The 57,671-nt window shown below is 57.5% G+C and carries 49 protein-coding genes (2 of these 49 only partly in view); 14 read left to right on the top strand and 35 right to left on the bottom strand.

From position 1 onward, the window contains the following. The 9 genes from atpG to IEW18_RS11180 form a co-directional block, all read right to left on the bottom strand. Positions 1-817, bottom strand: partial view of an ATP synthase F1 subunit gamma gene (atpG, locus tag IEW18_RS11220; RefSeq protein ID WP_188557939.1) — the 5' portion only. 74 nt of this gene lie to the left of the window's left edge; the window shows 817 of its 891 coding nt (coding positions 1-817); it begins with the start codon at positions 815-817; its stop codon lies beyond the left edge, outside the window. Between the two features lie 107 nt (positions 818-924). Further along, positions 925-2,508: a F0F1 ATP synthase subunit alpha gene (gene atpA / locus IEW18_RS11215; protein WP_188557938.1), complete on the bottom strand. Its 1,584-nt coding sequence runs from the start codon at positions 2,506-2,508 to the stop codon at positions 925-927. A 6-nt stretch (positions 2,509-2,514) separates the two neighbouring features. After that, positions 2,515-3,075, bottom strand: a complete 561-nt coding sequence (gene atpH / locus IEW18_RS11210) for an ATP synthase F1 subunit delta (protein WP_188557937.1) — start codon at positions 3,073-3,075, stop codon at positions 2,515-2,517. Positions 3,076-3,168: 93 nt separating this feature from the next. After that, complete coding sequence (locus IEW18_RS11205) at positions 3,169-3,663, bottom strand: F0F1 ATP synthase subunit B (protein WP_188557936.1); 495 nt, start codon at positions 3,661-3,663, stop codon at positions 3,169-3,171. Positions 3,664-3,833: 170 nt separating this feature from the next. Next, the gene (gene atpE / locus IEW18_RS11200; RefSeq protein WP_019946527.1) at positions 3,834-4,094 is read right to left on the bottom strand and encodes an ATP synthase F0 subunit C; all 261 of its coding nucleotides are present in this window, start codon (positions 4,092-4,094) and stop codon (positions 3,834-3,836) included. A 54-nt stretch (positions 4,095-4,148) separates the two neighbouring features. Further along, entirely contained in the window at positions 4,149-5,219 is a 1,071-nt protein-coding gene (atpB, locus tag IEW18_RS11195; protein ID WP_188557935.1) for a F0F1 ATP synthase subunit A, read from the bottom strand. 33 nt (positions 5,220-5,252) lie between these two features. Beyond that, complete coding sequence (locus tag IEW18_RS11190; protein WP_188557934.1) at positions 5,253-5,660, bottom strand: hypothetical protein; 408 nt, start codon at positions 5,658-5,660, stop codon at positions 5,253-5,255. Beyond that, the gene (locus tag IEW18_RS11185) at positions 5,657-5,911 is read right to left on the bottom strand and encodes a hypothetical protein (RefSeq protein WP_229728703.1); all 255 of its coding nucleotides are present in this window, start codon (positions 5,909-5,911) and stop codon (positions 5,657-5,659) included. The genes IEW18_RS11190 and IEW18_RS11185 overlap by 4 nt, the downstream gene beginning before the upstream one ends. Positions 5,912-5,973: 62 nt before the next feature. Then, positions 5,974-6,222, bottom strand: coding sequence for an AtpZ/AtpI family protein (locus IEW18_RS11180; RefSeq protein WP_188557932.1), 249 nt, complete (start codon positions 6,220-6,222; stop codon positions 5,974-5,976). Between the two features lie 203 nt (positions 6,223-6,425). On the opposite strand from IEW18_RS11180, the gene porW reads away from it, so the two are divergent. From porW to uvrC, 3 genes are all read left to right on the top strand, one after another. Further along, positions 6,426-9,617 carry a type IX secretion system periplasmic lipoprotein PorW/SprE gene (porW, locus tag IEW18_RS11175; RefSeq protein WP_188557931.1) on the top strand — a complete coding sequence of 1,064 codons (3,192 nt, stop codon included), beginning with the start codon at positions 6,426-6,428 and terminating at the stop codon, positions 9,615-9,617. Positions 9,618-9,731: 114 nt separating this feature from the next. Further along, positions 9,732-12,074, top strand: coding sequence for a transglycosylase domain-containing protein (locus tag IEW18_RS11170; RefSeq protein ID WP_188557930.1), 2,343 nt, complete (start codon positions 9,732-9,734; stop codon positions 12,072-12,074). A 169-nt stretch (positions 12,075-12,243) separates the two neighbouring features. Next, entirely contained in the window at positions 12,244-14,073 is a 1,830-nt protein-coding gene (uvrC, locus tag IEW18_RS11165) for an excinuclease ABC subunit UvrC (protein WP_188557929.1), read from the top strand. Positions 14,074-14,154: 81 nt separating this feature from the next. Here uvrC and porN read toward each other — a convergent pair whose 3' ends face one another. The 10 genes from porN to lipB form a co-directional block, all read right to left on the bottom strand. Continuing rightward, positions 14,155-15,048, bottom strand: coding sequence for a type IX secretion system ring subunit PorN/GldN (gene porN, locus IEW18_RS11160; RefSeq protein WP_188557928.1), 894 nt, complete (start codon positions 15,046-15,048; stop codon positions 14,155-14,157). A gap of 46 nt (positions 15,049-15,094) precedes the next feature. After that, entirely contained in the window at positions 15,095-16,684 is a 1,590-nt protein-coding gene (porM, locus tag IEW18_RS11155; RefSeq protein ID WP_188557927.1) for a type IX secretion system motor protein PorM/GldM, read from the bottom strand. 83 nt (positions 16,685-16,767) lie between these two features. After that, positions 16,768-17,583, bottom strand: a complete 816-nt coding sequence (gene porL / locus IEW18_RS11150) for a type IX secretion system motor protein PorL/GldL (RefSeq protein WP_229728701.1) — start codon at positions 17,581-17,583, stop codon at positions 16,768-16,770. A 102-nt stretch (positions 17,584-17,685) separates the two neighbouring features. After that, positions 17,686-18,705, bottom strand: coding sequence for a T9SS ring complex lipoprotein PorK/GldK (gene porK / locus IEW18_RS11145; protein WP_188557926.1), 1,020 nt, complete (start codon positions 18,703-18,705; stop codon positions 17,686-17,688). A 237-nt stretch (positions 18,706-18,942) separates the two neighbouring features. Next, positions 18,943-19,935: a PorP/SprF family type IX secretion system membrane protein gene (locus IEW18_RS11140; RefSeq protein ID WP_188557925.1), complete on the bottom strand. Its 993-nt coding sequence runs from the start codon at positions 19,933-19,935 to the stop codon at positions 18,943-18,945. Between the two features lie 144 nt (positions 19,936-20,079). Continuing rightward, positions 20,080-20,898, bottom strand: a complete 819-nt coding sequence (locus tag IEW18_RS11135) for a uroporphyrinogen-III synthase (protein ID WP_188557924.1) — start codon at positions 20,896-20,898, stop codon at positions 20,080-20,082. A gap of 76 nt (positions 20,899-20,974) precedes the next feature. Then, complete coding sequence (locus tag IEW18_RS11130) at positions 20,975-22,099, bottom strand: DUF4271 domain-containing protein (protein ID WP_188557923.1); 1,125 nt, start codon at positions 22,097-22,099, stop codon at positions 20,975-20,977. A 75-nt stretch (positions 22,100-22,174) separates the two neighbouring features. Further along, complete coding sequence (locus IEW18_RS11125) at positions 22,175-23,245, bottom strand: MraY family glycosyltransferase (protein ID WP_229728699.1); 1,071 nt, start codon at positions 23,243-23,245, stop codon at positions 22,175-22,177. A 68-nt stretch (positions 23,246-23,313) separates the two neighbouring features. Then, the gene (locus IEW18_RS11120; protein ID WP_188557922.1) at positions 23,314-23,733 is read right to left on the bottom strand and encodes a hypothetical protein; all 420 of its coding nucleotides are present in this window, start codon (positions 23,731-23,733) and stop codon (positions 23,314-23,316) included. A gap of 3 nt (positions 23,734-23,736) precedes the next feature. Further along, positions 23,737-24,546 (bottom strand): lipoyl(octanoyl) transferase LipB, encoded by an 810-nt coding sequence (gene lipB / locus IEW18_RS11115; RefSeq protein WP_188557921.1) that lies wholly within the window; start codon positions 24,544-24,546, stop codon positions 23,737-23,739. A gap of 225 nt (positions 24,547-24,771) precedes the next feature. Here lipB and IEW18_RS11110 point away from each other — a divergent pair, with 225 nt between their 5' ends. Further along, the gene (locus IEW18_RS11110; protein ID WP_188557920.1) at positions 24,772-25,131 is read left to right on the top strand and encodes a YraN family protein; all 360 of its coding nucleotides are present in this window, start codon (positions 24,772-24,774) and stop codon (positions 25,129-25,131) included. Positions 25,132-25,167: 36 nt separating this feature from the next. Here the strand turns inward: IEW18_RS11110 and IEW18_RS11105 are convergent, their stop codons facing one another. From IEW18_RS11105 to IEW18_RS11090, 4 genes are all read right to left on the bottom strand, one after another. Beyond that, positions 25,168-26,103: a toxin-antitoxin system YwqK family antitoxin gene (locus IEW18_RS11105; protein ID WP_188557919.1), complete on the bottom strand. Its 936-nt coding sequence runs from the start codon at positions 26,101-26,103 to the stop codon at positions 25,168-25,170. A 221-nt stretch (positions 26,104-26,324) separates the two neighbouring features. Beyond that, entirely contained in the window at positions 26,325-28,157 is a 1,833-nt protein-coding gene (gene htpG, locus IEW18_RS11100; RefSeq protein ID WP_188557918.1) for a molecular chaperone HtpG, read from the bottom strand. Positions 28,158-28,314: 157 nt separating this feature from the next. Further along, positions 28,315-28,767, bottom strand: coding sequence for a hypothetical protein (locus tag IEW18_RS11095; protein WP_188557917.1), 453 nt, complete (start codon positions 28,765-28,767; stop codon positions 28,315-28,317). Positions 28,768-29,036: 269 nt separating this feature from the next. After that, positions 29,037-29,474, bottom strand: a complete 438-nt coding sequence (locus tag IEW18_RS11090) for a hypothetical protein (RefSeq protein WP_188557916.1) — start codon at positions 29,472-29,474, stop codon at positions 29,037-29,039. 571 nt (positions 29,475-30,045) lie between these two features. Between IEW18_RS11090 and IEW18_RS11085 the strand changes: the two genes are divergently transcribed. From IEW18_RS11085 to IEW18_RS11045, 9 genes are all read left to right on the top strand, one after another. Then, positions 30,046-30,390, top strand: a complete 345-nt coding sequence (locus IEW18_RS11085; protein ID WP_188557915.1) for a hypothetical protein — start codon at positions 30,046-30,048, stop codon at positions 30,388-30,390. Positions 30,391-30,543: 153 nt separating this feature from the next. Further along, positions 30,544-32,970, top strand: a complete 2,427-nt coding sequence (locus IEW18_RS11080) for a TonB-dependent receptor (RefSeq protein WP_188557914.1) — start codon at positions 30,544-30,546, stop codon at positions 32,968-32,970. Positions 32,971-33,020: 50 nt separating this feature from the next. Continuing rightward, positions 33,021-33,578 carry a hypothetical protein gene (locus IEW18_RS11075; RefSeq protein WP_188557913.1) on the top strand — a complete coding sequence of 186 codons (558 nt, stop codon included), beginning with the start codon at positions 33,021-33,023 and terminating at the stop codon, positions 33,576-33,578. Positions 33,579-33,819: 241 nt separating this feature from the next. Continuing rightward, complete coding sequence (locus IEW18_RS11070; protein WP_188557912.1) at positions 33,820-36,291, top strand: TonB-dependent receptor; 2,472 nt, start codon at positions 33,820-33,822, stop codon at positions 36,289-36,291. Between the two features lie 153 nt (positions 36,292-36,444). Continuing rightward, positions 36,445-37,383: a cation diffusion facilitator family transporter gene (locus IEW18_RS11065; protein ID WP_188557911.1), complete on the top strand. Its 939-nt coding sequence runs from the start codon at positions 36,445-36,447 to the stop codon at positions 37,381-37,383. Between the two features lie 129 nt (positions 37,384-37,512). Next, positions 37,513-38,763, top strand: a complete 1,251-nt coding sequence (locus IEW18_RS11060; RefSeq protein ID WP_188557910.1) for an MFS transporter — start codon at positions 37,513-37,515, stop codon at positions 38,761-38,763. 91 nt (positions 38,764-38,854) lie between these two features. Continuing rightward, positions 38,855-39,232 carry a hypothetical protein gene (locus tag IEW18_RS11055; protein ID WP_188557909.1) on the top strand — a complete coding sequence of 126 codons (378 nt, stop codon included), beginning with the start codon at positions 38,855-38,857 and terminating at the stop codon, positions 39,230-39,232. A gap of 195 nt (positions 39,233-39,427) precedes the next feature. Then, positions 39,428-39,880 (top strand): DUF6526 family protein, encoded by a 453-nt coding sequence (locus IEW18_RS11050; RefSeq protein ID WP_188557908.1) that lies wholly within the window; start codon positions 39,428-39,430, stop codon positions 39,878-39,880. Between the two features lie 96 nt (positions 39,881-39,976). Beyond that, positions 39,977-40,279 carry a DUF4286 family protein gene (locus IEW18_RS11045; protein ID WP_188557907.1) on the top strand — a complete coding sequence of 101 codons (303 nt, stop codon included), beginning with the start codon at positions 39,977-39,979 and terminating at the stop codon, positions 40,277-40,279. 260 nt (positions 40,280-40,539) lie between these two features. Here the strand turns inward: IEW18_RS11045 and IEW18_RS11040 are convergent, their stop codons facing one another. From IEW18_RS11040 to IEW18_RS10985, 12 genes are all read right to left on the bottom strand, one after another. Next, positions 40,540-41,031 carry a GNAT family N-acetyltransferase gene (locus IEW18_RS11040; RefSeq protein ID WP_188557906.1) on the bottom strand — a complete coding sequence of 164 codons (492 nt, stop codon included), beginning with the start codon at positions 41,029-41,031 and terminating at the stop codon, positions 40,540-40,542. Between the two features lie 142 nt (positions 41,032-41,173). Continuing rightward, positions 41,174-41,407, bottom strand: a complete 234-nt coding sequence (locus IEW18_RS11035; RefSeq protein ID WP_188557905.1) for a hypothetical protein — start codon at positions 41,405-41,407, stop codon at positions 41,174-41,176. Positions 41,408-41,577: 170 nt separating this feature from the next. Then, positions 41,578-43,776, bottom strand: a complete 2,199-nt coding sequence (locus IEW18_RS11030; protein WP_188557904.1) for a prolyl oligopeptidase family serine peptidase — start codon at positions 43,774-43,776, stop codon at positions 41,578-41,580. A 109-nt stretch (positions 43,777-43,885) separates the two neighbouring features. Next, positions 43,886-44,563: a hypothetical protein gene (locus IEW18_RS11025; protein ID WP_188557903.1), complete on the bottom strand. Its 678-nt coding sequence runs from the start codon at positions 44,561-44,563 to the stop codon at positions 43,886-43,888. 300 nt (positions 44,564-44,863) lie between these two features. Further along, a complete protein-coding gene (locus IEW18_RS11020; RefSeq protein ID WP_188557902.1) occupies positions 44,864-46,324 on the bottom strand; it encodes a hypothetical protein in 1,461 nt (486 codons plus the stop codon). Positions 46,325-46,500: 176 nt separating this feature from the next. Then, a complete protein-coding gene (locus IEW18_RS11015) occupies positions 46,501-47,994 on the bottom strand; it encodes a hypothetical protein (RefSeq protein WP_188557901.1) in 1,494 nt (497 codons plus the stop codon). A 49-nt stretch (positions 47,995-48,043) separates the two neighbouring features. Continuing rightward, positions 48,044-48,412 carry a hypothetical protein gene (locus IEW18_RS11010; RefSeq protein ID WP_188557900.1) on the bottom strand — a complete coding sequence of 123 codons (369 nt, stop codon included), beginning with the start codon at positions 48,410-48,412 and terminating at the stop codon, positions 48,044-48,046. Positions 48,413-48,468: 56 nt separating this feature from the next. Next, positions 48,469-51,936: an acetate and sugar kinases/Hsc70/actin family protein gene (locus IEW18_RS11005; RefSeq protein WP_188557899.1), complete on the bottom strand. Its 3,468-nt coding sequence runs from the start codon at positions 51,934-51,936 to the stop codon at positions 48,469-48,471. 298 nt (positions 51,937-52,234) lie between these two features. Continuing rightward, on the bottom strand, positions 52,235-53,683 hold the full coding sequence (locus tag IEW18_RS11000) for a hypothetical protein (protein WP_135435688.1): 1,449 nt from the start codon (positions 53,681-53,683) through the stop codon (positions 52,235-52,237). Positions 53,684-53,794: 111 nt separating this feature from the next. Continuing rightward, on the bottom strand, positions 53,795-54,187 hold the full coding sequence (locus IEW18_RS10995; RefSeq protein WP_188557898.1) for a hypothetical protein: 393 nt from the start codon (positions 54,185-54,187) through the stop codon (positions 53,795-53,797). Positions 54,188-54,365: 178 nt separating this feature from the next. Then, entirely contained in the window at positions 54,366-55,733 is a 1,368-nt protein-coding gene (locus tag IEW18_RS10990; protein WP_188557897.1) for a hypothetical protein, read from the bottom strand. Between the two features lie 147 nt (positions 55,734-55,880). Next, entirely contained in the window at positions 55,881-56,882 is a 1,002-nt protein-coding gene (locus IEW18_RS10985; RefSeq protein WP_188557896.1) for a sugar phosphate nucleotidyltransferase, read from the bottom strand. Positions 56,883-57,106: 224 nt separating this feature from the next. On the opposite strand from IEW18_RS10985, the gene IEW18_RS10980 reads away from it, so the two are divergent. After that, positions 57,107-57,671, top strand: the 5' portion of a protein-coding gene (locus IEW18_RS10980; protein ID WP_188557895.1) for a LemA family protein. Its footprint extends 14 nt past the window's final position; 565 of the gene's 579 nt are visible here — the first part of the coding sequence; the start codon lies at positions 57,107-57,109; the stop codon falls past the right edge of the window.

Raw genomic sequence — 57,671 nt, 5'->3', positions numbered from 1 at the left:
TCCGGTTGTAGGTCAGCTTCAGTTGCTTGAGTAGCTCACCAGCGTTATCGGTGGCCTTGTCCATGGCCGTCATGCGGGCGCCGTGCTCCGAGGCGTTGCTTTCCAGCACGGCCTTGTACAGCTGCACCTTTAGCGACTGCGGAATCAGGGTCCGGACGATTTCCTCCTTCGAGGGCTCGAAGATATAGTCCACGTTCGAGGTAGCGGGCGCGTTTGCGGGCTGCTCAGTGGGCACCAATGGCAGCAACTGCTCGGTCCGGATGATTTGGGTAGCAACGTTTTTAAACTCGTTGTACACCATCATAACCTCATCGTACTGGCCGGCCCGGAAGCCGTCCATGGCCTGTTCAGCCGCTTCCCGCACGGTGTCGAAAGAAAGCTTGGTGAACACGTGCTGGTAGTCGCCCAGCAGCGGCACCCGCTTCCCGAAGTAATCGTGCGCCTTGCGGCCAATGGCCATTACGGTCACGTTGCCCGCCGCGGCCTGGGCCGCGTAGCGTTCCTGAATCACGGCATTGGCGCCTTTGAACACGTTGCTGTTGAACGCGCCGGCCAGGCCACGGTCGGAGGTAATGGCGATAATCAGTACCCGGCGCACATCACGCTGCTCCGCGTATTCGCTCACTACATCCTCGCCAGCCAAAGCCGTCAGGTTGCCTAGAATGCTATTGAGCCGCTGGGCGTAGGGACGCATCCGCAGGATGTTGTCCTGGGCCCGACGCAGCTTGGCCGCCGCTACCATTTTCATGGCTTTGGTGATTTGCTGCGTGCTTTGCACCGACGTAATGCGGCTCCGAACTTCTTTTAAGCTAGCCATGAGATTGAATTAGTAATTAATAATTAAGAATCAAGAATTGCCGGGCCTGACGAACCTTCGTCTGAGCAGCAACCCTCAATTCTTAATTACTAATTCTTAATTATTAATTACTTAGAAGCGTACACCGCCGACAGATCTTTGGCAACCTGACGAATAGCGCCGGTCGTCTCGTCGTCGAGCTTGCCAGCCTTCAGGCCTTTCAGCACCTCGGGGTGGCGGGTGTTCATCACCTGGGTGAATTCCTTCTCGAACTCGCGCACCCGGTTCACCGGAACAAGGTCCAGCAGGCCGTTGGTAGCGGCGTAGATGATGGCTACCTGATCTTCTACCTTCTGAGGCGAGAACTGGGGCTGCTTCAGGATTTCGAGGTTACGACGGCCACGCTCAATGGTGAGCTTGGTCGAGGCATCGAGGTCCGAGCCAAACTTGGCGAAGGCTTCCAGCTCGCGGAACTGCGCCTGGTCGAGCTTCAAGGTACCGGCTACCTTCTTCATCGACTTGATCTGGGCGTTACCACCTACGCGCGATACCGAGATACCTACGTTGATAGCGGGACGCACACCCGAGTTGAAGAGGTTGGTTTCAAGGAAGATCTGGCCATCGGTAATCGAAATTACGTTGGTCGGGATATACGCCGAAACGTCGCCCGCCTGGGTTTCGATGATGGGCAGAGCCGTCAGCGAACCACCGCCTTTCACCAGCGGACGAATGCTGTCGGGCAAGTCGTTCATGTCCTGGGCAATGGCGTCGGAAGCGTTGATCTTCGCGGCGCGCTCCAGCAGGCGGCTATGCAGGTAGAATACGTCGCCGGGATAGGCTTCACGTCCGGGAGGACGACGCAGCAGCAGGGACACTTCGCGGTAGGCCACGGCCTGCTTCGACAAGTCATCGTACACGACTAGGGCCGGACGGCCCGTGTCGCGGAAGAACTCGCCGATGGCCGCGCCCGTGAAGGGAGCAAAGAACTGCATGGGAGCCGGGTCAGAGGCCGAAGCCGACACCACGACCGTGTAGTCCATGGCGCCACCCTTGGTCAGGGCGTTTACTACCTGGGCTACTGTCGAAGCTTTCTGGCCTACAGCTACGTAGATGCAGAAAACCGGCTCGCCACGCTCATAGAACTCGCGCTGGTTCAGGATGGCGTCCAGAGCTACCGTCGACTTACCCGTCTGACGGTCACCGATGATCAGCTCGCGCTGGCCCCGGCCGATTGGAATCATGGCGTCGATAGCCTTGATACCGGTCTGCATGGGCTCGTTTACCGGCTGACGGTAGATTACACCGGGCGCCTTACGCTCCAGGGGCATATCGTAGGTAGCACCCTGGATGGGGCCGCGGCCGTCGATGGGCTGACCCAGCGTGTTTACCACGCGGCCGATGATGCCGTCACCAACTTGAATGGAAGCAATTTTATTGGTACGACGTACCGTAGCGCCTTCCCGGATTTCAGAGTAGTCGCCGAGCATTACGGCCCCTACGTTGTCTTCTTCCAGGTTAAGCACGAGAGCTTGGAGCCCGTTTTCAAATTCAATCAATTCCCCCGACTGGGCTTTGCCCAGGCCGTAGATGCGGGCTACACCGTCGCCTACCTGCAGAACCGTACCAACCTCTTCGAGTTCGGCTTCGGTTTTGAAGTTGGACAGCTGCTCCCGCAGAATGGCGGATACTTCATCCGGACGTACTTCTGCCATGGTGGGTTATAGTTGGGGTTGGTAGGGATTCTTCGAGAATTCGTTGCGCAGCTTGCGCAACCGGTAGCTCACGGAGTCGTCGATCAGCCGGTCGCCGATGCGCAGCACGAAGCCACCAATCAGCGAGGCATCTACCTTTTCCGTGAGGGTAACATCGGCCAGGCCGGATTGCTGACGCACTACCTGCCGGAGATGTTCACGCAGCTCCTCAGTTAGCGGGGTAGCGGTGGTTACTTCCGCCGCCTGCATACCGCGCAGCAGGTTGTACTGGGTCAGAAACTCGGAGCCGATAAACTCCAGCGCACTTTCGCGGTTGTGCTGGGTTACGATGGAGAAAAACTTCTCCGTCAGGGCCGACACTTTACCGCCAAACACTGCCTGCAGGATAGCAAGCTTCTTGTCGTGCTTCACGATGGGGTTGCGGAGTAGCAGGCGCAGCTCACGGTTCTCGGTCAGCGTTTTGCTGAACAAGTCCATGTCCTGCTTTACCACTTCCAGCTCGCCGCGCTCCTCGGCCAGATCCAGCAACGACTTTGCGTAGCGGGAGGCAACTCGTAGTTCAGACATTCTTAGTAGAAGTTGAGAAGCTGGGAGCCAGAAACTAGGAAAGCAGACCCGCGTTAAACGCCTTCTCGCTTCTAGCTTCTCGCTCCTGGCTCCTTAGTTCAATTTCACTTCTTGCAGATACGAGTCCACGAGTTGCTGCTGGGCTGGCTGGTCGGCCAGTTCGCGGCGCAAGATGCGCTCGGCAATATCAATGGAGAGCTTGGCAGCGGTGTTTTTCACTTCGGCCAAAGCGGCATTTTTCTCGTTCTGGATGGCCTCGCGCGCCTGCACAATCATGCGGCTGCCTTCTTCAGTTGCCTTGTTCTTGGCCTGCTCGATGAGCTGGTTAGAAACGTCGGTGGCTTCTTTCAGAATACGGTCGCGCTCCATGCGGGCTTCAGCCAGCAACTTCTCGTTGCCTGCCTTCAGCTGCTGCATTTCGAGCTTGGCCTGGTCGGCCATGCGCAGCGCACCTTCGATTGAGCTTTCACGCTCTTTCAGCGAGCTAAGAATTGGTTTCCAGGCAAAGGCGCGCAGCAAGAGCAGCACGATGCCGAAAATCACTAGCTGCCAAAAGATAAGGCCAAATTCGGGCGTTACAATTTGCATCGTAGAAACTAGTAGGTAGTGAGGGATAGGTACCGGTAACCCGGGCGGCCGAGGCGGAAGTTCCGCCTTAGATTAGCCGCACCGGCTGGTACCGGAAAAGCCAAGACAGCCCGCTACGCCGTGCGCTGAAGCGACGCGCGCAGCGGGCTGCTCGTGTACTACCTCTATTCCTAGAGATTGAACGAAATCAGCAGGCAGACTACTACTGCGAACAGCGCCAGACCTTCAATCAGAGCGGCTACGATCAGCATGGCAGTTTGGATCTTGCCCGAAGCCTCCGGCTGACGACCAATGGCTTCCATAGCCTGACCACCGATACGACCAATGCCCAGACCGGCACCCAGAGCAACCAGACCAGCACCAATAGCAGCACCGAATACGGCCAGACCAGCAGAATTAGTAATGGCCTGCAACAACAGAGAAAGAAGCATAAAAAAGAGGTTTGTGGGGAATGAAAAACAAAAAAATCAGGGGGTGAGAAAGGCTTAGTGACCGTGGGCGTGGGCTTGCTCGGCACCATCGCCCCCACCTATCTGGTAATCAGCGTCGTGGTGCTCCTCTACCGCGCCGCCGATGTACATGGCCGTCAGCAAGGTGAAGATGTACGCCTGCAAGATGGCCACCATCAATTCCAGCGTATTAATGAACAAGCCGAATGCCAGCGAAACCGGGGCAACACCAATGTTGCGGAAGATGAAGATGAGCGAGATAAAGCTCAGGGTTACAATGTGGCCAGCCGTGATGTTGGCGAACAAACGAACCATCAGGGAGAAGGGCTTCACGAAGATGCCAATCACTTCTACCGGAATCATGATGGGTAGCAGCGCCTTCGGTACGCCGGGCGTAGCGAAGATGTGGTGCCAGTAGTTCTTGTTGGAGCTGAACAGCGTGATGAGCAGCGTCAGGACGGCCAGGGTCAGGGTAACGGCGATGTTACCGGTGAGGTTAGCGCCACCGGGCAGCAAACCCAGCAGGTTATTAAACCAGATAAAAAAGAAGATCGTCAGCAGGTAGGGCATGTACCGCTCGTACTTCGGGCCAATCGACTTCTTGGCTACCTCGTCGCGAATGAACACGATGATGGGCTCAAAGAAAGACTGAATGCCGCGGGGAGCACCACTGCCGCGCTTGGCGTAGCCCCGGGCTACGGCCGTGAAAACCAGGAGCAGCAACGCGGCGCTCAGCATCAGGGAGGCTACATTTTTGGTAATCGAGAAATCGTATACCTTGCTACCATCTTCTGACTCCAGGTGCTCGTGCTCCAGCTTCAGGCCGTCGTACACTTTGCCTTCCGCCAAGCGAGAAGAAGAGAATACGCTCAGGCCTTGCGTTGGGCGGTAGGCAATAACGGGCAGCGGAATAGTGAGGTGCGTACCGTGCTCTTCACTGCCGAGGGTAGCAAAATGCCATTCGTGGGCGTCCCCGATGTGGTGCAAAATCATCTCACCGGGTTTGAAGTCCTCCGTATCGGTGGCTTCTGCGGTAGTGGCCGCCGGTTCGTTGGCATACACCGAGAACGATAGGAAGCAGAAGAGAGCTAAAAGTAAGCGCTTCATTCAGAGGGGCTTAGGGCTATATTTACAAAATCTTCATTTTGCATTTTCACCCGGTTTTGAAAACGGGCGCAAGTTACTCAGAACGCTCCAGACTTCAAACCCGGCAAAGAGAAAATACAGGATGAAGAAGCTCCCGAGGAAGGCCCAACGCGCGTCGCCTTCCTTGCCGCCGCCCCGGAAAAGGTACACCAGCACCAGCGTAAGGGACAAAAGCAGCCGTACCACCATCGTCCCGAAGTAGGCCACCATAAAATTATCGGGGTTGGCCTGCACCAGCCGGGCCGTGACGCGGTAGGTCAGGAACGTCAGGATGGCAAAGAAGGCAAAGGTATAAGGCGTGAACGGATGGATAACGCGCGGCCCAAACTGGCTGTAGAGGGCGTACAGGATTGCTCCGGTTAGCAGGCAGAAGAGCAGATAGGGACGTAGGAAAGGCTTCACGGCAAGTGGAGGGTAGGGTGCGTATGGCTGATGTAGCGGAGCAGATGAGAAGCCTTCAACAGGTCGAAGCCTACGATGCCTCTTGCCAAGCCTTCTTTTATAAACTGGCTATCCTCGCTGAGTTGGCCAATGGTCAGGTCAGCCGGTTCCTGTTCTATCGTGTAGAGTTGTTCCCCGGGAATATCCCAATAGAAATCCTGCGCAAGCGGAATATGTCCTAGCGGCCCGTACTGCTGCTTAAGTGCCTCCATAGCCAGAAACAGAACCTGCTCCAACTCAGAAATGGCAATCGTGGTTGGGTACCCAGCCATTACTATTCCTTAGTCACGGAACGGATGACATTGTATAAAGCCGCAAATAACCCCAGCAGCATCAGACTCAGCGTGAACCAGGGCGTTTTGGTTTGAAAGTGCTTGTCGAGCCAGTAGCCAGCCCAGGTGCTCAGGCCAATGGTTGCCATCATCTGGGCCGCAATGCCGGAATAGCGGGCTACGGCACGCATTCGGTCGGAATTGCCCTCGGAGTCGGGGCGCCGGGGTGGCGGCGGCGTGGGAGTAGGCATAAGGCAGAGGCGGCGGTAGGTAGTGCAAAACTACGCGGCGCAACGTTAGGAGTTGGCCCCGGGCTGTTGAGAATGATGGGTCCGGGCAGAAACCTGTACTTTTACCTAACCTGCTACGTTGTGGGAAACGCCCGGCGGCCGAACGATTCGGCCGGGCCGCTGTGTTTTCTGTCTGCACCTTTCGCCCTGAGCTCTTCGCTGCTTTGACGACGACAACTTTTTCGCTTTTGCGCCTGCTTTCCGCGCCCACCGCTGCCTTCCTCCTGCTGGCGGCTGGTCTGGCTGGGTGCGCTTCCGAGCGTCCGTCCCTGATTGGGCACGCTTACGATAATGTGGTGGCGCGCGACAATGCGTATTTCCTGGCCCGCGAGAAAATGTTAGCGACGGAAGCTACCTTATATAAGGCCCGCGTTAACGACTACAACCGCGTTTTACCGCTTTTCCCTACCCTGACTGATGCCACCGTAACTACGGTTACGGCCGACCTGGACGACATCATCAAGAAAGCCTCCCTGCCCATTCAGCACCGGCCAGGCTCCGACTGGACCGATGACAGCTACTTGCTAGTGGGCAAGGCCCGCTATTACAAGCGTGAGTATGAGGACGCGGCCAAGACCTTTAAGTACATCAACACGACTAGCAAGGACAGCAACGCCCGCCACGAGGCCCTGATTTGGCTGATGCGCACCTTTCTGGCAACGAAAGAGCTGGAAAACGCGGCGGCCGTGTCGGATTTGCTGGACAAAGAGCAGGGCACGGAGCGTAACGCGCGCGAGCTATTTCTGACCCGAGCCGAGTTCTTCCTGCTCACGGGCGAGCAGGCCCGAGCCATCGAGAACCTGGAAAAGGCCATTCCTTACATTGAGCCGAAAAACGAGCAGTCGCGCACCCGCTACATTCTGGCCCAGCTGTACCAGGCTCAAGGGCAGGATAAGAAGGCCTACGCGCAGCTCAACCAGATTCTAAAAAAGAACCCACCCTACGAGCTTGACTTCTTCAGCAAGCTGATGCTAGGGCAAGTGTCGGACCTAAACCAGACCGACCGCGCCCGGCTAGACAAGTACTTCGCCAAGCTGCTCAAGGACACCAAGAATAAGGAGTACCGCGACAAAATCTATTACGAAATGGGGCGGCTGGAGTACCGCCAGCAGCGCTACCCGGAGGCGTTGGCTTTACTGCAGAAAGCCGCCCGCACTCCGTCTACCAACCGGGTGCAGAAGTCGTACGTGTACTTGCTCAGCGGCCGGATTTACTACGAGAACCTGCAGAAGTATCGGCTGGCCGCCGCCTACTACGACAGCACCGTGCAGGCCTTGCCCCCTGAGGCGCCGGAGTACGCTGCCATTGCTGAGCGAGCCGCTATTCTCAAGGACTTTGCTCAGCAACTCACCATTGTAGAAACGCAGGACAGCTTGCAAGCCCTGGCCCGGCTGGATTCTGCAACCCTCCGCACCCGCCTGACGGCGTATGCCCAAGCGGAAGTGGATGCCCAACGTAAGGCGGCCGAGCAACTAGCGGCCCAACAGGCGCGGCAAGAACAACGGTCTGGGCAGGCCCTTGGGGGCATCAGCGCGGGCCGGGATTTGCAGCCCGACGTGAATACTGATGACTTTCTGGCGGCTAACACGGGTGTAAAGTGGTACTTCGATAACCCTACTGCCCTAGGCACCGCGCGCAATGACTTTATTCGGCGTTGGGGCGACCGGCCCCTACAGGATAACTGGCGCACGGTTAGCCAAGCCAGCAGCTCGCCGGTTACCAGCCGGGGCGGCAACGTACCCGTCAGCATTGCTGGCAACGCCAGCACAACCGTGAATGGCGCGGGCGGCCTGGGCGCGGCGGCTACCCCAGAAGCCGATCCGGCCGTGCAGCTACGGGCCTTGGTGGACCGCTACCGCCAAAACATTCCTCTTACTGAGCCCCAGCGCAAGCAGTCGGATGCCCTGACGGAGGAAGCCTTGTACGCCTTGGGTAGCATCTACAACCAGCAGCTCCGGGAGCCAGTGCGCGCCGCGGAAACCTACGAAACCCTGCTGACCCGCTACCCACAGGGTCCGCACACGCCCGAAACGCTTTACATTCTGTACCTGATTTACAAGGAGCAAAATAACTCGGGCAAGGCCGAAGGGTATGCGGAGCGTTTGCGCCAGACCTATCCCAACTCCTCCTATGCCCGTCTGGTAGCGGACCCGGAATACCTGCGGCGTACTTCTGTTGCCAATGCCCAGGTAGCCATTTTGGTCGACTCGGCTTTTACCTTTTATAAGAACCAAGACTTTAAGAAGGCTAGTGCCGTGCTGGCCCGGGCGCGTAAGCAATACCCCGAAAACGACCTGAACGACCGGGTGGCCTTCATCAGTACCCTGCTAACCATTCGGACCCAACCACCCCTTACGGCCAAGGCAGCCGTGGAGAAGTTCTACAAAGACTACCCCGAAAGTCCGTTGGCTCCGCAAGCCGCTACGTTGCTTAACACCTATAAGCAACAAGCCGAGGGGCAGATTACCGGTGCCCTGGCCTCCACCGACAAACCCGTTGTATCGGTGTTCAAGCCGGGTGAGGTAGAAAACCGCATGCGGATTTTCTACGGGGAGAATGAGTCGCCCGCCGCGCCAGTTGCTCCGAAGTCCGCTCCTTCTCTGCCCGCACCTGCTGCCTCGCCGTCGGCTTCCTCTCCGGTTCCCGCCCAGTCAGTGCTTCCCCAACCAGCGCAGCCCGCTTCCGCTACTCCAGGGACTACTATTCCTACTTCGGAAGTTCCTACTCAGCCTGCCCCCGTCACGCCCCCACCGGTAGTAGATGAGGCAAAAGCTGCCCGCATGGCCGCGGCCCAAGCTCGCGCCCGCGGCAAGAAGGCCCCCGTTGCTCCCAAAACGGCTCCGCTCACTACTCCTCCCGTCGCTACCCCACCAGCAAGCGTGGCCGGAACGGCTCCAGTTTCTGTGCCCGCGCCTACCCTGCCGGGTAGCAGTGCTACCGTAACGCCTCCGGTTACCAGCGCTCCTGCTCCTACAGCGCCAGTGGGCACGCCGTACAAGGCTACGCCGGCTGCAGCGCACGTCGTTGTGCTAGTTATGGCGAAGGACGCACCCGCATTGCCGGGCCTGTTGGAGCAGTTGAGCGCTTACAACAGCCGCTACTTTAAAACCAGCAACCTGCTGGTGCGGCAGCAAGCCTTGGGAGCCGGGCAAGAGGTAGTACTTATCGAATCGTTGCCCGGCGTGAAAGTTGCGCAGAGCTACGCCCTGAAACTGCGCGGTCCTCAGTCGCCGCTGAGTAAGCTGCGGGGAACGGGTTACCAAACCCTCCTAATTAGTATTGATAACTTGCCGCTCCTGCTGCAAAGCCAGAATCCTGAGGAATATCAGCGCTTCTACCAGCAGAACTACCGTTAACAACAAGTAGGTAGTAAGGAGTGAGAAGTACTACGTGGCGGACTGTCGGTTCTACTCCGGTTCGAGGCTACAGCCTACTTCTAACTTCTTACTATTTAGTTTTTATTTGAAAAAATGGCTCAATCTGCCACAAAAACCAAGTCTTCCTTTCGTAAAACCAACCAGCCGGGGCGCTATACCGGGTGGGCCCGCCTGCTGTGGATGATTTTTGGCGGGGGCGTGCTGGGCACTGTTTTGTACGTGCTGGCCGTTAGCGTCAACTTCCTGAACCTGTTCGGGCGGATGCCCAATCTGAAGACCCTGGAAAACCCGCGCAGTGAGCTGGCCTCGGAAATCTATTCCGCCGACGGGGTGCTGATGGGCAAGTACTTTCGGGAAAACCGCACGCCGGCCGAGTACGAGGACCTCCCCCAGCACCTAGTAGATGCCCTGATTGCCACCGAGGATGCCCGCTTCGAGGAGCACTCCGGCATCGACCCCAAGGCTACCGGCCGGGTAGTGGCGGGCCTGCTTACGGGTGGTAGCGGTGGCGGGGGCTCTACGCTCACTCAGCAGCTGGCCAAAGTGCTGTTCCGGACCCGGGAAGACCTCAATGACGGCAAGCTCAACGACGTTCCCGGCGTCCGGATGCTCATCACTAAAACCAAAGAATGGATTCTGGCCGTTCGGCTGGAGCGCAGCTACACCAAGCGCGAAATCCTGCGCATGTATTTGAATACCAACGACTACGGTTCCAACGCCTTTGGTATCAATACGGCCGCTAAAACGTTCTTTAGCAAAACCCCCAAGCAGCTTACCCGCTCGGAGGCGGCTACCCTGGTAGGCGTGCTGAATGCTCCTTCCCGCTTCAGCCCCAAGTATAACCCCGCCCGCTCCAAAGCCCGGCGCAACTGGGTGCTGCGCCAGATGCAAAAGTACGGCTACGCCGATGCCCAAAGCCTGCAGGCCGATACGCTGAAACCCATTGTGCTGCGCTACAACGTTGAAAATCAGAACGAGGGTATTGCGCCGTACTTCCGGGTGGAGGTGAGCAAAATGCTGCGGCAGTGGGCCAAGGAAACCGACCACGACCTGTACTCCGACGGCCTGAAAATCTACACGACCATTGATTCGCGGATGCAGAAGTACGCCGAATCGGCCGTGGCCGAGCACATGAAGCTGCAGCAGAAATGGTTTGATGCGCATTGGAAGGGGCAGCAGCCCTGGCGCGACGAAAACGGGCGCATCATCCCGAACTTCCTTTCTACCTCCATTCAGCGGACGGAACGCTACAAGTCGCTCACCAACCGCTTCGAGGGTAACCGGGACTCCATCAAGTACCACCTCAACAAGAAATACCGGATGAAGGTGTTTACCTGGAACGGCGGGGAAAAGGAAGTGCTCATGTCGCCCATGGATTCGCTGGCCTACTACAAGCGGCTGCTGCATTCCGGCTTCATGGCCATGAACCCGCTGAATGGCCAGGTGCGGGCCTGGGTGGGCGGCATCAACTTTAAGTACATTAAATACGACCATGTAAAGCAGGGCAAGCGTCAGCCGGGCTCCACGTTCAAGCCGTTCGTGTACGTAGCCGCCATCGACCAGGGCTACTCTCCTTGCTACCAGCGCCCCGACGTGGCCACTACCTTCCCGGCGGAGCGTGGCCGTCCCGCCTACACCCCCCGCAACTTCGAAGGCGGTTACTCGGGACGCGTCTTCACCTTGCGTCAGGCGCTGGCCCGGTCCATGAACTCCATTACGGCGTGGCTGGTGCAGAAACTGGGTCCGGAAACGGTGGTTAGCTACGCCAAGCGGCTGGGTATTACCTCACCCATCGAAGCCGTACCCGCCGTTGGCTTCGGCTCTTCCGACGTGAGCATTTACGAGCTAACGGGCGCCTACAGCACCTTCGTCAACAAAGGCATCTGGACGGCTCCTATGATGGTAACGCGCATTGAAGACAAGAACGGCAACGTGCTGCGTGAGTTCACCAGCCAAACCCGGGAGGCCCTGAGCGAAGAAACCGCCTACCTGATGACGCACATGCTGCGTGGTGCCACGGAAGAGCAGGGTGGCACCAGTATTATTCTCAAGGGCGGCTTTAAGTTTCCTTACGAAATGGGCGCCAAGACGGGCACCACCTCCAACTACTCCGACGGCTGGTTTATGGGCCTCACGCCCGACCTGGTGTGCGGTACGTGGGTAGGCGGTGAGGACCGGAGCATCCACTTCCGCACGGGTTCCTACGGTCAGGGCTCGCGCCTGGCGCTGCCCATTTACGGGTTGTTTATGCGCAAGGTGTACGCCGATAAAAGCATTGGTATTAACACGGGTCCTTTCCCGAAGCCTACCCAACCCCTGAGCATCGAAATTGACTGCTCCCGCTACTACAATGGCGCCGGCGCCCGGGACACGATTCCCTATGAGCAGAAGCTAAACCAAGTGGAGTTGGACGACCTCAATGAGGAAGACATTTAACTCTCTTCTTTCGCTCAGCATATTTTCCAGAACGTGGTCGGGACTTCCCGGCCACGTTTTTTGTTAGAACGAGTAACCCCCCTTACGCACGCAGGCTAAACCTTGGCCGCTACGCTTTGCGTACCTACTTTCTACCACCCTCGCTCTTTTAGCGTTTTTTTTGCCCCTTATGGCTGCTAACGCCCAGTTACAAGAACAAATCCGCCAGCTCCCCCACCGGCCTGGGGTCTATAAATACTTCGGCGACGAGGATACCATTATTTACGTGGGCAAGGCCGTTGACCTTCGCAAACGGGTGAGCAGCTACTTCACCAAGCAGGACCATAACAAGAAGACGCAGCAGCTGGTCAAGAACATCCGCCGGATTGAATTCACTATTGTTGACTCGGAGTCGGATGCCTTCCTGCTGGAAAACAACCTCATTAAGCAGCACCAGCCCAAGTACAACATCCTGCTCAAGGATGGCAAAACCTACCCCTACCTGCTGCTGACCAATGAGCGGTTTCCGCGCCTGATTCCGACCCGCAACAAGCGCCCCGGCGACGGCCGCTACTATGGCCCTTACGCCAACGTAACAGGCATGAACCTGCTGCTGGAGCTTATTCGGGCGCTGTATCCGCTCCGCACGTGCACCTACAACCTCTCGCCCCAAAACGTAGAGGCGGGCAAGTTCAAGGTGTGCTTAGAGTACCACCTGGGCAACTGCAAAGGGCCCTGCGAAGGGCTCCAGGACGAGGAAACCTACAACCAATACATTCAGCAGATCCGGCAGATTCTCAACGGCGACTTGCGCCTGCCTAAGCAGTATTTCCGCGAGAAGATGATGCAGGCGGCCCAGGAGCAGCAGTACGAGCTGGCCCACCAGCTCAAGCAGAAGCTGGACAAGCTGGACGAGTTCCAGGCGAAGAGTACCATTGTCAATGCTAACCTGACCAACATTGACGTGTTCAGCATTGCTTCCAACGAGAAGTCGGCTTTTATCAACTACCTCAAGGTGATGAACGGTAGCATCATTCTTACCCAATCGGTGGAGGTACAGAAGAAGCTCGATGAGCCCGACGATGAAATCCTGGCCCCCATGATTATGCAGATGCGGGAAGAGTTTGAAAGCCAGTCCAAGGAAATCCTGACCAATGTGCCGGTGCCGGACCTCCCGCTGCCTGGGGTCAGTATTACCCAGCCCCAAATCGGCGACAAACGAAAACTACTCGAGCTAAGTATCAAGAATGTGCTCTACCTGCGTAAAGAGAAGGAGAGCATGAATGACCGTAGCAAAGACCTGAACGAGGTGCGGATCATGGAAACCATGAAGAAGGATTTGCGCCTTACTGAGCTGCCTAAGCACATCGAATGCTTCGACAACTCCAACTTTCAGGGCGACAACCCAGTGGCGGCTATGGTGTGTTTCCGCAACGCCAAAGCCAGTAAGAAAGACTACCGCCACTTCCACATCAAGACCGTGGTAGGCCCCAACGACTTCGACTCCATGTACGAAATCGTGACGCGACGCTACCGGCGTCTGCTCGATGAGGGCGCCAGCCTACCCCAGCTCATCATCGTGGATGGTGGCAAGGGTCAGTTAGGTATGGGGGTCAAAGCTTTAAAAGACCTTGGGCTCTGGGGACAAATTCCCATCATCGGTATTGCCAAGCGCCTGGAAGAAATATACGTCCCCAACGACCCCCTACCTCTCTACATCGACAAGAAGAGCGAAACCCTGCGGCTTATCCAGCGCATGCGCGACGAAGCTCACCGCTTTGGTATCACCTTCCACCGCTCCCGCCGCGACGCCGCGACCCTCAAAACCGAGTTAACTGACGTCAAAGGACTAGGACCCATCACGGCCGATAAACTGCTAACCAAGTTCAAATCCGTCAAAAAGATAAAGGAGCTAACTGAAAGCGAGCTTATAGCGGAGGTGGGCAAAGCCAAAGCGCGCATCTTACTTGAATATTTCAGCCAGCAGGATGCCGTAGCAACTAACGGATCGACCGAATAAGCAGCAAAGACAAATCGGCTATAAAAACAAAAAGCCCCTGCCGTATGGCAGGGGCTTTTTGTGTACTCTAAATCCGTGATTCTAGAAGCTCCACAGGTTGTATTCGTACTCAATCAGGTCGGCAGCGGCCTGCTGAGAAGCAAGGATACCTTGCTGCTGGCCACCGTAGATTTCGTCTAGACGAGCATCGTTGGGGTTCGACACCTTTACGATGTACGAGTTGAACAGCCACAATTCGAAAGCGTCCGCGAGGTTCTTATGCTGGGCGTCATTCTGAGGATTAAACCAGATAGCCTTGTCCGGGTTGGCCCGGAATACTCGCACTAGGTCGCTGTACTTAAACGTACCAATGGGCTTTTCAATACCGGAGGTGTTAGCGCTCAGCGTGGAAGGCACCAACAGCGTAATGGCCTTGATATCATGATACATCCGCGACCGTTTCTTGTCAAAGATCATATCCTCCTTCATCTCCATCTGGTAGATGTCCTTGGGGCGGTACTCGTAGCTTGGCGGAGCAGAAGGCTTCGGCGCTGCCTTGGCAGTCGTCTTGCCTTTGCCTTTCTTCACCGGAGCACCCCAATCATCACCCCCACCTAGGTCGCTGTCAGAAAAACCAGCGGCTTTTTCTTCATCACTCAGACCGGCGCTGGCTTCTACAAACGACATGTTTGAAGTTACCTCAGCGCCAGAAAGCGTTGTGGTCAAAGAATCATTGCGGTACGCCTGCAGCTCACCGCGCTTTACCGCGTCCAGAATTACCCGGCTGATTTCCTTGCCTTCCGAGAACATAGGCTTGTTCTGCTTCTCACGCAGGTCAATCGCCCGCGTAATAGTCTTGCGGAACAGAATGTCCGAAGCCGGAATAGGCCGGTACGAGCCATTGCTGCTCGCGGTGGTAGCTTGTTCCTGAGCCGAGGCTGCCACCGACAGCGTCAGGCCGGCCGTCAGAGCGGCGAAGGAGAGGAATTTGTTCATACCGTGATAATCAAAAAAGCGCAGAACTTGGTTCAGGTAAGAACGCTTAAATCAGCGGAATATTGAAGGTCTTTGAAACGTTTACCGATTCCGTGTTGCCTTGGAAGTTCATGCGCTGTACTTCTTTCACTTCGATGTACAGACGGTCACCTTCACGGGCGGTGTTCACCACATCGCTCAGGTTAGCCTCCGGGCCGCTGATGGAGCGGGTAGGCATAGCAGGACGCTTGCCACGCACCAGCGTGATTTCGTACCGGGTAACGCGGTAGCGAGCATCTTCGGGCAGGAAGGTAGCGAAGCCAGCATCAGCAATAGCACGCAGCTGCATGTTACGTACCGCCGTAATTGGGGTACCCTGCTTTTCGTTAGCCTCACGGCCACCTACTACGCACTTAATATCAGGCTTAGGAATCGGACGAACCTGGAAGGTTTGCGAACCGATGGGGTTGCCACCGCTGCTCACGCTCAAGGTCACTTCCCGCGAGTTCGGAATCAGGGTTACTTCACCTTTAGCCGAACCTTTGATAGTAGAAGCACCCGAAGCCGAGAAGCTAGGATCGTACTGGGCGCCCAGTGCAGGAACCTGTACGCTCAGCTTGTTGCCGCACTTGAAGTACAACGCCTGCACCGAAGCCGACTGAATCTGCATAACGGGCTTGGTTACCGTGTATTCCACCTTCTTGGTGAAGGTAGTGTCGCGGCCGTTCTGCTTGAAGCGAATCGTACCAGTCCAGGAGGCCTTGGCGTTGCCGGAAGCATCGAAGCCACCCGGACGAGCCGTGAACTCCACAATACCATGACCATTCGGATCAACCCGCAGAGGCGAGCCATTAAGCGTCATCGTGGGGCGCAGGTCCGAAGCCGAAGCAGTAAGGAACAGCTCTGCTTTGTACTTGGTACCCGCTGCTACCGTGTTCGACTCAGCGCTAGCAAAAGCCCCAATCTTGTCGAATACGATGGTAGTAGCACCAACCTGAGCCGCCAGCTTGTTTAGGGCATCGGCTTCATACTTCAGTACTTCCGTTTCCTTCTGCGACAGTACTGCCAGGGCAGCTACAACCGGGGTGTTTTCGAAGTTAAGCTGAGCAAAGTCCTTGGACTTCTGATCAGCCGTTACGCTTGGGTCTTCCTTAGGATCCAGGGCCAGAGCCGGAGCCGTGAAGCCAGGTACCATTTTCTGCAGGTCGGAGGCATAAGCATTCAGCTCATTCTTCATTTTGTAGCCCAAGCCGTCGCGGCTACCAGCCCCACCAAGCATCACGTTGGCCACCTTATCGCTGGCTTCCATGTTCTTGTATTCGTTTTTGCTCTTGTTCTCCGTGGCATCCAGCAGTTTCGTGCGGATGTCACGCAAGTAGGTAACCATCTTTGCCGTCCGCTCCCGCACACTTTCGCTCTGCTTTAGAATAGCAAGGTCTTTCGCCTGGTTGCGGTTACGGGCTACAATCTCCTCAATGCCTTTTACAGCACCTTGGTTGGTTTTAGCAGTCTTATCGTTTACCCCGATCAGACTATCATCTAGAAATTTGAACTTCAGCAGAATAGCTGAGTTTACCTGTAGGGCCAGAAGCGCAGTCAGTACCAGGTACATCATGCCAATCATCTTCTGCCGCGGAGTTTCTTTTCCTCCCGCCATCGTATCTTTCTGTGTCTATAACTGCTGTGTAGGAAGAAAGGCACCCGAGTATTAGTCGGGCACCATCATTGCAAATCCGACAATTAGTTGGTAGCGCGCATTGCGTTCAACATGTTGCCATACACGCGGTTAAGCGAGCTGAGGTTCGAGGTCAGGCTGGTTACTTCCTGCTTGAACTGATCAGTTTCTTTGCCGGCCTCGGTCAGGTTTTCCATAGCCTGCGTCAGGGTGCCGTAGAACTTGTTCATGGACTTCAGGTGCGTGTTAGCATCCTGCAGTTCCATCTCGTACACTGCGTTTAGCGCGCCGAGGTTCTTGGTTACGTTCTGCACTTGTACGTGGTACTCCCGAGCGTCATTCGTGGCATCAGCCATGGCCGACATAGCCTGGGCTGTGTGAGAGTAAGCCTCGTTGATGCGCTCCAACGACTGAGCAGCCGAGCGAACTTTCGAAGTGTATTCTTCCGTAGCATTGGTAGCGTCGCCCAGCGTCGAAAGCTGCTGAGTAGTAGTGCTCAGGCGGTTCAGACCCTGGCCCAGCGAAGCAATGGCTTCGGGGGTTACGTTGGCATCCTTCAGCATATCGTCCAGCTTGCGGGTCAGGCCCGTGCCGCCGTTGTCAATAGCGTTGTTGCGGAAGCTGGGGTTACCAGTCGAGGGGTCATAACCTTCACTCAATTCTGGGTATACCAATGACCAATCAACTTCTTTGGGATTAGGTTGGAAGGCACTCAGGAAGAAGATTACAGCTTCGGTTCCCAGGCCTACCATAAGCATGATATCTGCGCCTGCTAAGTGAAGGATTTTAAATAGTGCTCCGATAATTACTACTGCAGCGCCGATGCCGTAGATTTTCGGCATCACCACATCGAAGAAAAAGTTGCCGCCTTTTGCTGCCATGTTGTAAAAAGTTGAAAAAGAAGGTGTTTGGAGTGATTTTAAAAATTCGAAATGCGAATTACAGGAAATGCCGTAGCGGACGAAACGGCTAGAAATGACAGCTTAGTTCAGAGCCCCGTTAGAGCCCATGCCAATCTGAATCATGGCCGTGCGGAAACCGATGTAAGAGCGGGCCGAGTCCTGGTATTCAAAGTTTCGGGTGCCCGTCTCGAGGAAGTAAGCAATGTCCTTCCAGGAGCCACCACGCACTACTTTGCGGGGTTCGTTGTCGTCCGGGTTGGTTGGGTTCATATCCCATACCACGGGTACCGAAGCCTCCATGTAGGCATCATCACACCATTCTGATACGTTGCCCGACATATCGTACAGGCCAAAGTCGTTCGGGAAGAAAGCGCCAACCGGCGAAGTGTAAGCGTAGCCGTCAGAAGCGTAGTCACCGCGGCCGGGCTTGAAGTTCGCCAGCATGCAGCCTTTGGAGTTACGCAGGTACGGGCCGCCCCAAGGATAGGTAGCCAGGTCGCGGCCACCACGGGCGGCGTATTCCCATTCTGCCTCGGAGGGTAGGCGGAAGTTCGGCGTTGGAGCCAAGCCAGCTTCGGCGTTGGCGGCGTTTTTGTTTTTGGTGCGCCAGTTGCAGAAATACTTAGCAGCAAACCAGTCTACGCCAACTACGGGGTAGTCATCGAAGGCGGGGTGGGTATAGTAGTACTCCATCAGGGGGTCGCCCATGTGGTAGGTAAAATCACGCACCCACACGGTGGTATCCGGGTAGAGCTCCGTCATTACGTACTCCTCGCCGAGCACGTCAATGGAGTCCTGCCGGATGGCGTTCATGAACTGCCGGTATTCGTTGTTGGTAATCTCCGTCTCATCCATGTAAAAGCCGGCGATAGTCACCTGCTTGTTCATGTTTACCATGGAAGCCGAGATGTCCTGATCGGTCTGGCCCATATGGAAGGTACCACCGGGGCAGGGCACCATACCGAAGGGAACCTCCTGCGGATTAAACTCCGGACGGTCCTCCGCCCCGACTAGGTCGCCTTGCGGTCCAGTACCGAAACCACAGCCCCCCAGGATAAGCGTCGAAAGCGCGACGAGAGGCAATAAGAGAAACTTGTTCATGTGAGAAAGAAAAAGACTGTCTAGGCGGCGATACCCAAAGATTACAATTTTCCGAGCTGGCAAATCTAGCAAAACATCCGGTCGCAAACAAGCCAATCGGCCAACAGTAACAGTTTGTCTACGAATCACTTTCACGACCAGCCTAACGAAGAAGGTCAGTATTTTATTGAATGCCCTACCGCACTAGCGTGGGCAACGCATTACAAGAGGGCTATTTTCCGATTGAAAGCCCCAAAATTAGAAGCTGTACCGTGGCGTACGGATTGCCGGCTTGGTTTTTAAGCCCGGTTTTGGCAGCCGGTAGCCTAACATTATTTCAAATGAGCTAGATGCTTTCGCATCTTGGCCAAATGCAATTATGTCATAAGCTAGTCCCAACCGTAAGGCATTATCCTTTGCGAAGCTGATGCCTCCCAAAGCGGTAAATGCATCACCAGACCGGTAGCCCAATCCTCCCCAATACCGATCGTCAAAAGTAGCCCTCGCGCCAACCTCGTACGAGTTGTTACGAATAGAAAACTTGTCCTCATCCCCAAATTTGCCCGGCAATACCATCTTCACGAGAACAGTTGGTGTTAGGACAACGGATGAAGTAAGATCAATATTGTAACCTGCTGTCAGATAGGCATGATTTTCATTCAAATATCGGGCCGAACGTCCGCTGGTAACGACCTGGCTATTGAATTTATACTCCGAGCGTAGCAGGTTATTAATGCTAAGACCCGCGTATAGTCGCGGCCCTTCATACCACAAACCGGCTCCTACATCAATCTTCCCATCTGAACCTTCCAACGGCACGAAGATGTCGTTTTCATCGTTAGCCCTGAATTTACCCTGATAAATGTTGTTGAACACTCCCTGTATACCAAGGCCTAGCCGGCCTTCACCAATAGTGATGTGGCGCGAGTAAGACAATTGCACGTTGGTAGTGTTGAGCTGGGCGATTCTATCCCGGTACACACCAATGCCGATGCCCCCGGCCAGGATAGGTAGGGGCAACGACGCGGTTATGGAAGCGGTAGTAGGCGAGCCACCCTCATCGAAGGTGCCGTTGTATCCAATGTACTGGGAGCGGCCAAGAGCAGTAATTTCACCGTAGCCCTTAACCCCAGCGTATGCGGGGTTAAGATACATGCCGTTAAATCCGTAGTGGCTGAACTGAGGCTGCTGCTGCGCTACAGCTTTACCCATGAACAGAACTGCACATAGGCAGAGTATACTTCTCTTCATATCAATAGACGAACAGCCAGGAACAGATGAAAAACGGCAGGCAGGACGTCTTCAAATGTAACGAAAAACTGCCTAGAACATTTCACGGCGTATACGCAAGAGGAGCAGTAGTGGCTGCTCCTCTTACCCTATTACTCAGATACTTTACTTGTTACTCTTTTTCTCCTTCATGGCATCTGCCCCATGGTGCAGACGGATGTAGGCCTCGATAGCGCCCGTCATAGAAGGAGCATTGGGCTGAGGGGCCTCAATATCTAATTCGAGGCCCGCCTCGATTACGGCTTTGGCGGTAGTAGGCCCGAAAGCAGCAATGCGCGTTCCATCCTGCTCGAAATCAGGGAAGTTGATAAACAATGAGCTGATTCCAGATGGGCTAAAGAAGGCAATGCAGTCGTACTTAACATCGGATAGGTCCGACAGGTCGCTGGCTACAGTGCGGTAGATGACGGCTTCCGTGAACTTGAAGTTATTAGCCCGCATAAACTCTGGGATGTCATCCTTCCGAATGTCGGAGCACGGGTAGAGAAACTGCTCGCCCTTGTGCTTCTTGATAACATCAAATAGATCAGCGGCCGTGCGTTGACCTACAAACAGCTTGCGCTTGCGCAGCACAATGTACTTCTGCAGGTAATTGGCCGTTTGCTCCGAGATGCAGAAATATTTCATCTCGGCAGGCATCTCAATTTTGGCCTCCTGGCAAATGCGGAAGAAATGGTCAACGGCGTTGCGGCTCGTAAAAATGATAGCCGTATGCTCCTGAATGTTGACTTTCTCTTTGCGGAAATCCTTGTAGGAAACCGGCTGAACCTCAATAAACTCCCGAAAGTCTACTTTGATACCGTACTTCTCGGCAATAGCAAAGTAGGGGGAAACGTCGCTAGAGGGCTTTGGCTGGGTGACAAGAATGCTGGAGATGCGCTTGGCATGACGGCCCGTCCCCGGTTTGTCTTTGCTCTCGGCCATAAGGTAGAAAAAAGGGTAAATCTAAAGCAATAAGGAGGGGTGCGGGCAGAACCGGTGCAGGCCGGTACAAGGTGTGTCAGTAGGTAAAAACGATCAGCTTGAGCAGAACGATCAAAGGAATCACTTCTGTGGCGCAAAGGTACGAAAACAAATGTAGATTTAGTAAGGATGTCTTATGATGCAGCGTGCGCCCAACCCGTAGCACGGTACCAATCAACAGCAAGGAAACCACCCCGTTGGAAACCCACAGTACCGTTTCGGGCAGGCGCTGATTTAGGCCCAGATATAGGAGCATAACGGCAGGCAAAAACAGCCCCATGAAAAGAATAGTGCGGATAAACTCGCGGTATTGAATGGTTACCAGATCGGTTACATCGAAAATGTAGCCCATCAGCTCCAGAAATAAGTATTTACCCAGGACAAACCCCGCTACCAGGGCTGTGTAAAGCAATACCCGCACAACAATTGCCGACTCTGCTACATCAAACAGGCGACGCAGAATAACAATGCTTTGGATATTGGTATGAATAGCTACCAGCAGCAACGCAAAGGAAAGCGCGAATAGCAGTACCAACACTAGGTTTAGCCAGGTTAGCGTGGGCTTTATCAGAAAGTCCTGCTCGGCGGAGCCTTTACCCCATAAGCCTTCAAGCTGATAGATACGGGTGAAGCCCGGCTGATACGTGGCCCGCAAGCCGCCGTAACACAAGCCTATTAGCAATAGAAAGCCAACAAATACATTCTGACCCTGGTGCCCCCGCGGACGGGGTTGGGCATCAAGGGGTAGCGCGGAGGATTTGCCTGCCTGGGTTGGCTCGGCAGGCACGGCGTTTACGAAGGAAGCCAGATTAGGCGACGCATCAGGTTCCCAGACGCACAGCAGGTGAGGGCCGGCCACGCTACCCGGGGGTAGTAAACGGGCGAGGTCCAGGGTATACGTAGCCGGCGTACGGGCCGTAAATACCAACCGGTTATCAATAAATAAGCTCAGCTTTTCTCGGGCCGTAAAACGGATGAGCAAGGGCTTAGCTGGCCGAATTGACAGCCACTGGTAGTAGGCGTGGGCCGGCGGATGGTAGTCGGAAAGGTAGAGAACCAAGCGGTTGCGGTCCTCATCGTGAATCAGCCAATCTTGGGTGAGGCCTGCTCGTGGCGCTGGGGGTAGCGGCCGGTACTCAGCGGCTTGGAGCAACAGCGGCAACAGACTCAGACCAGTTAGCCAGAGCAAAGTCCAAAACCGACGAAAGCTGCTGCTGCGCACTGGGAAGAAAGCGTACTAATTCGAGGCTACCCGCTGCCGCTCGGCCCGGCTGTGGTACACCCCAAGGAATACACTCAGCACCAACGAGAAGGCCACCAACGCACAGATCAACAAGGTGTTGCCGAGGTAAGCGAAGTTGATAACGAACAAAATCACCACCATGTTCAGCAGGCCTAGCAGCACGACGGTGCTGATTTGCTGGAAGCCCATAGCCAGAATGCGGTGGTGCACGTGGTTTTTATCGGGGGAGAAAGGCGAGCGGCCAGCCATCATCCGGACAATGAATACGCGCAGGGTATCGAACAGGGGCACGAACAGAATGCCGGCCGCTACTGAGGGCGCGGAGGAAGCAAACGGCTGGCCTACCTTCAGGCCCATCTCAATGAATTGAATCGTCAGGATGGATACGATAAAGCCGCACACCAAGGAGCCGGTATCACCCATGAAAATGGTGGCCTTGTGGAAGTTGTAGCGCAGAAAGCCCAGCATCCCTCCTACCACGCAAACGGACACGAACACGTAGTTACCGAACTGTTCGCCACCGTACTGATAGAAGTAGTAACCAAACGTGCTAACGATAATCAGGACAATGGAGCCTGCCAAGCCATCCAACCCATCAATCAGGTTGATGGCATTGGTTATACCCACGATGGCAAAGAAGGTGAAGGCGTAGCTAATGCCCACCGGCAGCTCCTGAATGCCCAAGATGCCCTGAAAGCTGGTAATGCGCACATCGGCCATGATCATGACAATGCCCGTGGCCAGGAGCTGCCCCACAAATTTCTTAGACACTGAAATGCTCACCAAGTCGTCTTTCAGACCCACAAAAAACAGCACAATGCAGCCCGCCAGCAATTGCTGCACGCCGTTGTTGAGGGGCGCGAAAATGGTGAGGGCCGACATAAACCCGGCAAATACGGCTACTCCACCCAGGCGCGGAGTAAGCGACTCATGCACGGTCCGCACGTTGGGCGTGTCGAGCATGTTTTTCAGGTGGGCAATGTAGATAATGGACGGAACGGCGAACAAAGCCACCAGAAACGCCCATAGGGAGGACAGACCCAACTGAATTCCGAGTGCATTCATTGCGAGTTCGGCGCTTACGGTAAAGTATATCCCAAAATGGGATAGGTAGTTGAGGGGCAAAGATACGGCTAACTATGCAGTACTCCCGGCCGCTCTAGCAAAGCAATGTGCGTTAAGTTGTCAGCCACGATGGAGTCGGGAACGAAGATGAATTTTTTATCAAAAATCTTCGAATCAACGTAGTAGCTCACCCAGTACTGGTTATTGAGGTGGAACAGGGCGGGGTCGATGGGCTCAATGAGCGCCGCAGAACGTGGCTCAACTTCCAGAATTACGTGCCGCAGGGTGGAGGTACGGATTGGTTCCCCTTCCGGGTCGACTCCGTAGCCGTTGGAACTCACAATGACATTCTGCAGGGCGAAATCGTTGTGGTTTAGCAGGTACACCTGCCAGCCCAGCTGGTTTTCCGATGCTTCGGCCACGTTGTCGTCGGGCACAACGGTAACGGATACCCCTTCTACGGGGTCAAAAACGATGTCTTTTTTCATGAGTTAACTGTTCTCGTACATCTCAGCGCCCAGCAAGTGGCTTAGGTGCGGAAGCAAGCGGTTCTGCACTTCCGCCACGGGTACGGGCCGGCCTAGCTCCTGCTCCAGAGAGGTGACGGCCTTATCGGTGATGCCACAGGGCACGATGTGACCAAAGTACGCCAGGTTGGTATTGACGTTGAGGGCAAAGCCGTGCATGGTTACCCAGCGGCTGCATTTCACGCCCAGCGCGCATATTTTCCGCGGATTAGCCGCTCCCTCCTCGAAATCAATCCAGACGCCCGTCAGGCCGGCAATCCGACCAGCTTTCACGCCGTACTCGGCTAAGGTCAGGATAATAGCTTCCTCCAGCACGCGCAGGTAGCGGTGGATGTCGGTAAAAAAATTGTCGAGGTCGAGGATGGGGTAGCCGACCAGTTGGCCGGGGCCGTGGTAGGTAATGTCGCCACCCCGGTTGATGCGGTGGAAGGTGGCCGCGTGGGCCGTCAGGCCGGCCTCATCCAGGAGCAGGTGTTCTGGTTTACCGCTTTTGCCCAGCGTGTACACGTGTGGGTGCTCGCAAAGCAACAGGTAGTTGGGGGTAGGCTCGGGTAGCGCGCCGGTTTCGGCAGCCTGGCGGTTGCGAGTTTTCACGGCCAGGGTATCGGCCAGCAGCTGCTCCTGCAAATCCCAGGCAGGCTGGTATTCCACTACTCCCAGGCGCCGTACTTCTACCCGGCGGTTTTGCCCGCTGGCGGCTGCCGTAACAGCGCCGACCGTAGCAGGAGAAGCGCCCGTTGGATCCGGACTAACGCAGGCGGGGTACGTGGTCATGAGGCAAGGCAAAAGAAGCGGGGCCTAAAAAAGAGGTAGCCAACAGCAACCATTTTCTGGCTGTTTGCTCCCTGCTTTTTCAGGCCTGACAAGCTCCTCACTAGCAGGGCATACCCCACGCCGAATGAGCTTACCATCTTCGTGTAAAAACAATCAAAGGTACTAGATTTAGTCCCAAACCCGCGTATCTGGTTGCGCTCCTCGCTTACCTTCCCGGCTTCCGCTATGCTTATACCCTCCCACCAGCTTGGGCTCGACGGTGAAGAAACCAGCCTGCACTACCTGCTTGGGCAGGGGTACGAACTTGTGCACCGCAACTACCGCTACCGCCGGGCGGAGGTAGACCTGATTGTGCGACGAGGCAACGAGGTACTGGTTTTTGTGGAAGTTAAAACGCGTTCCTCAGCCCTTTACGGTCATCCGGAGGAGTTTGTCACGGAGCGCAAGCGCCAGCTGTTGCGCCTGGCGGCTGAGCAGGTGCAGGAGGAGCTACGTTGGCGCGGCGACATTCGCTTCGACATCCTGGCTTTGCTACCCACCCGGGAAGGCTTGCGCGTGGAACACTTCGAGGACGCCTTCTATTAAGCTGCCTTTTCCGCGGGAAGCTAAAGGAGCGCTACTTTAATTTTTGGTTCCCGGCCGCGACGTGTCGGGCTTGTCCCGGTTGTCGAATTTATCCTTCTCGAAAATAGCTACGCCGTTGCGGTTGTACTCCTTGACCAGCACGGGTTCCGTTACTTCCGGGTCATAGCCAGACTCGCCGTACTCATACTCGTAGCGCAGGCGGTTGCGGGTGTTGCGAAAGCCCCAGTAACGGTTCCAGGTTCCGATGCGCTTGCCGTTCTCAAACTGCCCTACCCATTCCAGCTGGCCGTTTTCGTTGTAGCGTACGTAGTCGCCCTCCAGTTTGCCATTCACGTACGGAATCACCTCTTTCACTTGCTTCTGGCCCGCATCGTAGTACGTGACGTTGGCGTCGCGCGGGAAGCCCATTTCGTAATGGGTTTTACTAATCAGGATGTTGTCGCGCGTGAACTTCTCCCAGCGTAAGTGGCGGGTACCCACGGCGTAAAAACCGGTTTCTATTACTTTACCGCCCTGCATTTTCTTGTAAGGGCCGTGCAGCACTTTTACCTGGGTACCGTCAACCTCGCCGGGGGCAGCTTTGAAAATACGGCGCTTCTTGGGGTCGAATACGTAGCGGGCCGGGGCGTACACGTTCGGCTGCTGGAAGGTGCGTAGGTAGTAGAAGATTTCTACCGCCTGGTTTTTACCCTTGGGGCCCGATTTGACATACCCCTTCTTGATTTGCTCGCCCAGGAAAATGTTCTTTTTCTTGCGGGGTTTGCGCTGGGCGGCTTTCTCCTTTTCCTTAGCCGCCCGCTCCTGCTCCTTGGTCATGGCTACGCGCTGGGCTTCCAACGACGGAGCGTTGGTCGTATCCCGGGCTTTGGTAAGCGTGTCCGCAACGGCAAGCCCCCCGGCAGTTTCCGGGTGGCTGTTAAACGAAACCGTTTTTTTAGAGCAGGCTCCTACGGCTACAGCCAGTAGAAGCAAAAGAGCATACGGACGCAACAGACGCATTAAAGTAGAGGGCAGGATTCGCAGCATCGAACGTAAAGATATAGGGATTTGGTGCCCAGCCGTGGCAGGCTTCTACCGTTTGGCCCCTGACAAGCGCACTTCAACAGAAAGCACATTCAGCTATAACAACAAAACCCCAGCAGCCGAGACTACTGGGGTTTTGTACTACCATAGACTTTAAAGACTTTCTAAGACTACTCGGCAGCTAGCAAATCTGCGCTACGCTTCACGAAGGCGGTTAATGCCTCCCCTTTCAGCATGCCCTGGGCCAACAGCGCGAGGTCAAAAGCCTGACGCGCCAGCGTGGAGCCAGCCTCACCTTCAGCCTGCAGCACGCGCTGAGCCACGGGGTGGTTGGCATTCACGCTTACGGTGTAGGAGTCAGGCAGGGAACCAAACATCTGCATGCCACCGCCGCCACCTACCCGCTGCATATCCTTCATGCGGCGCATAAATTCGGGTAGCGTGATAATTACGGGGGCATCCTGGGGCGACAGGGCTTCAACTTGCACGTGCATGTGCTCATTGCTGATGGCCTGCTTGAACACGTCCTGGAGCTTGGTTTTGTCGTCGTCGCTCAGTACGCTTTCCGCCGCCTCATCCTTTTCGATGAGCTTACTTACCGTATCGGCGTCTACGCGCTTGAAAGTCGTTTTTTCCAGCTTCTGCTCCAGTTGCCCGATGAAGTGCGGGTCCAGCACGGCGTCGAGCTTCAGCACGTCGTAGCCGCGCTCCGTGGCCGACTGCACGTAGGCGTGCTGGGCTTCCGGGTCGGAGGTGTACAGCACCACGGTCTGCTCGTTCTTGTCCTTCTGGTTGGCCTGGATGAATTCCTGGTACTCACTCAGGGTAAAGTACTTACCGGCCGTGTTCTGCACCAGGGCAAAATCCTTGGCCTTGTCGTAAAACTTCTCATCCGAGAGCATGCCGTACTTCACGAACAGGCCAATGTCGGACCACTTCTCCTCGAAGCCCGCGCGGTCCTTGCGGTAGAGCTCGGCCAGCTTGTCGGCTACCTTCTTGGTAATGTAGGTATTGATCTTCCGCACGTTGGCATCAGCCTGCAGGAAGCTGCGCGACACGTTGAGCGGAATATCCGGCGAGTCGATAACGCCGTGCAGCAGCATCAGGAACTCGGGCACTACGTCCTTCACCTCGTCGGTGATGAATACCTGGCGCGAGTACAGCTGAATCTTGTTGCGCTGGAACTGCAGCTCATCCTTCACTTTCGGGAAGTACAAAATACCCGTCAGGTTGAAGGGGTAGTCCACGTTGAGGTGGATCCAGAACAGTGGCGGCTCCGAGAACGGGTACAGCTCCTGGTAGAACTTGGTGTAGTCCTCGTCGGTCAGCTCAGCGGGCTGCTTGGTCCAGATGGGAGCCGTTTGATTGATGACCTCGCCCTCAAACTCAATCTCGACCGGCAGGAACTTGCAGTACTTGTTCAGGATGCCCTTCAGGCGACTCGCCTCCAGAAACTCGTCGGAGTCTTCGGCTACGTGCAGCACCACATCGGTACCCCGATCGGCCTTGTCGGTGGTTTCGAGGCTGAACTCGGTGCTGCCGTCGCACACCCAGTGGGCGCCTTCGGTGTCGTCGCGGTAGCTCTTGGAGAAGATTTCTACCTCCTTGGCCACCATGAAAGCGGAGTAGAAGCCCAGGCCGAACTGACCGATAATCTGGTCTTTGGCGGCGGCATCTTTCTCCTTGTACTTCTCCACAAACTCAGTGGCTCCAGAAAAAGCAATCTGGTTGATGTACTTCTTAATTTCCTCGGCCGTCATGCCCAGGCCGCGGTCCGAGATGGTGATGGTGCGGGCTTCCTTGTCCACGCTTACTTTCACCTTCAGCTCCCCCAGCTCGCCCTTGAACTCTCCTAGCTGCCCCAGACTTTTCAGCTTCTGCGTGGCATCTACCGCGTTGCTTACCAGCTCACGCAGGAAGATTTCGTGGTCGGAGTACAGGAACTTCTTGATGATGGGGAAGATATTCTCGGTATGAATCGAGATGCTACCTTTCTCTTGCATAACAGGGTAGAAAAGTTGAGTGAAACGAATACATGACGACTTGCCAGCCCCGCGGGGAGGTAGTCGTGGTGGCAGCGCGTTTCAAACCTTGTTCCAGCCCTGTGCGGGCTGCCAGCTTGGCAGCCCGTGGCTTTGTTCACTGGAGTAGAGTGTTTCGCTAGGCAGCTTCGTATTCGTTCCGTGATACCCTCCAGCCCTTGTCTTCCGTGTTATCGGCGTTGCGCAGCCATTCTAGGGCTGTAGAGCTGTCATCGAAGACCTGCATATCAAAGGGTGGAGACATCACGCTGGACTCCAGCAGGGCTTGATGCTGCATGTACGAGGTAAGAACCAGCGCCAACTGCTGCAGCTGCAGGTTGGGCAATTGCTGTAGCACGCGCTTCTCCAGCACGTAACAATCCAGCACAGACAGCTCAGGCATGCCGTCTAGGTTAAGTAGTAGGCGCTGAATGCGTTGGCTGCGGACTTTCTCCAGCACATCCAGCAGGTAGTCTTTTGCCTGGTGCGTAGAAGACAGAGCCTGCCATTGCACCTGCAGCAGGTTGTGGTCCGTTTCGTACCAGATCTGGAAACAGTTGTTGTTTACTAGCTTTTCTTTCAAAGTACTCATATCTCCCTGCGCGTCGCCAGTAGTTTGGTGGCGGATAACAGATCAATAGTACGAGGTCCGAAACTTGCAAATCAGTCAACTCGGCCACCCCGGGCAAACAACCGGTCAATTGCACATTTTAGCGGACCAACCTTTCGCAGCCCTTATTAAGGAGTATAACTGACCAGCTTTTTTTAACTTTCCCAATTTGAGAGCAACTCAACCACACAAGTTTCAAAGCTGGATTATTGGCCAACAGCGGTGAGAATTGGTCGCTCTGAGGTTAACTTCTACAGCGAGAGGAGGCTATCAGCGGCAGGCTGCGATTTTACAACTTCCCATTGCTGTTCCAGGGCCTGAGCCTGGGCCGCAGTAGGCGCCAGCCAATCGAGGGCGGCGGGAATATCGGAGAAGAACTGAACTTCAGCCCGAACGTATCGCCGCCCGTCCGTCAACACGTTTTCGACTACCAGTTGGTTGTGCAAGCCCAGGGGCAAAATCAAGGCAATCGACTGAATACCAACGGTAGCAAACTCAGCAAGCCACGCCTCACTTAGCCAGGCCTGCTCATCGGTCCCGACGGGGGCCATTCGGGAAACATCGGCCAGCCAGCTGGTAACCTGGTGGCGTTTCGAGTACACTACCAGCTTCTTGAATACAGCTTGAAACTCACCCGTTGAGGTAGGCCCATACCACTCCCACCGCAGCAACTGCAGTGTTGGCTCCACGTGAACCAAAAGGGACCCAAACGCAAAAAACATAACAAAAAACAAAAACCGGATACTATTACTACGTCAACAACCATAAAAGTAAAAAGTGCTTATCTGAATAAAATTACATTTCGTCAACTTCTATATTCTGCTCGGCAGATGCACTTATTATGCCGTTTGAATTATTGCTACCTCTACCACAACGTTTGCATAACCCCAAACAACCACGGCGCCCCAATAGACCACAAGGCTAATTGGAGCGCCGTTAACATTACTCGAATACGGGTTTTTAGAGAAACTTGACCGTTCCGCATCGACCCGACAGCTACACGAATAGCTGTTCCTGAACCGACTTTTCCTCTTGCTTGTGCCGAGGCCGCAGATACTGCGCCAAGCGCAATAATAGACGAGCTTTAAATGCTTTCATGTCAATTTTCGTTTATCTTGATACAAACAAAGCTATGATTGCACTATTTCCTTATTACTACTCCAGCGTTATGCTATCGTGACGCTTCAACTTTTTTAGTGAGTCACTTTCATAACTCGCTTTTACTAGTACATTTGCCTTACTGCTGATACAACGTTGCAAATGCGTACTCTTCGCTCTCGTCTGGCTCTTACACTGCTCCTGTGCTTCGTGCGGGTGTTGGTGCCCGACGCCTGGGTAATAGCGTTGCACGCTCACCAGCACACCACCGAGGAGCCTACGCAAGCGACCAGTTGGCCCAAAGGCAAAGCGCTGCTTTCCGCCAAACACCAGCACTGCGACGCCGACCAGTTCTTTAAATCGGCTTTTGAGCCCGCACCAGCCCTTCCGCTGGTAGCGCCAATTGCCCTGCGTTTTGCTACTGCCCTAGGGTGTGCGCCAGATTCAGCCTGGCATGTAGTGCCGTTGCTCGCGGCCAATCTGCGGGGCCCGCCCAGCCTAAGCTAGCTTACTGAGACCCGCTGTAGCAGCATATGCTGGCTGACAGGCCAGCTAATTGCTTAGTTTCGAATGTAATAACGGCTGGCGCGCTGCCTGCGCCAGTCTTTCCAAGCTATAGCGGCTGGTTTAGTATTCTTCGGCAGCCCTCCCTTCTTACGTATGATTTTCCGTGCTCCGGGCCTTCGCCGGAGCCGCATGACTGGGCTTTGGCTAGGACTAGCGCTATTTTGTGCGCTACCCCAGCTGCTGCTGGCCCAGTCGTCGGTTCCGGTGGGTTGCGCCCTGCTGCTGAGCGGCCGCGTTCAGGACCACGAGTCCCACGACGCGCTGGCGGGGGCAACGGTTGTGGTGCTGGAAACCCAGCAGGCCACCCAAACCGAACCCGACGGCCATTACCACCTCGACCTTTGCCCCGGCACGTACCACGTGCAGGTATCCTTCGTGGGCTTTGCCCCCGAGACAGTAGAAGTGCGCGTGGGTGGGTCGGTGCTCCGCGACGTTCAGCTCCACCCCGATGCTATTGCCCTTAAGGGCGCCGTAGTCGAGGGCCAGCAGGTGGCCGCGCCTACCCCCCAGGCCACCGCCACGCTTAGCGGACAGGCCTTGCAGCAAACCCGGGGCCAGGCCCTGGGCGAGGCCCTGCAGAAGATAACCGGGGTTACGGCCATTCAAACCGGACCCAGCATTTTCAAGCCGATGATTCACGGCCTGCACTCCAACCGGGTGACCATTCTGAACAATGGGGTGCGGCAGGAAGGACAGCAGTGGGGCCAGGAGCACGGACCGGAAATTGACCCGTTTATTGCCTCCCAGCTTACGGTGGTGAAGGGCGCGGCCAGCGTGCGGTACGGCTCCGATGCCATTGGCGGGGTAGTGCTGGTGCAGCCCAAGCCCCTGCGCGACTCCGTTGGCACCGGGGCCGAGCTGAACCTGGTAGGCATGAGCAACAACGGGTTGGGAGCGGCTTCTGGCACGCTCGATGGGAATCTGCGCCGGCTGCCGGCCCTGAGCTGGCGGGTGCAGGGCACAACTAAACGGGCCGGCACCATGCGGGCCCCGGGCTACTACCTGCGGAACTCGGGTTTCGAGGAATACGACTTCTCGGCTGCCCTGGGCTGGCGCAAGCCCACGTACGGCCTGGAAGTATTTTACAGCCAATTCAACACCACGTTGGGGATTCTGCCGGCCGCGCATGCCGAAAGCCCAACGGATTTGTACGCCGCCATTGCCCGCGCCCGGCCCCTGGAAACCTCCGACTTTAGCTACACGATCAGCCGGGCCTACCAGCGCGTAAGTCACGACCTGCTGAAGGCAACCGGGTTTGTGCGCACGGGCTCCGTAGGCCGCCTGACCGCTACCCTGGGTCAGCAAACCGACTACCGCGACGAGTACGACCGGTTTAGTGCCCGCAACGCCGACCGGGCTGCCCGCAACCGCCCGGCCCTGAGCTACGCCAACCGCACCAGCACCGGGGAGCTGGTGTGGGAGCAGAAGCCACTTGGGCACTTTACGGGGAGCGTGGGGGTAGCAGGCACCTACCAGTTCAACCGCTACGCCGATGGCACCCGGGGCTTCATTCCGTTTTACAACAATACTATTGCCGGGGCCTTTGCGGTGGAGCGCTGGCAAAACCAGAAATGGCAGCTCGAGGCCGGCCTCCGCGCCGATTACCGCCACCTGCGCACCCGCCGCGGCACCCGCGACACCCTGGGCGGCTATTACGTGGACCGGCGCGAGTTTACCTACCTGACGCCCGCCGCCTCCCTCGGGGCCATCTTCGAGGCAACCCCGCACCTTACGCTTAGCCTCACGGGCAACCTAACCCAACGGGCCCCGGCTGCTAACGAGCGGTTCAGCGACGGGGTGCACAACGCCCAGTATGAGTTAGGCTACGACCTGGTACCCGGCAACGCGGCCCTGGGCCCGGAAACGGCTTACCACACGGCCCTGACCGTTAGCTGGCACGATAATCCGCGGCTGAATGGGGAGCTGACTGTTTATCAGACCGCCATTGACAACTACATCTACCAACGGCCTATTCTGCCGCCCGTCATCAACATTCGGGGCACCTTGGTTAGCTGGCAGTACACGCGCACTACAGCCCTGCTCCGGGGCCTCGACCTGGGCGCTACCTACCGGCTGGCGCCGCAGTGGGAGCTGGCGGGCAAGGCCTCGGTGCTGCGCGGGCGCGATACAGCAGCGGACGAGTGGCTGTTTTTCATGCCAGCCGACCGCGCCGAGCTTTCGGTGCGGTATGCCTTGCCCGCGCGAGTTGGCAGCCGCCTGACGGGCCGGTACGCCCAACTCGGCTCCTACGCCGTGGCTCGCCAAACCCGAGTGCCCACCGATTACGCTACCAAGGATTACGCCTTGCCCCCGGCCGGCTACCTGCTGCTGGGGCTGGAAGCCGGCGCCACCGTGCACTGGGGCCGCTTGCCGCTCGAGGTGAGTCTGGCGGGCTCCAACCTGCTCAACCAGCGCTACCGCGACTACCTCAACCGCTACCGCTACTTCGCCGACGAGATGGGCCGCAACGTGACGCTACGGGTACGCGTGCCCCTGAACTTCAGCTCCCACCGGCCTTAAGCCTCCCGCCTTCACCCACGCACTTTTCACCTTTCCATCTTCCTCTTACCATGTCCAAACCTTCTTTCCGCCCCGCCTTAGTTGCTCTGCTGACTGCCGCTGCCCTGTTTTCCGCCTGCAGCAAAGACAACGAGGACCCCACGCCCGACGAAGACAATGAGCAAATTACCACCGTACGCTACGAGCTGACGCCTGCGGGTGGGGGTAGCACCATTACGGCCCAATACCGCGACGTGGACGGCGACGGGGGCGCGGCCCCGACGATAACCGGCCTCACGCTGGCGCCCAACACCACCTACACGGGTAAAGTTGTACTGCTCGACGAAACCAAGAACCCCGCCGAGGATATTTCCGCGGAGGTAAAGCAGGAGGCCGACGAGCACCTGCTCGTTTATACCCTTACGGGCACCAGCGTAACCATTACCCGCACTGACAAGGACAAAAACAACCTGGAAGTAGGCCTGGAAAGTCGCCTGCAAACCGCCGCTGCCTCCGCCACGGCGGGCACGTTGCGCATCACGCTGCGCCACCAGCCCGGCACCAAAAACGGCACTGCTACCCCCGGCGACACGGACGTGGAAGTTGATTTTCCCATTACCGTGCGCTAAAACTAAGTAGAGAAGGGCGCGCAGCAGCTCCCTAGTGTGCCGCTGCGCTTGCTCATCTCTCCTTTTGCTATTTCGGAGGGGCTGGCTGCAAACGGCTTCTCCACCCTTCTTCTCCCGTTTTGGTTGTGGAGAAACTTCAGGAAGACGCCGACCTTTGGTTGGCGTCTTCCTTTTCTGGGGCGGCTAATGCAGCCTTTCCTTAACCTGCTCCGTTCATTGGCTTGCCGTAATTTGCACCTCTATGTCCCGACTCCCCCTAACTGCCGGCGTGCTACTGCTTTCCGGGAGTGTCCTGGCCCAAACTGTTCCCTCTGCCCCTACCCCTGCTGCGCCCACCGGCCCAGTGCCAGTGCGGGCGGCTCGCTTGGCGGCCCCGCCCTTAACCGGCCGCGTTACGGATGCTGCCACCGGGGAGGTGCTGCCCGGTGCCAACGTGATTTTTCCGGATCTGCGCCAGGCCACCGCCACAAGCCCCGATGGCACGTTCCGGTTTGCCAACCTGCCGCGCGGGCGCTTTCTGATGCAGGTGCGCTTTGTGGGCTACACGGCCGTTGTCCGGACCGTGGACACGAGTACCGGCCAGCCTCTGGAGGTAGCCCTGACGCCCGCCGAAACCGAAATTGGACAGGTGGTAGTAACCGGCGTTTCGGCCAGCACGGAAATGCGCCGCTCGCCGGTGCCAACTAGCGTGGTAGACCAGACGCGCCTACGCCAGACGGCTTCCACCAACGCCATTGATGCCATTGCCCACACGCCCGGCCTCAACCAGATTACCACCGGAGCCGCCATCAGCAAGCCCGTTATTCGGGGGCTGAGCTCGAACCGCGTCATCACGCTCAACAACGGAGCCAAGCAGGAAGGCCAGCAGTGGGGCGACGAACACGGCATAGAAATCGACGAGTTCAGCATTGACAGGGCCGAAATCATCAAGGGTCCGGGCTCCTTATTATATGGCTCCGATGGCCTGGCCGGCGTCATCAACTTCCTGCCCCCCGACCCCGTGGACGACGGCCGCATTCTGGGCTCGGTAACGGCTAACTACCAGACCAACAACTACCAACAGGGCTACTCCCTATGGAATGCGGGCAACCTGAACGGCTTTAACTGGCAGGTGCGCGGCTCGGGCAAGGTAGCCGCCGACTACCGCAACCGCTACGATGGCCGGGTATACAACTCCGGCTTCCGGGAGCTGAACGGCAGCGGCTACGTGGGCCTAAACAAAAGCTGGGGCTATTCCCACCTGACCTTCAACAGCTTTAACCAGATTTTGGGGTTGATTGAGGGCGAGCGGGACTCGTTGTCGGGTAGGTTTCTGCGCACGAATAGCCTGGGCGAAACGCAGGTAGTAACGGGCCGCGGCTTCTCGGGCTACGGCCTGGATGTGCCGCGCCAGCAAATCAACCACCTGCGCCTGGGCACCGACAACAACTTTATCCTGGGCCAGCACCGCCTCACGCTCAACGTGGGCTGGCAGCAGAACCGGCGCCGGGAGTTCGGCAACCCCGCCGACTACTACGAGAAGTCGCTGTTTTTTCAGCTGCGCACCGTCGACTATGCCCTGCGCTGGTTTCTGCCCGAGCTGAACGGCTGGAACACCACCTTCGGCACCAGCGGCATGCAGCAGCAAAACCAGAACAAGGGCGTCGAGTTCCTGATTCCGGCTTACCGTCTGCTGGACGGAGGCATATTTGGGGTCACGAAGAAAACCTTTGGCAAGCTGGACCTGAGCGGCGGTTTGCGCTACGACATTCGCCGCATTACGGCCGACGCGCTGTACCTGAACGCCGACGAGCAGCCCGTGCCGGCCGGTGAGGGCGACCAGAAGTTTGAAGCCTTCCGGAGCACCTTCCGCAACGTGAGCGGTAGCGTGGGCGGCGCCTACAGCCTCAGCGACAAGCTGCTGCTGAAAGCCAACGTAGCCCGGGGGTTCCGGGCTCCCAACATTGCCGAGCTGGGCTCCAACGGCAAGCACGAAGGCACCGTGCGCTACGAACTTGGGGAGCCTGACCTACGGGCCGAAACCAGCTTTCAGCTGGACGGGGGCCTGAATTTTACCTCTGACCACGTCAGCTTTTCCGCCGATGTGTTTCGCAACCGCATCAGCAACTACATTTTCCCGCGCAGCCTGACAACCCCCAGCGGCGCCGACTCCCTTTCCCTGGAAGGCGACCGGGTGTTCCGCTACGGCCAGGGCGATGCGCGCCTGGCCGGCGGCGAAGTGAGCGTGGATTTGCACCCCCATCCGCTCGACTGGCTGCACTTTGAAAACTCCTTCTCGATGGTGCGCGCCATGCAGCTCGACCAACCGGCCGGCCAGCGCAACCTGCCCTTCATTCCCGCCGACCGGCTCCAGTCGGAGCTGCGGGTGAACTTCCGGAAGGTTGGTGGCTCGCGCCTGCACAACCTATACGCCCGGGGCACGGTGGAACACAACTTCGCCCAAAACCGCATCTTCTCGGCCTTCGACACAGAAACACCTACACCCGCCTACACCCTGGTAAATGTTGGGCTGGGCACGGACGTGGTATCGGCCAAGGACCGGACGCTTTTCTCGCTTTACCTGGCGGCCAACAACCTCTTCGATGTAGCTTATCAAAACCACCTAAGCCGCCTGAAGTATACGGCCATCAATTACGCCACCGGCCGGCAGGGCGTGTTCAACATGGGCCGCACCGTGAGCGTGAAGCTGGTGGTGCCCCTGAGCTTTAAGTAGCCTACCCTGAACTAGGGCAAGCCGCCGGCTTGTTTTACCAGTCGGCGGCGGTAGCAGCTTATTTTTAGCACGGTAGAAACAAGCTGCTACCGCCGCGGGCCCTGGCACCGCTGAGGTTCAGCAAGGTCCGCTTCTCTTGTTTTTCCAGCTCTTATGGCACATCATCATCACGGCCACGACCACGCGCACCACCACCACGGCCCGCCCGCAGACGGCAACTTCGGGCCGGCTTTTGCCTGGGGCATTGGGCTGAACTTGCTGTTTGTGGCCGGTGAGGCGGCGGGGGGCTTGTGGGCCAATTCCTCGGCTCTGCTCTCCGATGCGGGGCATAATCTGTCGGATGTGCTGAGCCTGGCCCTAGCTTGGGGGGCGACCCTGCTGGCCAAGCGCCGGGCCACGGAACGCTACACCTACGGCTACAAGGGCGCTACCATTCAGGCGGCGCTGCTAAACGCGGCCCTGCTGTACCTGGCCCTGGGCTTTATCCTCTGGGACATAATTGACCATATCCGTCACCCTGCGCCAGTGAACGGAACCGTAGTAATGGGGCTGGCCGGGCTGGGTATTCTGATTAACGGCTTCACGGCCTGGCTTTTCCGGCGCGGGCAACAGGGCGACGTGAACGTGCGCGGAGCCTACCTGCACATGCTCACCGATATGCTCGTGTCGGTGGGGGTAGTAGTGGGCGGGGCACTGGTGTATTTTACCGGTTGGCTTTGGCTCGACCCGGTTATCAGCTGCCTGATTCTGGCGGTGGTGGGCGTGGGCTCCTGGGGCCTGCTGCGCGAAACCGTGCAGCTCGGCCTGCAAGCCGCCCCGGCCGACATTGATGTGGCCGCCGTGCGCCGCTGGCTGCTGGCCCGCCCCGGAGTCAGCAGCGTCCACGACCTGCACATCTGGCCCCTGAGCACCCAAGACACGGCCCTTACGGCCCATCTGGTGCGCCCCGGCGGCCAGAACGGCAACCTCTTCCTGCGCGAGCTGCAACACGATTTGCTCCACGAGTTCAACATCAGCCACTGCACCGTGCAGCTCGAGGACGACTTGCCCCTGATGGGCGCCCACGGCTGCTGCGACCAGCAGGTAGCGTAGCAGTGCCCAGCGGCTCAGGCTGCGCCGGAATGCTGGCTTTCCGGCCAGCTTCAGCTTTAGCTGCTGCTTGGCAAGGCCGATAGGAGGTAGCCAAAATTTGTGTAATCTGCGGTTCCCAACTCCCACTGCATGACTGCTACCTCTTCTCCCCTTCCTCCTACCCGTTCAACCGGCCTGCTCAGCGCCATTGTAGTCGTGGCCGCCCTGGGCTACTTCGTCGACATCTACGACCTGATTCTGTTCAGCATTGTGCGGGTGCAGAGTTTGAAAGACCTGGGCATCACGGCCGCCGATGAGGTTACGAACCAGGGCCTTTACCTGATTAACATGCAAATGGGCGGCATGCTGCTCGGCGGTATTCTATGGGGTATTCTGGGCGACAAACGGGGTAGGCTGTCGGTGCTGTTCGGCTCGATTCTTATTTACTCCCTGGCCAACCTGGCCAACGGCTTCGTGCAAACCATTGAGCAGTATGCCTGGCTGCGGCTGATTGCCGGCATTGGGCTGGCCGGGGAGTTGGGCGCGGGCATCACGCTGGTTTCCGAAACCCTGCCCAAGGAAAAGCGCGGCTACGGTACCATGATTGTGGCCACGGTAGGCGTATCGGGGGCTATGTTGGCCTACTGGGTTGGCGAGGCCCTGGGCTGGCGCAATGCCTATTTCGTGGGCGGCGGCCTGGGCCTGGCGTTGCTGGCGTTGCGGGTGGGCGTGTACGAGTCGGGCTTGTTTGAGCAGGCCAAGAAAAGCGAGGTGGAGCGCGGCAACTTCCTGGCCTTGTTCACCAACCGCGCCCGGCTGGCCCGCTACGTCAAGTGCCTGCTCATTGGGGTACCGCTCTGGTTTGTGGTGGGCATTCTAATTACGCTGGCCCCCGAGTTTGGCGCCGGTTTGGGCATTACCGGGCCCGTAACGGCGGGCCTGGCCGTATTCTGGTGCTACTTCGGCCTCGTATTCGGCGACTTTGCCAGCGGCACCCTCAGCCAGGTGCTGCGCAGCCGGAACCGGGCCTTGCAGCTGTTTCTCGTGTTCTGCGGCGCCCTGGTCGGGGTGTACTTATTTGCCTTGCGAGGGGCCTCACCCACTGCGTTTTATACCGCCTGCTTTGTGCTGGGAATTTCGGTGGGTTTCTGGGCGCTGTTCGTGACGGTGGCGGCCGAGCAGTTCGGCACCAACCTGCGGGCCACGGTAGCTACCACGGCGCCCAATTTCGCCCGGGGCTCAGTGGTAGTGCTGGTGCCGCTGTTTCAGGCCTTGCGCGGGCCGGCCGGGCTGGTGGGCAGCGCCGCCATCCTGGGCCTCGTGTCCTTGCTCATCGCCTTCTGGGCCGTGAGCACCTTGCCCGAAAGCTTCGGCAAGGATCTGGACTATGTTGAGAGCTAGTCTTTTTGGGTCAGCGCGGTTTTCGTAGGTACCCGAATTCAGGAGATTTTCGTACTAGGGGCAGGAATTTATTCGGTTCCTGCCCTCACTCATGAAAAAGATTTTTCTCCTTACGGCCCTTGCTACCCTAGTAGGTGGCTACGCGGCTCAGGCCCAAACGACCACCGACTCCACTCAGATTCGGCTGCAGATGCAGCAGCAGCGCGCTACTGAAGCCCAAGCCGCCCTCGATGCCCGCAAGCAGGAAGCCGCCGCCACACGCAACAGCGTGGAGCAAACCAAATCCCAGGTTCGGGACCAGGAAAACGCCATGCGCGAGCAGAAGCGGCAACTCAAAGAGCAAAAGCTGGAGCTGAAGCGCCAGCGCGATGCCGCCAAGGAGTCCCGCCGTCAGGAATCGGCGGCCAAGCAGGCGGCCCGCGACGAAAAACGCAAAGCCCGCGAAGCCCGCAAAGCCGCTTCTCTGTAGCCCACGCAGCTGTTTACGACTTAGAAACTCCGGCTCCGGTCGGAGTTTTTCTTGTCCCCTGTTTTCTTACTCCCCAGTGCCGCTTCCCATCAGGACATAGTTTTCCTATTTTGCCCGTCTTGCATTGCCCGTTGGCTCTTTGCCTATTCGGCTTTTTTACCAGTCTGTCCTTTTTATATCCTTAATTCCCTGCTTATGCCTGCTGCCCAGCCTACCAAAAACAAGCCCATGTTCTACCCGTTGCATCACTTCGTGTTGCTGCCGGCAGCCCTGGTGTTACTGATCTACAGCGTACGGCGCTACCTGGCCGTAGCTGGCGACGATTCAGAAATTTCGCGGCTGTGGTTCACGGTGATGCTGCTGGCCGTGGTCGGGTTTGGAGTTTTAGTGATGCTGCGCCAGCACTACGCCCTCACCCTGCAAGACCGCCTGATTCGGCTGGAAATGCGGCAGCGCTACTTCGAAATTACCGGTCAGAGCCTGCGCCCGCTGGAAGAGCAACTGCAGTTAAAGCAGTTGTTGTCGCTCCGCTTTGCCGGCGACGATGAGCTGCCGGGTTTGGTGCAGGCAGCTATTCGCGAGAAGCTGTCGGCCAAGGACATTCAGGCCCGCATTCAGGACTTTCACTTCGACCACATGCGGGTTTGATAGCCTGGCCTGGATTTTTTAGCCGATTTTTGTGTTCCCTTATTCTGCTGCTACTGAAGCAGTGGCTCTGTGGCCCCTCATCAAGTCCTGATTCTCATGATTCTTTACAACGTTACGACCAGCCTCGACCCGGAAATTGCCGACCAGTGGGTGGCCTATATGCGTGATACGCACATGCCTGACGTCATGGCAACGGGCTTTTTTCTGAAAAGCCAGCTCTGCCGGTTGCTTAATGAAGAAGACAACGGCATTACCTACGCCGCCCAGTACTACTGCGTAAGTCTGGAGCAGCTCGAGGAGTATCAGCAGCTAGCCGCTCCCGCCCTCCGCGACGAAATCGAGAAACACTTCGGTGGTCGCTACGCCTCCTTCCGCACCATGCTGGAGGTAGTGGACTAAATGGTACGCTAGTGTGCTGGTGATAAAGTGAGTTTGATGCTCACTTAGCCTAACGCCAGCCTCAGTGGGGCGGCATATAGTTAGCACAACCGCCGCCTAAACGGTTAAAGCCCCCGCGGGGCGACAACCAGCTGTTCAATGGCTGGTGTCGCCTTGCGGGGGCTTCACTTTTTTACTCATTATGTAGCCTGCTGACATGCCGCTTCGCTGGGGCCAGCAGAACGAAAACCCACTAGTCTACCATCTCACTAGCTCACCACTTAGTCAACCACCTCCGCGGGGTAGGCGTGGATTTGCTCGGCGGTAAGGTTACCGTTGTGCCATTCGGGGTCGAGGTTGGCGCCGATTTTCTTGTAGAAGCCGATGGCAGGCTCATTCCACTCCAGTACCTGCCACTTCATGCGGTGGGCGCCGGTGTGGCGCGCTTCGGCCACCACGGCGTCAAACAAGCGCTTGCCGATGCCGGTGCCGCGCAGGGCTTCCGTTACGACCAAGTCTTCGAGGAAAAGCATGCGGCCTTTCCAGGTAGAGTAGGCCGTGTAGTACAGAGCAATGCCGATAATGGTACCGCCAAGCTGCTCGGCCACGAAAAACTTGAAAATAGGGTCGGGGCCGAAGCCGTCGCGCTGCATGTCGGCCAGCGTGTTCGTGACTTCGTGCGGGGCCCGCTCATACTCGGCCAGTTCCTGAATCAGGGCCAGCACCTGGGGCAAATCGGCCTCCTGGCCGCGGCGGATCGTGAGTGTCGACATCGGAATAAGTAGAGAAAAACCAGAATAAAGAGTTGTCAGCCAAGGTAGTACGGGCCACCGTATTGGGCAGCTGCAAACGGCAACGCCCTTCCGCGGGTGGCGGAGGGGCGTTGCACGGGTAGCACAGCCGGAGCGGCCGTGCCTACATGGTAGGCTGCATCTTCTTGATGTCTTCGGTAGCGTTTACGGCGTTGATTTCGCGCGTAGCATCGGTTACCGGCGCAGGCTTGCCACCAGTAGTGTCGGGAGCGGCCGGAATGGGAGGCAGTGGCGTGGTGGCTACATCTTCATCCGACTTGATATCGGGGTTTTTGCAGGACGTAGCGGACAGCATCAGCGAACCGGCCAGCAGACCGAACAGGAACGTTTTTTTCATATCTGAAAGCAAAAGAACAGAGGCAAGTACGGGAGTTGCGGCCGCGAAGATACGGGTTGATGTGCTGATTGTTGATGTGTTGATTACAGATGCTTCGGTACGCGGCCTACGGATGCAGTGGTATAGCAGTCGGGTTAGCGTATCAACCCATCTAGCATCAGCACATCAACTCATTTTTTATACGGGTTCACGCCCATGTTCTGGTAGGCAAACGCCCAGATGTCGGCCCATTCCTCGATTTGCAGCTTGGTGCTCTTGCCGGCCCCGTGGCCCGCATTCACATCCACGCGGATAAGTTGGGGGCGCGAGCCGTCATTGGCAGCTTGCAGGGCGGCGGCAAACTTAAAGGAGTGGGCGGGCACTACCCGGTCGTCGTGGTCGGCGGTGGTGATGAGGGTAGCGGGGTAGCTGGTGCCGGGCTTGAGAGTGTGCAGGGGCGAGAACCGGTACAGGTTCTGGAACTGCGCGTAGTTGTCGGAGGTGCCGTACTCCGGGGCCCAGTTCCAGCCGATGGTGAATTTCTGGTAGCGCAGCATGTCCATCACGCCCACGGCCGGAAAGGCCACGCCGCAGAGGTCAGGGCGCTGGGTCATGGTAGCGCCCACCAGCAGGCCACCGTTGGAGCCGCCAGCCATGGCCAGCTTTTCGGTGCTGGTGTAACCCTGCACTTTCAGGTAGTCGGCGGCGGCAATAAAGTCGTCGAACACGTTTTGCTTGTTGGGCGTCATGCCGGCCTGGTGCCAGGCCTCGCCGTACTCGCCCCCACCGCGCAGGTTCGGAATGGCCAGCACCCCACCGTTTTCCAGCCACAGCATGCGGGCCACGCTGAAACTCGGCGTGAGCGAGATGTTAAAGCCCCCGTAGGCATAGAGGTAGGTCGGGTTCTGGCCGTCCAGCTTCACGCCCTTTTTGTGGGTGATGAACATGGGCACCTTGGTACCGTCCTTGCTCTTGTAGAACACCTGGGTGGTCACGTAGTCCGCGGGCTTTACATCTACGGTAGGCGCGCGGAACACCGTGCTGGTGTTCGTGGCCAGGTCGTACTGGTAAATGGTGGTGGGGTAGGTAAACGAGGTAAAGGCGTAGTACACCGTTTTGGAGGTGCGGCGCCCGCCAAAGCCCGCCGCCGTGCCAATGGCCGGCAGGGCCACGTCGTGCTTAAACTCGCCCTTTTCCGTGTACACTTTCACGAGGGAGCTGGCATCCTTGAGGTAAGAAGCCACCAGGTAGCCGCCTACCTGGTCCACGCCTTCGAGCTTGTTCTCGGTTTCGGGCAGCACCTCTTTCCAGTTGGCTTCCTGGGGCTTTTTGGGGTCAATGAGCACCACGCGGTAGCGCGGGGCCTTGTAGTTGGTGTACACCAGCAGTTGCCCGCCCACGTTGCCCACCACCGAGTTGTTGTACTCGTAGCTGCTGATCAGGGGCGTGAAAGTGGTGGCCTGCTTGGGGTCGGTCAGGTCGCGGACGGAAAGGCGGTTGCCGTCGGCTTTGCCATCGGTGAGGTAGAGCACCAGGAACCGCTCGTCCTCGGTAGTGCCCACGGTGCGGAAGCCCAGGGGCATCTTAGGATTTTCGTACACCAGCTTATCGGCGCTCTGGGGCTTGCCGAGCTGGTGGTAGTACACTTTATGAAACTCGTTTTTGCCGGAAAGTTGGTTTTCGCCCTTTTTCGGGGCGTCGTAGCGGCTATAGAAGAAGCCATCCTTGTACCAGGCTGCTCCCGACACCTTCACCCACTGCAGCTCATCGGGCAGGGGCTGGCGGGTTTTCAGGTCCAGCACCTTCAGTTGCTGCCAGTCGGAGCCACCGCCGGAGGTAGCGTAGGCCAGGTAACGGTGGTCGGTGGAGAAGTAGGTGCCGGCCAGGGCGGTAGTGCCGTCCTCGGAGAACTTGTTGGGGTCGAGCAGCACGTCGGGCTGTCCTTCCTGACCGTTTTGCTGCACGTAAAGCACTGCCTGGTTTTGGAGGCCGTCGTTTTTGCTGAAGTAGAGCTGCCCGCCTTCTTCCTCGGGCACGCCAAACCGCTCGTAATTCCAGATTTTGGTGAGCCGGTCCCGGATTTTGTCGCGGAACGGAATCTGCCCCAGGTAGCCGAACGTGACCTTGTTCTGGGCCTCGACCCAGGCTTTGGTTTCCGGCGAGTCGAGGTCTTCCAGCCAGCGGTACGGATCAGCTACTGAGGTGCCGAAGTAGTCATCGACGTGGTCTACTTTCTTGGTTTGCGGGTACTGCACAGGTGCGGAAGATGAAGTGACGGCCCCTTTGGCGGCGGCCGAAGAGGCAGCGCCACCCACCGGGGCACCAGACTGACTAGAGCGGCACGAAGCCAGCGCCGCCAGCGCTAGTACGGGAATGAACAGTTTTTGCATGCGGGAATAAGCGGGAGAGAGCCCCAAGATAACCACAGACCACGTACTAGCCTTGCTCAGGCTAGCCGTTTTACCAGCCGCCAGCCTTTTCTCCCCGGACAGTTCAGCCCTACTGAATGCGCCCTACCTTGGGAATCACCTGAATCAGGAAACGCTTGTTGTCACCCTCGCGGCGGCCACTGTAGCGGCCGGTACCGTAGAAGCCGCTCCCCCCGATAATCAGCTCAATGCCGCGGTCCTGGCTGAAGTTCAGGCCGTTCTGCTTCCAGAGGTTGAGCAGGTTCAGGGCGCGGCGGTAACTGAGCTGGTAGGTAGTTTGCTCCTCGCGCGTATTACGCGGGTCGCCCTGGGGGTAGCGCGCGGCCATACCTTCCACAATCACGAGGTAGCGCACGGGCTGGTCGGTTTTGATGCTTTTGAGCACGGTACGCAGGCGCCGGCCGGCTTGCAATAGGGCTGGTTTGTAGGCTTCCTGAATTTCGTCGCGGCCGGCCTCGAACTGCACGGGTACCAGCAGCTCGTGCCGCTCGTTGGCGGGGTCGTAGCGAAAGTAGCGACCCTCCAGCTGCTGCAGGGAGTTGCGAATTTTGGTAATCTGCTCCAGCTCGGCGGCCCGTACTTTCAGCTCGCCGTTGGCCTTCTGTAGCTCCCCTTCCCGGTCCTTGAACAGCTTGAAACTGTACACGAACAGCACCAGCATTACCACAAACAAGGACGTCATCAGGTCCACGTAGCTGGGCCAGAAGAAGTCGTTGCTTTGGCGGTTGTTGGAAGTGGAGTTGTTCATGGAGTGTTAGGTGTTCTACTGTAGCATCCTCGCTAATAATAATTAAGGAGTATCTGCTACCAGGACTGGTAATACTATTACAAAGACTGGCCAGAGTATTACAAATCCTGTCCATAGGATGAATGCCAAAGTTCGTAGAAGTAATTTCCACATATGGCTCTCCTTAGGCCTGTCAATGAGAAATATGTACCCTAGTACTATGGCAGCTACATAAACAAGTGCTGCGATACTATAAAATATAGTAAGTAGAGCAGACATAGATAGTAGCCTCCCTTGATGTATCAGCACCTAGCGCTATACCTACTGCGGCTGCACGCCGCCAAACAGCTTATCCATAAACCGCTGGAAACGGTTTTTGGACGTGGCCTTCACCAGCACCGTGTTCAGGTTGGAAAGCTCGGAGAGCAGCTTGGCTTGAATCTGCGAGTCCAGCTCCACTTTGCGCAGCAGTTCACGCTGGGTAGCCGTTACGTCGCGGCTGAGATCGGCTTGTTGGACGTTCAGGTTCTGGAAGGGCTCCAACTGTTTCAGCAGCTTCTCGAAGATATTGTCGGCGTTGAGCTTGTCGAAGTACTGCTGCCACTTTTCGTAAGCCAGTTGAGCCTGGCGCTCGTTCTGGGCCTGACGCTGGGTCATGATGTCGGCCAGGGAAACGCCCGCCTGGTCGATGTGCTGCTCGGCGCGGTCCTTGAGGTTGCGCAGCTCTACCTGGTGTTTCTGGAAGAAGTCGAGCATCAGCTGCACGGAGTTGTTGTTGCCCCCGATGTACTGGCCCAGGTCGTTGATGCCCTTCTCGAAGCCGCGCAGGCGGTCCAGAATGCTGTTCACGCTCTGCGCCGACTGGTAGCCGTTCTGCAGCATCTCGTTCAGCCGCTGTTGGTAGCTCGTGAAGGCCGCAAACATCTCCGCCGACTCCCGCACCTTCTCAAACACGAGAATATTGGCCGCCGCCATCTTGTCGTAGCCTATCGTATCGAGCCGCTCCAGAAAATCACTCTGCACCCGGATGTTCTGGGTGACTTTGTCCATGAGCGGGTTGAACAGCTCCACCTGACCCACAAACTGCTGGTTAAACGCATCCAGCACCGATTTCAGATTGGTCAGGGAGCTGGCCATATCGGCGTGCAGCACGGGTAGCAGGCGGGCCTGCAGAAAGGTGTAGTACTGATTTTGGAGCCGGTCGAGCTGGTGGCGGGCCTGGCGCAGTACGCCGTTGCCGAGCAGGGTCAAGAGCAGGCCCACGAAGGAGCCGGTCATGGCAATCAGCACCCCAGTCAGAAATGGAGTCAGCGCGTTTTCGTCGGATACCCCGTTGCGGGCAATGCCCACCAGCCCCAGGATTACGCCCAGAAACGTGCCTAATAACCCTAAATACAGCGGGGTGGCTACGTCGGCCTGCACCTCGTTGTCGAGCACTTCGCTTTGCCGCTCCGATATGTCTTTCAGAATCCCGAAATCAGCGGCGGCACCTTTGTTATGACGCAGGTAGTCGTTGGTATCTAGCAGGATGGCTTGAAACTCGGGCGAGGCATTTTCGGCCTTGATTAGGCTGGAAGCAAAGGATTCGGGGGGCGCATCGGCCGCGTACTCGGGCAGGTCGCGGCCATCGGGTAGCACAATGCGGTGGTCTACGCGCAGGGCTTCCTTGGGCGGGTACAGCTGGCCTAAGCGCAGGGCGTTGGTGCGCGTCCGCAGAAACGTGCGAATCTGCAAGCCCACCACTACCGCTACCACGGCTACTTCAAGAATGATTTCAAGCATACAAGTACGAAGCTACGGCTAAAAGCTAGTTCCCCTCCTCAGATGAGAAGGGGTTAGGGGTGGTTGACTTGGCATAGAACATTTCTAGATCTAAAATCTAAAATTCGTTCTAACGGTCATCAACTACTCCTAACCCTTCGTCATCTGAAGAGGGGAACTAGCTTTTAGCCTTTTAGTTACTCAAACCGGATGGAGGCCTTCTGCTCAATCTGCCAGGTGCCGGCCACTTTGCGCAGTACCCCTTCCTCTTCCGTTACGATGCGGGTAACGGGGCCGGTGGGCTGTTGGTACTTGCAGGCCTCGCGCAAGGAATATTGAGCGCTCTGGATGGCGTAGGCGTGCACCGCTGAGTTGGAGGTTACGCTGAAGGTAGCCAGCTCGGGCCACTGGGGGTCCAGGTGAATCTCGTAGATGCTGTCGTGCTGGGGCTCGTCGCTGAAGTCGTATTCGCTGAAGGCTCCGTTTACGGGCACCTTCACGTAGCGCGTTTGGGGTAGGGCAGCTGCCGGACTTGGAGGAGTTGGAAGCTGAACGGGCGGCACCAAGCTGTCAAACTCATCTTGCGGAGAAGCAGCAGGCGGGCCCGCGGGCGTCAGGGACGGTACGGCTGATAACTCCGTGGGCTGGGCCGGAGCGGAATACACTGCGGCTGCTTGCGCAGGAGCTGTCGCGGCTATCGGCGCGGCGGGTTGCGGTAGCGGGGCTGGCGCCGGGGTGTTGGCCGGTTGGGCCGGTTGGGCTGGTTTTGCCGCTGCGGTAGCGGTAACAGCGGTTGGCGCTTGCCCCCGTAGCTTCTTCAGCTCTTCCTCTACGCGCTGCTGCACCAGCTTCTCTACCTCCCGTTGCTGAGCAGGCGTTAGGCGGTCGGCAGCAGGCGCTCCGGCCGACCGAGCCGTACTACCTGCCGGGGCACTTTGCAGGGCCACAATCTCGTCGCGGCGCTTGTCGATGCGGGCGCTCAACTCCTTTTGGAAGGCTCCGATGTTCTTGCGCATCAGGGCATACAACACCAAACTCAGCAGCGACAAAATGAGCGCTAGGGGGCCAAAAAGCTTGTTCATCAGGCTTTCCCCGGCCCCGCTGCCGGCCTGGGTGGTAGGCGTAGCCACGCCCGCTTCGGCCAGACCAGCGTCGCCGGGCGCAGCGGTTGCGGTGGTTTCGTCGGAGGTAGCAGTGGTATCTACTGTTTCGGCAGCAGCGGCATCGGGGGCCGCCAGCTCGCCGATGGGGGTGCCGTTCTGTACGTAGCCGTTCAGGGCCGTTTCCAGCGTTGCTACGTTTTGCATGCGGGCTGGGCTGGCCCGGCGGGCCGGTGAAGACTTTAACCGGTTGATAATTTCCGTGGTCAGCTTCTGCAGCCTAGATGCGTTGGACCCCAGCCCCTTGTACATGGTTCCGCGCGCCTCCAACGGCTGGTAGAGCGCCGAGTACACCCGTTGGCTATCGGCCTTGATGCTGTTCTCAAACTCTTTCAACGAGCCCCCGCAACGCAGACTGCTCTTGAGGTTGGGCCGGCCGGTATCCTCATACACAAACTTGGCCGTAGCGCACCAGATTTGCACCTTTTGCTCATCCAGCGTAGGCTGACCGAGGGGAGTTTGGGCGTGGCTGCCCACTGCCAGAAGCAGCAGACCAGTAAGCAAAGAAGCAGCGCGGCGGGAAAGGGTCATAGGGGCTTGGTTGGGTAGGGAGCGGGTTAAGAAAGCTAGTTAGCATCAATTATATCGTATATCGATGCGTGAAACTTACTAGTGTATCACCATTTATTGTTTGAAGGTTTTGTTTAAACGCTTGCCTATTAAATGGGCCGAATATATTTCGCCGCGCCACTTCCCTCGTTGCTCCTGGGATTATTTTAGCGACGTAATATTCGTTATGTGTACCCTTCAATATGATACACCTTTCGCTAGCACCAGCAGCACTCAGGGTTTCTGGCAACAATGCATCAGCTAAGCCAAACTCTTCGTCATTGAAGTGAAGATACGCGGCCGACATAGGCTCGCCCCAAGATCCTTTTAGACCAGAAGCATAGTAGTCTCCTATTATCTGTTCTTGCGCGTATTCATCCCCCCAGAAACAGGCAGACAAGGACAGTAGAAAGGGAAGCAATAGGAAACTACTATAACGCTTCACATCAAAAGGCTTTAAGACTGCAGCTCGCGGCTCAGGTTGTAGAGGGCCTGTTTCAGTGGCAGGAAGAACAGGGTTTCCGGCAGGGTTTCGTCGGAGGAGAGCTGGCGCTGAAACTGGTGCAGGCCTAGGCTCAGGCTGTCCTCGATTTCGCGCTGCAGAATGTCCTTGACGCGCTGACGGTCCACATCTACGCCTACTTCGCGTAGGTAGGGCGCTACTTCGTCGCCTTCGAGCACCAGCGTGAGGTAGTTGCGCACGTTTTCGAGCACCGTGTTTTTCAGCTCGGCATCTACTTGGTTTAGCTTGAGGCGCTGCTGGTTGAGCTCGGTGCCTTCTACGGCGCCGCTGTACTTCACAGGCTTGATGTTGTCATAGTCCGACGTGTTGGTCTTTTCCTCGAACAGCACGCCGCCGTTGGTGGTGGCTTCCTTGGGGTTGTCGGCCAGGATGACGCGGAAGTTGTGCGGGGGCTCGGTGCCGGTTACGGCCTGGAAGATGGCTTTGGTAATCTTCTCGATGGAAACCAGGGAGCTGCCACCGGCCAACAGACGCAGGTAGAGGCTGCCTTTGCCGGAGAAGCAGAGGTAGCGCGGCGTTTTCAGGCCGAGGTGCTTCACGAGCTGCGCCGTGTGGTAGATGATGCTAGTGTAGTGCAGGTAGAACAGCACCCGCAGCTGCCGGCCCTTGCCGAGGCCCAGGGCCTGGGTAAAGCGTAGCGCATCATCGTACTTGAACAGCAGGCTGGTTACGTCAGCCGAGCCAAAGTCGGTGTTGCTGAGGGCGGCGCGCAGGTAGCCCTTGTACTCCTGGTTTTGCTCGGAATCGGGCAGGCTTTCCACGTGGCCTACCCCGAGGCGGAGCAGACCGTTTTGCTTGGGCGCACCTTGCACGCGGGCGTAGCCGTCGCCCCACAGGTCGTCGCCGGCGAAGCGGAACGAGGTGCTGTAGGCCGGTTTCTGGTCGGCGAAGAGCAGCAGGTCAGTGGTGCCGCCGCCAATGTCGATGTTCACCACATTTTCGTCGCGGTTGGGGACTACCTGGTTGGTGGCCGTGAGGTAGTAGTACGGCGCCACCGACTCGGTGAGGCAGATGGTGGGGCGGCGCGTCTTGAACACCTGCTGGAACGACTCGTCCCACACCTGCTGGAACTGGTTGCGCAGGAAGCCATCGAAGCTCAGCGGCGCAAACCATACCACGCGGGTATCTTCCAGAATACCACCGTGCAATGCCGCCTTGTGACGGAGCAGCAGCAGGATTTCCTTGAAGAAGGCTTCAATGCGCGACACGCCCTGCGGGTCCAGCTCCGCCGACCACTTCAGGTTGGTAATGAAGCGGTTCTGGGGCAGTTCCGAGGCGTTTTCGGTGTTGATGCTGAAACCGATGTTGATGTTGCTGAGCACCTTGGCCGGCTCGTTGGCAAACGACGTGGTTTCGCACACCGCAGTACGAATGGGGAATTCATACACCGAGCCGCCTTCCCCCACGAAGGAGGGCACAAACTCGCGGTTCTGCAGGGTAGCAATGTAGGTCCAGATCTGCCCGGCGCCGGTGCGGTAGCGCTGAGCGGCCGACAGGCCGGCATCGGCTACCGGAGCGTGCAGCCACTCCACCTGCACATCGGCCTCGCCAATGGTCAGCGGGCGCGGGTGAGCCGTGGGCGAATCGGCGTAGGCAATGTGGGTGTTGGTGGTACCGAAGTCTACCGCGAAGGTGAAGCGACGGGTGCCCCGGTCCAGCTCCCGCCAACGCGGCACGAACAGGCCGCGGGCCGGCTCCGCGCCAATGGTGGCGGGCGGGCAGGTCAGCTCTACCAGGTCGAAGTGGGTGCCGGTGACTTCATAGTACGTACTACCGGCGGTGGCCATGCTCTTTTGGGTGCGCTCGTACCGGGTGGCCCGGCGGGCGGCGCCCTGCTCCGTGATTCGCTCCCCGTTCACGAAGAACTGCAGGTCGTAGCGGCGACTGAGCATGGTGGGCGAGTTGTCGGCATCCACCAGCATTACCTTGTAGAGGTCGTTGTACTCGGGCTGGTAGCGCACCTTATAGAAGGGGAACACGCCCACGCCCACGGTGGCCTTCACAATGCGGCCCTTCTCCAGAATCTCGCGGCCCTGGGCATCCTTTGGGTTCTGCGGATTGGTGTAGTAGCTGCGCTCAAACGTGATGAAGCGGCCCGCCTGCACCGGCACCCGCAACTGCACGCGCACGTGGCTAAGGTCGATAGTAAAGGTGAGCAGCTCAGCTAGCTCGTTCTCCGTGAAGTACTCGAAGAAGGCTTGCTTTAGGGGCAGCAGGTAAGGAAAACGTGCCCGGCCTTGCCCGTCGGCGCCGTACTGGAACGTGACTTTACCGGTGTGGAAGCGCTGGGTGTTCAACTCGTAGGGCAACTCTACCAGCGAATCTTCCAGTAAGTCGCCTACAGTGAGGTAGGGGTACTTGAAGCCTTTGCCGGGCAGCACGCGGTTTTCCAGGGCTACTTCGTCGTGGTAGGGCACCGGCGTGCGGTCGTCCCAGGGCTGACCGTTAAGGTAGTTCGCGCCGGGCATCGTGAGGTTGGGTCGCAACACCAGGGGCCTGGGGCGGCCGCCTACGGCTTCGCGGGTCGGCTGGATAAACAGGTCGGAGCTGGTTACGGCCGACTGGTCGGCGCGGCCGGGCAACGGCACGCCTTTCACGCTCACCAGGTTGCCGTGCACATCTACCAGCGCGGGGTAGCGGGCCGCAAATTGCTGGGCGCTCCGGTCGCCCTGCATCTGGAGCTGGTTGATTTTGCTGCGGTCGAGCGAGGCGTACACGCTGCCGGCAAACTCGCGGCGCTGCAGTTGCGGGTAGGCTAAGAACAACTCGTACACGAACTCGCGGAATTGTGGGTCACGGTCTTCGAGCAGCACCGTTTGCTTGTCGAAGTAGTGGCCGCGGGCCTGCGGACGCTCCAGGTCCAGGGGTTTCACCTCGGGCCCGGTGAACAGGATAGTCAGCGGGGAGGTACCACCCAGTAGGCGCGTGCCACCCGCCAGCTCCGGCGACTCATAGTACACGAGGTACATGTCGGTGAAGTCGCGGAACCGCTCGTCCTGCATATACAGCTGCAGGGTTTCGCCCAGCAGGCGGGTGCCCTCCTCCTGCCGCATCCGACGAATTTCCGCCTCGGCATTCCAGCGGCGCAGCGTGATTTTGCGGCCCGCCTGGGTGTAGAGGTGGTAATTGTAGAGCAGTTCCAGCAGGTCCCAGAAGTGGGTCGTCAGCTCGTGGTACACCGAGCCGGGGTTGCGCTGCCCTTCGCGGGCTAGGAAGTCGAACGCCGTTTCAAACAGGTGCATCCGCGCAAACGGCGTCGGGATGCTCACGGCCAGGTTGCGGGACTTGCCCCCGGCCGGGTCTGTAACGGTATTGATTTCGGTGCTCGTTACCGGCGCCGTTTTCTGCCAGCCTTGAACCTGCTGGGAGCCATTATTATGTAAGCGAAGGACTTTGGCCATGTGCTGCGGAAATCTATTCTAGTAAGCTAGTTCCCCTCCTCAGATGAGGAGGGGTTAGGAGTGGTTGAGTGGCCTGGCGCAACTCGCGTCTGTCATGTCGAGCCCCGCGAGACATCTCGCGTGCTGACGTTGCGATGCTACCTCAACGATTCGGGCGAGATGTCTCGCGGGGCTCGACATGACGTTCTTAATTAATCGTTCAGGTTAAACAACATCAGCAACGAGGTCAACCACCCCGGCGTCGGCTAAAGCCGCCGCATCCCCTCCTCAGATGAGGAGGGGATTTTTTGTTCGGGAGTTACACTACCTTTACCTTCTCCGCAAACGCCTTGTCGGTCACATCATAGAACAGCTCCAGCATCTTGCGGAAGTTGTCGGGTTCCTGGATGGACTTTTCGGTTTTGTTGAGGTTATCGAGGAGGTAGTTATGGCTGAGACCTTTGTTGAAGAAGTCGTTCCACTTCTTTTCCACGGGCTTGCCGAGAATCATGGCGTTGAAATCGTCGGTTTGCAGGTCGAAGGGACGGAAAGAACGACGGTTCTGGGCCAGCTCCTGCAACCACTGATCCACGCCCGAGTCCTGGCTGTGCAGGAAGGTGTTCAGCTCCCGGAAGATGGGCTCATTGCGCATGGCGTAGTCCAGCTTCAAGTTGTCGGCGTAGGGCGCTTTGTCGGTGGGTAGGTGCTGCTTGTGGTAGCGCGTGAAGTACAGGAACTGCGTGAGCTGCTTGGCAATGATTTCGCGCGACTCATCGGGCAGGTGGCTGAACTGGATTTCCGGGGCATCGGCCTGCAGGCCATACTCATGGAAGTGCGGGCCGCCGGTGCGCAGCTCGGCGGGCGAGTAGCGCATAAAGTCCACGATGCTCAGGGCCGCTAGCAGCTCAATTACGTGGGCTTTGTTCTTCTGCTGGGTGCCGCCGGGCTGGTTTTCGTAGGGCGTATCGGGCGTGTCGGCGAGGTAGTACAGCGCGTCGAGGCCCTGGAGGTTGTGCTCGTAGTAGCTGAGCGCCGCCTTCGTTTTCGTCAGGAAGTTGTTGGAGTCGATGACGGCATTGTCTTCGCTCTGGAGGGCGAAGTAGGGCATCACCGTTACGGCACCCGTAGGCGCATCGCGCAGGTAGCGGGCGTTGCTGAGGCGGGTGTTGGTGTCCTTCAGGTTCTTGAGCATGAGCGGGAAGCCCGCCGCCCCCGTACCACCGAAGATACTCGACACGAAGAACACCCGGTCGCCATCCTGGAAGTTATCGGCGAAAAACCGCATTTCGGGGCTCTCCACCAGCTTGTTCAGCACAATGCTGCCCACGTTCGGGGAGCCGCGGAAACCAATGGTCAGGGGACTCTCCAGGTTATCCTGGGTGAAGAGCAAATCCACGAGGCCCTTCGAGTCAACCGACAGGCCGTCGTAGCTCAAGTACTGCCGGAAGCTCTGGTTAATGCCGCCGAAGTCGAAGATGAAGGTATCCTTTACCGACCCGTTCACATCCTGCGAAATGCCGCTCAGCGTGCTGATATCGGTCTTGAAGAAGCCTTCTTCGCGCGGACCCAGGCGCTTGTAGATCTGCTGGTAGCTCTGCAGCAGCTGCACCGTGCGGTTCATGTCGCCGTTGTGGGCGTCGGGGTCAATGATGATGGGCACTACCCGGTCGCAGTTGGGCAAATCCACGCCCGCGGCCAGCAGCATGGTGAGCGAGCGAATCACGCGGGAGCCCGTGCCGCCGATACCGAATAAAAACAGTTTAGCCATGTTGGGAAGGAAGAGCTGAGAACTGAGAGTTGAGAACTGAGAGTCTTTCGGACACCTAGGCTGATATCCTAACGATTCTAAGCTCTAGGCTCTCCATTCTCACTTCTGAATTTAAAAAGGCGTGGTACTCGCGTTAGTGGAGCCTTTGCGCAGAATCAGGGAGAAGAGGAAAAACCAGATCAGACCGAGGATGGCGTTCCAGGTGGCCAGCCAGTAGATGTAGCTGTGGTCCGTAACCTGCTGGGCGTGGGCCTGGCTGATGGCAATTCCGAAAGCAACCAGGGCATTTAACACCAGAAAAATAGCCCAGTGCCGACCTTTGTTGAAGGTGGCTACCCCCATCATCCGGTTGATAACATAGTAGAAGATGACCACCAGCGCCAGCGAAATGCCAATGTTGAGCAGGCCAATGTTGGGGAAAACTACGTCGCGGTACACGGGGGTATCGGCGGGTGGTTGCGGGGCGCCGATGAGTTCGTAGATGGAGCGGAACAGTGCTTTCATGGAAGGGAGAAGGGCCAACTAGCGGTTGGCAGTTCGTTGAACGATAAGGACGGAACGAAATTGTAAGCACGGCCGCAGCAGGGAAGCTGCTGCATTCGAATTCGTTAATGAACGAAAACCATTCCAATTGCGCCGCAACGCGCGGGCAGCGCACATCGGCCGAAAGCCTACCGCGGCGCTATTCGCCTGGCTGTAAGGTTAATGGCAGCTCGAAAATCGGCTTTTTTTCTGCGCCGCTTTGCGCTTCCAGCCCGTCGAGCAGCCCGCTAAGCGCAAAGGTTTTGGGGGCGGGGGTAGCGTCGTTGCGGGTGGTCCACTGCGCTACCCAGGCGGGGCGCTGGTCCTGGAGCCTGAGCACCAACGGACGGGCGGCCTTGGGCGGCCGGGTCAGGCGCACTTTGGCGAAGTGGGTGAACTTACTTTCCGGGCCGCTGCTGGCCTTGGTTTGACTGGTGGTCGCGGTTACGTCCAGCAGCTTGGCGTCGGTGTCCACGCCTTGCAGCTTCAGATTCTGCTTGAGGTAGGCCAGGTCGCGGTATTGTCCCGGCAGAGTTGTTAGGTCCATTCCGACCACAAACTCTACGGGTTGCTGGGCCGAGGCTTCACTTACGGCTACTACCCGGTAGCTTTCGGCGTTGCGTTTGCTGGCACCCGCGTCGCCGTAGTACCAGCTGCCTTTGTTCTGGAATTTGCTGAGTAGGGAGTAGTTCGGCTGGGGGTAGGTAACCCCGAAATGCGCCTGCTTGCTGGGCTGTTGCTCGAGCAGGGCTTGGTCGAAGGTGCGAACGGCGTCGGCGGGGCCTACCACCCAGATGTAGTAGGGAATTTCGGTGTCGCAGCAGTTGGTTTTCTTGCCCGAAGCCACCAAAGCCGGGTAGTAGGTGCCGCGGAAGTCCGAGGTGTAGCCGTACACCGACACCGCCATTTCGGGGTGGCTGCCGCTGCGGGTCAGGGCATCGGTGATGTCAGTTTTGATGTAGGGAATGGCGCCGGCGTTCTTCGGCGAGTAGATAAAGTCTGAAATCAGCACGCTTACGCTACCCGGCTGGTAGTAATTGCTCATCAGCGTATCCAGCACCGAGGGAATGTCTGTACTCTTGGCCGGCTGCTGAATACCGCTGCGCACGGTGGTCGAAATACCCTGGTACGAATCCTTGTAAGGGCGCTCCTTGATGCGGTAAAACGTTTTCTGGCGGGCTGCCGAGGTGCGGTTTACTTCCGAGAGAAACTGCGCTACGTGCTGCTGAAACTTGGTATTCTCGCCGCTAGCCCCGGTTTTGGGCATGAAGCCCTCCATGGAGCCCGACACTTCCAGGAACACATTCACGGTCTGCAGAGGCTGCGAAGTAGCTGCCGCCGCTACGGCCGACTCAGGAGTTCTGACCGGAACGGCCCCGGGAACTTCCGTTGGTGGTACGTCCGTGGGGGCTTCTTGGGCGGCTCCCTCCTCCGTTTTCATGTCGGAGCGGGAGTAGCAGCCGGGCAGCAGCAGCAAGGTGAGCCCAAGGGCGGGCAACAGGCGGGAAAAGGAGGTCAGGTGGCGCATCGGGCTAAAGTAACGACAATCTGCCCTTGCCGGATACAAGAAGTGAAATTGTGAGATAGTGAGTTTGCTGTTCCGCCGACGCAAGTTGCACAGTCTGGTCCGTTAGAATGGCAAACTCACTATCTCACAATTTCACCAGTTTACTACTCAGCTGTAGTCAATCTCCGTGTTGTCGCCGATGTTGAGGCTGTGACGGGTGCCTTTGAACAGCGCGTCGGAGCCCACAATGCAGTCGTGCATGACGGCGGAGCGTAACTCCGAGTAAGAGCCGATGATGGACTCGCTCAAAATGGTGTTTTTCACGATGGTCCGGTCGCCGATGGCCACGTTCGGGCCGATGATGGAGCCACTGATCTGGCAGTCCTTGCCAATGCTGACGGGCGGAATGATAATGGTATCGGGAAACTCGGGGTAGTCGCGGCGCTTCAGGAACTCGGTGCGGTTGAGCAGGCGGGCGTTGGCTTCGAGCAAGCTGTCCTTGCGGCCGCAGTCAAACCAGTTATCCACCGACGTCGTCACCATTTCAGCCCCATCCTGAATCATGAGCATGAGCGCGTCCGTGAGCTGAAACTCGCCGTGGGTGCGCTGGTCCTGGTCGATGATACGCTCCAGGGCCGAGGCCAGCCAATCGGGGTTGGCAATTTTGTACAGGCCTACCAAGGCGTAGTTCGACTTCGGTATCCGGGGCTTTTCCACCACTTTCGTCACGCGGCCACCGGCTCCGGTTTCTACCAGGCCAAACAACGAAGGCGTCTTTACCTCCTTCACCGCCAGCACGTTGCCCGGCGCCCGCATCATCTCGGGCAGGTCAACGTCCACAATGGTGTCGCCGAGCAGGATCAGAATGCCGTCCTGCTCGTAGCGAAACTGGTCGCGGGCCAGCCACAGGGCGTGGGCAATTCCCTCGCGCGGCTCCTGCACCACAAACGACGTACGCAATTGCGGGTACTGGCGGCGCACGTAGCTTTCTACTTTCTCACCGAGGTAGCCGATGATAAAAACGAACTCCTGCACGCCGGCCTCCACCAGCCGGTCGATGATGTGGCCCAGAATGGTATTGCCCGCCACCGGCACCAGCGTTTTGGGCTGGGTGTGCGTGTGAGGGCGTAAACGTGAGCCAATACCGGCTACGGGAATAACTGCTTTCATGCGAGAGAGAAATCGGGAAGCACCGAAGCGCAAAATACGGAATCAACCGGGAGCAGCACCTATCACAACCGCAGTGGCTTGAATTCGTACTTTGCTGCGACGAAAAGGTGAAGCGCGGAAAGGCGGAATAGGTTTCGGGAAATGCCTGAAATGCTTCCGCCCCGATTTTCCGTCGGCCTCTTTCACTCCCTTACTCCCTTATTTTTCACCTCTCCCAACCAATCATGAAACGCTTTCTGCTCTATTTTGCTGGCCTCGTGCTGCTGCTCTCGCAGTCCTCGTGCGGCTATAACTCCATGGTATCCAAGGACCAGGCCGTGAAAGCCCAGTGGGCCAACGTGCAAAGCGCCTATCAGCGCCGCTCCGACCTGATTCCGAACCTGGTAAACACCGTGAAAGGTGCTGCCAACTTCGAAAAGTCAACCCTGACGGACGTAGTAAATGCCCGCGCCAAGGCTTCGAGCGTGCAGCTGAACGCCGACCAGCTGACGCCCGAAAACATTCAGCGCTTCCAGGAAGCCCAAAGCCAGCTGAGCAGCGGATTAGGCCGTTTGCTGGCCGTATCGGAAAATTATCCGGAGCTGAAAGCCAACGCCAACTTCCAGGAGTTGCAGGCCCAGATTGAGGGTACGGAAAACCGCATCAACGTGGAGCGCAACAAGTTCAACACGGTCACCAACGACTACAACGGCTACGTGAAAAGCTTCCCCAACAACCTGTTTGCCGGCATGTTCGGCTTCAAGGAGAAGCCGTATTTCGAGGCCGATGCTGCCTCGCAGAAAGCGCCTA

The sequence above is a fragment of the Hymenobacter glacieicola genome, from assembly GCF_014640315.1.
Lineage (GTDB): Bacteria > Bacteroidota > Bacteroidia > Cytophagales > Hymenobacteraceae > Hymenobacter > Hymenobacter glacieicola.
This window is presented reverse-complemented; position numbering and strand designations above follow the sequence as displayed.

Bases quoted from the DNA above. Each gene is read 5' to 3' on its own strand.
- atpA (WP_188557938.1), bottom strand. From the start codon at position 2,508: ATGGCAGAAGTACGTCCGGATGAAGTATCCGCCATTCTGCGGGAGCAG.
- atpH (WP_188557937.1), bottom strand. From the start codon at position 3,075: ATGTCTGAACTACGAGTTGCCTCCCGCTACGCAAAGTCGTTGCTGGAT.
- IEW18_RS11205 (WP_188557936.1), bottom strand. From the start codon at position 3,663: ATGCAAATTGTAACGCCCGAATTTGGCCTTATCTTTTGGCAGCTAGTG.
- atpE (WP_019946527.1), bottom strand. From the start codon at position 4,094: ATGCTTCTTTCTCTGTTGTTGCAGGCCATTACTAATTCTGCTGGTCTG.
- atpB (WP_188557935.1), bottom strand. From the start codon at position 5,219: ATGAAGCGCTTACTTTTAGCTCTCTTCTGCTTCCTATCGTTCTCGGTG.
- IEW18_RS11185 (WP_229728703.1), bottom strand. From the start codon at position 5,911: ATGGAGGCACTTAAGCAGCAGTACGGGCCGCTAGGACATATTCCGCTT.
- IEW18_RS11180 (WP_188557932.1), bottom strand. From the start codon at position 6,222: ATGCCTACTCCCACGCCGCCGCCACCCCGGCGCCCCGACTCCGAGGGC.
- IEW18_RS11170 (WP_188557930.1), top strand. From the start codon at position 9,732: ATGGCTCAATCTGCCACAAAAACCAAGTCTTCCTTTCGTAAAACCAAC.
- uvrC (WP_188557929.1), top strand. From the start codon at position 12,244: ATGGCTGCTAACGCCCAGTTACAAGAACAAATCCGCCAGCTCCCCCAC.
- porN (WP_188557928.1), bottom strand. From the start codon at position 15,048: ATGAACAAATTCCTCTCCTTCGCCGCTCTGACGGCCGGCCTGACGCTG.
- porM (WP_188557927.1), bottom strand. From the start codon at position 16,684: ATGGCGGGAGGAAAAGAAACTCCGCGGCAGAAGATGATTGGCATGATG.
- porL (WP_229728701.1), bottom strand. From the start codon at position 17,583: ATGGCAGCAAAAGGCGGCAACTTTTTCTTCGATGTGGTGATGCCGAAA.
- porK (WP_188557926.1), bottom strand. From the start codon at position 18,705: ATGAACAAGTTTCTCTTATTGCCTCTCGTCGCGCTTTCGACGCTTATC.
- IEW18_RS11140 (WP_188557925.1), bottom strand. From the start codon at position 19,935: ATGAAGAGAAGTATACTCTGCCTATGTGCAGTTCTGTTCATGGGTAAA.
- IEW18_RS11135 (WP_188557924.1), bottom strand. From the start codon at position 20,898: ATGGCCGAGAGCAAAGACAAACCGGGGACGGGCCGTCATGCCAAGCGC.
- IEW18_RS11125 (WP_229728699.1), bottom strand. From the start codon at position 23,245: ATGAATGCACTCGGAATTCAGTTGGGTCTGTCCTCCCTATGGGCGTTT.
- IEW18_RS11120 (WP_188557922.1), bottom strand. From the start codon at position 23,733: ATGAAAAAAGACATCGTTTTTGACCCCGTAGAAGGGGTATCCGTTACC.
- lipB (WP_188557921.1), bottom strand. From the start codon at position 24,546: ATGACCACGTACCCCGCCTGCGTTAGTCCGGATCCAACGGGCGCTTCT.
- IEW18_RS11110 (WP_188557920.1), top strand. From the start codon at position 24,772: ATGCTTATACCCTCCCACCAGCTTGGGCTCGACGGTGAAGAAACCAGC.
- htpG (WP_188557918.1), bottom strand. From the start codon at position 28,157: ATGCAAGAGAAAGGTAGCATCTCGATTCATACCGAGAATATCTTCCCC.
- IEW18_RS11095 (WP_188557917.1), bottom strand. From the start codon at position 28,767: ATGAGTACTTTGAAAGAAAAGCTAGTAAACAACAACTGTTTCCAGATC.
- IEW18_RS11085 (WP_188557915.1), top strand. From the start codon at position 30,046: ATGCGTACTCTTCGCTCTCGTCTGGCTCTTACACTGCTCCTGTGCTTC.
- IEW18_RS11080 (WP_188557914.1), top strand. From the start codon at position 30,544: ATGATTTTCCGTGCTCCGGGCCTTCGCCGGAGCCGCATGACTGGGCTT.
- IEW18_RS11075 (WP_188557913.1), top strand. From the start codon at position 33,021: ATGTCCAAACCTTCTTTCCGCCCCGCCTTAGTTGCTCTGCTGACTGCC.
- IEW18_RS11070 (WP_188557912.1), top strand. From the start codon at position 33,820: ATGTCCCGACTCCCCCTAACTGCCGGCGTGCTACTGCTTTCCGGGAGT.
- IEW18_RS11065 (WP_188557911.1), top strand. From the start codon at position 36,445: ATGGCACATCATCATCACGGCCACGACCACGCGCACCACCACCACGGC.
- IEW18_RS11060 (WP_188557910.1), top strand. From the start codon at position 37,513: ATGACTGCTACCTCTTCTCCCCTTCCTCCTACCCGTTCAACCGGCCTG.
- IEW18_RS11055 (WP_188557909.1), top strand. From the start codon at position 38,855: ATGAAAAAGATTTTTCTCCTTACGGCCCTTGCTACCCTAGTAGGTGGC.
- IEW18_RS11050 (WP_188557908.1), top strand. From the start codon at position 39,428: ATGCCTGCTGCCCAGCCTACCAAAAACAAGCCCATGTTCTACCCGTTG.
- IEW18_RS11045 (WP_188557907.1), top strand. From the start codon at position 39,977: ATGATTCTTTACAACGTTACGACCAGCCTCGACCCGGAAATTGCCGAC.
- IEW18_RS11040 (WP_188557906.1), bottom strand. From the start codon at position 41,031: ATGTCGACACTCACGATCCGCCGCGGCCAGGAGGCCGATTTGCCCCAG.
- IEW18_RS11035 (WP_188557905.1), bottom strand. From the start codon at position 41,407: ATGAAAAAAACGTTCCTGTTCGGTCTGCTGGCCGGTTCGCTGATGCTG.
- IEW18_RS11030 (WP_188557904.1), bottom strand. From the start codon at position 43,776: ATGCAAAAACTGTTCATTCCCGTACTAGCGCTGGCGGCGCTGGCTTCG.
- IEW18_RS11025 (WP_188557903.1), bottom strand. From the start codon at position 44,563: ATGAACAACTCCACTTCCAACAACCGCCAAAGCAACGACTTCTTCTGG.
- IEW18_RS11020 (WP_188557902.1), bottom strand. From the start codon at position 46,324: ATGCTTGAAATCATTCTTGAAGTAGCCGTGGTAGCGGTAGTGGTGGGC.
- IEW18_RS11015 (WP_188557901.1), bottom strand. From the start codon at position 47,994: ATGACCCTTTCCCGCCGCGCTGCTTCTTTGCTTACTGGTCTGCTGCTT.
- IEW18_RS11005 (WP_188557899.1), bottom strand. From the start codon at position 51,936: ATGGCCAAAGTCCTTCGCTTACATAATAATGGCTCCCAGCAGGTTCAA.
- IEW18_RS11000 (WP_135435688.1), bottom strand. From the start codon at position 53,683: ATGGCTAAACTGTTTTTATTCGGTATCGGCGGCACGGGCTCCCGCGTG.
- IEW18_RS10995 (WP_188557898.1), bottom strand. From the start codon at position 54,187: ATGAAAGCACTGTTCCGCTCCATCTACGAACTCATCGGCGCCCCGCAA.
- IEW18_RS10990 (WP_188557897.1), bottom strand. From the start codon at position 55,733: ATGCGCCACCTGACCTCCTTTTCCCGCCTGTTGCCCGCCCTTGGGCTC.
- IEW18_RS10985 (WP_188557896.1), bottom strand. From the start codon at position 56,882: ATGAAAGCAGTTATTCCCGTAGCCGGTATTGGCTCACGTTTACGCCCT.